This window comes from Saccharospirillum sp. HFRX-2 (assembly GCF_043196805.1).
Taxonomy (GTDB): domain Bacteria; phylum Pseudomonadota; class Gammaproteobacteria; order Pseudomonadales; family Natronospirillaceae; genus Saccharospirillum.
In genome coordinates, this window is record NZ_JBEBMU010000005.1 from 113,855 (window position 1) to 171,166 (window position 57,312).

Here is a 57,312-nt window from a genome sequence, read left to right on the forward strand (position 1 = left end):
ATAAAAATCAATGGCGACCGGCCATGGGATATCCAGATATACAACACCAACTTTTATAAACGCATTCTCCGCGATGGCTCTATTGGCCTGGGAGAATCTTATATGGATGGCTGGTGGGATTGTGCGCAGCTTGATGAAATGTTCGCTCATATATTGGGGGCTTATTTGGATGAGCGTGTTCCTGGGCTGGCCAAACTGAAGTTAGTGTTCAGTGCGGTGGCTTTCAAACTGTTCAATTTCCAGAGTATTAAACGCGCCTTTCATGTTGGTGAGGCTCATTACGATATTGGCAACGACCTCTATCGACGTATGCTTGATCCGCGCATGATCTATAGCTGCGGCTATTGGGCACAGGCCGATAACCTGGCCGATGCTCAGACCCATAAACTCGACCTGATCTGTCGCAAGCTCAAGCTGGAGCCGGGCATGAAATTGCTCGACATCGGTTGTGGTTGGGGTGGTCTGGCTGCTTATGCCGCAGAGAATTACGGCGTAGAAGTCACCGGTGTGACCATTTCCCGCGAACAGCAGAAGTTGGCGTGTGAGAACGTTCAGGGGCTGCCGGTGGAAATCATCCTACAAGACTATCGTATGCTGACTGGGCATTATGATCGCATCGTTTCAGTGGGGATGTTTGAGCACGTGGGTGTTAAAAATTATCGCACCTTCTTTAATAAAGTGACCCAATTGCTGAGCGATAACGGCATCTTTTTGTTGCACACCATCGGCGACGAATACACAACCAAGGCGCCTGAACCCTTTATTCATAAGTACATCTTTCCCAATGGCAAAGTGCCTTCACGTAAAGAAATAACCATCAATAGTGTTGATCTTTTACGTCTGGAAGACTGGCATAATTTCGGGCCTGATTACGATAAAACTTTGATGGCATGGGCAAAAAATATCGATGCGGCCTGGGATGATTTGCCCGAGTACGACGAACGTTTCCGGCGGATGTGGCGATATTATTTGCATGCCTGTGCCGGCTATTTTCGTTCGCGTCAGGGTCAGCTGTGGCAACTGGTATTTACCCAGTTAAACGACTGGAGTGAGTATCGCAGTGTGCGCTAGTTTCTAGTCCTTTCACGCAGACGTTTGTCTACCAGAATGCGAGTGGAAATTTCTTCGATCGATAATTGAGTGGTATCGATAAAGGGAATGCCGAAGCGCTTAAACAACGCTTCGGTCATTCGCACCTCATCTTCGCATTGTCTTAATGAAGCATAGTCACTGTCGGCCTTTCGGCCATGCCGGATTTGATGCAGCCGGCGTGGCGCAATGGTCAATCCATAGAGTTTATCGCGATGGCTTTGCAGCACCGGTGGCAATTTGGGGTGATCAAAGTCATCCATCGTCAGCGGGTAATTAGCCGCATAAACATTGGCCTGTAAGGCCAGGTAAATACTGGTTGGGGTTTTGCCCGACCGTGATACTCCCACCAAGATAATATCGGCCTGATCGTAGTGCTGGGTGCGGCGGCCATCGTCGTTTTCCAGTGCAAACTGCATGGCATCGATACGCCTTTGGTAACGTCCCTGATGTGCCGATACCTGGGGTCGTCCAATGCGAATATTGGCCGGCTGGCCGAGCAGCTTTTCGAGCGGCGACAGAAAGGTAGAGATGACATCCACCACGTGAGCGTCGCTGGCATGGATCACCGCCCGTACTTTGGGATCGATAATGGTTTCCACGATGATCGGTTGCAGGCCACTGTTACGAGCATCGCGGGCGATGCGATCGACCGCATTGCGCGCCTTGGTTTCGGTGTCGATAAAGGACATGACCGTTTCGTTAAATTCCAGTCCGTCGAAATGCGATAACAAACTGTAACCAACGGTCTCGGCGGTAATGCCGGTGCTGTCGGAAATGAAGTAAATAGAACGGGTGGCCATGACAAATCCTTCCATTGACTGACGCAGATCAGACAGTAGCGCTCTTGGTGAGCTATTGTCATCTATAGAAAGTTGCCATCGTTATTCGAATGACGAATGGCGAACATTCAACGAAAAAATGCCTGGATTGATCGGGCTGACCGCTAGAGTAGTGCACTATAAGAACAACACGGCCATCCAGGCGGGAGGGTAAGCAGATGGATTTCGTAATTGATTTCAAACATCTCGGTATTGGTGATGTCGGTCAGGTCGGCGGCAAGAATGCGTCCCTGGGCGAGATGATCAGTAACTTGGCGGACGCTGGTGTTTCCGTACCCGGTGGCTTTGCGACAACGGCCGATGCCTATCGTGAATTTCTGCAATATGAAGGCCTGAAAGAACGCATCGACGCCACTCTGGCAGCGCTGGATGTCGACGACGTTGAAGCCTTGGCGCGCGCCGGCAAGCAGATACGTGCCGAAGTGATGGAAGCGCCGTTTCCGGAAAAACTGGAAGCCGCTGTGCGGGTCGCCTACGCCGAACTGAGCGAGGCCAACCCGGAGATTTCGGTCGCGGTGCGCTCTTCAGCAACTGCCGAAGATTTGCCCGATGCTTCCTTTGCTGGCCAGCAGGAAACCTTTCTCAATATCAGCGGTATTGACTCGGTGTTGCAGGCGATCAAGGAAGTCTTTGCCTCGCTGTTTAACGACCGTGCCATCGCTTACCGCGTGCATAAAGGTTTTGACCACAGTCTGGTCGCGCTCTCCGCCGGGGTGCAGCGCATGGTGCGTTCTGACATCGGTGCTTCGGGTGTGATGTTTACCATCGATACTGAATCCGGTTTCGATCAGGTGGTGTTTATCACCGCAGCCTATGGCTTGGGTGAAACCGTGGTGCAGGGCGCGGTAAACCCGGACGAATTTTATGTCCACAAGCCAGCACTCAAAGCCGGCCACGACGCCATTTTACGGCGCAATTTAGGCTCCAAACTGATCAAGATGATCTACGGCGAAGCCACTGAAACCGGCCGCTCGGTCGAAACCGTCGAGGTGCCGGAAGCAGACCGGCTGCGTTTTGCGATTAGCGACGACGAAGTACAGGAACTGGCGCGCCAGGCGATGACCATTGAGCAGCATTACGGCCGCCCGATGGATATTGAATGGGTGCGCGATGGCAGCGACGGTCAGTTGTATATCGTCCAGGCCCGGCCGGAAACGGTGAAGAGCCAGGGTTCGGCAACGGTGATCGAACGTTATGCGCTGAAGGAGCACGGCAAGGTTCTGATTGAAGGTCGTGCCATTGGTCAGCGCATCGGCAGCGGCCCGGTCAAGGTGATTCACGACCTCGGTGAGATGCACAAAGTGCAGGCGGGCGATGTGCTGGTCACCGATATGACCGACCCGGATTGGGAGCCGATCATGAAACGGGCTTCCGCCATCGTCACCAATCGCGGCGGCCGCACCTGCCACGCGGCGATCATTGCGCGTGAGTTGGGCATACCGGCGGTGGTCGGTTGTGGTGATGCCACCGAGCGCCTGAGCAGCGGCATTGAAGCGACGGTTTCTTGCGCTGAAGGTGATACCGGCCGGGTCTATGCCGGCTTGCTTGACTACAACGTCGACGAGAGTGATTTATCGGCGATGCCGGAATTGCCGTTCAAGGTGATGATGAATGTCGGCAACCCGGATCGTGCTTTCGATTTCCGCTCGCTGCCCAATGCGGGCGTGGGTTTGGCGCGCTTGGAATTCATCATCAATCGGATGATCGGTGTACATCCCAAAGCTTTGCTGAACTACGAAGATGTGCCGGTGGAAGTGCGTGAAAGCATTGATCATCGCATGGCCGGTTATCCCAGCCCGGTGGAATTTTACGTCGAGAAAATCGTCGAAGGCGTGGCGTCGATCGCCGCTGCTTTTTATCCGAAACCGGTGATCGTGCGCTTGTCCGATTTCAAATCGAACGAATATGCGCACCTGGTCGGCGGTTCCTTGTATGAACCGGCGGAAGAAAATCCGATGATCGGTTTCCGTGGCGCCTCGCGCTATGTTGCCGACAGTTTCCGCGATTGTTTTGAGCTGGAATGTCGCGCCATGAAGCGGGTGCGTGAGCAGCTCGGTCTGGATAACGTCCAGTTGATGGTACCCTTTGTGCGCACCGTCGAAGAAGGCCGTCAGGTGGTTGAGTTGCTGGCGCAAAATGGATTGAAGTCGGGCGAGGCCGGCTTGAAAGTCATCATGATGTGCGAGCTGCCGACCAATGCGTTATTGGCCGACGATTACCTGAAATACTTCGATGGCTTTTCCATCGGCTCCAACGATTTAACTCAGTTGACGCTGGGCTTGGATCGCGATTCCGGACTGGTGGCCGGCAGCTTTGACGAGCGCGATGCGGCGGTGAAAAGCTTGATGAGTATGGCGATTCAAGCGTGCCGTAAGCAGGGCAAATACATCGGTATTTGTGGCCAGGGTCCGTCGGATTATCCCGACTTTGCCGAATGGCTGATGAACGAAGGCATCGAATCGGTATCACTGAACCCGGATTCGGTGCTTGATACCTGGCTGTATTTGGCCGAACACGTTAAAAAAGGCTGAAGCTTAAGTCGGCCCAGACCGGTCGATGATCCGAGGCGGTGCGAACCGCCTCGGCCAAGTTGCCCTCGGTGGGCCAAAAGACGCCGGCTTGTTCTAGCCGGAATTCCGTTGAGGGCAATAAGTAATCGGCTCTGAGTCCCCAGTCGGCGGTTTGTCGTCCATTGCCTTTTGGCCAGCGTTGTTGCGCGCCTTCACTCACCGGCTTTGGATCTTGCAGTCGGGCGTGGCTGAGTAATTGTTGGATGGCGCCCAGGCTGTCACCGGCTTCCGGATCGGCGTTCAGGTCGCCGGCAATAACGAAGGCGGTGTTGTCTGCCAGCCCGCCGTTACCACCTTGATCGTCGGTCAGGTTTTTTGAATCAGTCTTCGTATTTAGATACTCCAACCAGAAACGAATTTCATCGTTGTTGCGATAGGCGTTGCGTCGCTCCGGGCCGTCAAAGGCTGGCGGCGTTGGATGGCTGACCAATAGATGGAAAGGCCCGCTCGGCGCTTGAATCACTAAATCCCAATGCGATTTACTCGACAGCCGCAGCACTGCGAGGTCGTCGCTGCTGTAAAAATCCGAGCCGTCAGGCTTTTTGGGCAAGCTGGCACCGGGCAGGTCGCGCCACAAAAAATGCTGAAAGGTTCGGCTGGCAGACAAGTCGATGGGCCAGCGCGACAACACCGCCATGCCGTACTGGCCCGGGAAGGCGCCGAAGCCAAACGGCGTGGTTTTTTGTTGACCGTCTTTAACCAGATCGCGGCCGGAATCGACGCCGGTATTGACCGCTGCAAAGTAGCGATATGGGTAGTCCAGTCCGGCCGGCTGCAGCCAGCGTTCGGTCAGTAAATCGAGGTTGCTTGCATCGCGGTCGCGGTCGATTTCGTTGAGTACCAGCACATCGGCTTGGAGCGCCTGTATGACCTTAATCACCGCGCGCAATTGCGCACTGCCGGCGCCTTTGAGTTCGGTGGTGAGGGCCGTGGCTGAGCTTCGATTCAGCGCAACGTTATAACTTGCGATGCGCAGCCCGTCAGTCATTCAGCAGCCAGCTGGCCAGGTCTTCGATGCGTTGAATATGACGCGTCGGCGGCTCCAGATCGGCTGGCACAGTCGGGGTTAGCCAGGCGGTATCCCAGCCGTAATTGCGCCCACCCTGGATGTCGGTCTCGTAACGATCACCCACCATCAATACCCGGTCGCGTTCTGGTGAACCCATGGCCAGATTCATGGCTTCGAAAATGCGCGGGTCGGGTTTGCCGACGCCGACGTCTTCGGAGACCACCAGTGCACTGATCAAGGGCGCTAAACCAGAATGTTCCAGCCGAGGTCGCTGGACTCGGGTCAGGCCATTGGTGAGTACCGCCAGGCTGGCATGCTCGGCCAGGCGCTGCAGCGTGCTTAAGGTGCCGGCTATTAAGGTGGAACCTTCGGCCAGAAAGTCGAGAAAGCGCTCGGCCCAGGGCTCGGCAGGTTCATCGGCACCGACTTCGTCGAATAATCGTCGGATACGCATCAGCTTGATGGCTTCAGGACGAATGGCGCCGCGTTCCATTTCCTGCCACAGATGGCGGTTGATGCCCGAGTAGAGTTCGCGGTGTTCGGCGGTGTCGGCCAAACCAATGCCGGTAAGCAGGCGACCAATGGCGTGATGTTCAGCCTGGCCGAAGTCGAAGAGGGTGTCGTCGGCGTCGAAGACGATCCAGTCGTAGCGCATCGAGGATCCTGATCGGTAAACAGTTGGCGGTATTAGAGCAAATCAGTGCCGCTGACGACAGCTTGAAAAATTGCAGCGCAAGGCACGGAGTGAGGGCGCTTGCTGGCCGCAATAGTCTGGGTCAAGATCGCTGAACTCAGGAGATAGGATGATGACTGTTAACACTTACTCGCTCGATGACCAACGTTGGACGGCCCTGGTTGAACGCCGTTTCGATAGCCTGGCGCTGTTTTTTTATGCCGTCATCACCACCGGTGTGGTGTGCCGACCGGGCTGCGCCTCGCGTCGGCCACTGCGCGAGAATGTCCGCTTTTTCGATTCGCTGGCCGCCGCCGAAGCCGCCGGTTTTCGGCCCTGCAAGCGCTGCCGGCCGGATGCTAAGACACGCGAACAGCAGCAGCGCCAGGCCTTAGTCGCCATCTGCCGACGACTGGAAAACGAAGATCCAACACCAACCCTGGCCGATCTGGCTGCCGATCTGGAACTGAGCCAATGGCATTTTCAGCGGCTGTTTCGCCGGCTGATGGGCGTAACCCCGCATCAGTACGCCACGGAGTTCCGCGCCGGTCGGCTGAAAAGCGCTTTGAAGACCGCCGCCAGTGTTACCGAAGCCAGCTATGCCGCGGGCTACGGTTCCAGCAGTCGGTTGTTCGAGGCGGCTCGGGCGCGGCTGTCGATGTCACCTTCCGATTACCGTCGTGGTGCGCCGGGGCAGCGATTGCATTATGGGCTGGCGCTTTGTCATCTGGGCTGGGTGGGTGTGGTTGCCAGCGAGCGTGGCATCTGTGGCATCGAGCTGGCCGATGACGCCGACAGTCTGCTTGAGCGTTTGCAGCACACCTTTGCCAAGGCCGAGTTGATTGCAGCCGGTGACGCCTTCGATGAACTGCTGGCGCAGGTGGTGGCCTTTTTAGCGCAGCCGGAATTGGATTTGGACTTGCCGCTGGATATTCAGGGCACGGCCTTTCAGTGCCAGGTCTGGCAGGCGCTGCGCACTGTACCTGCCGGTCAGACCTTGAGTTATGCCGAGTTGGCGGCGCGTTTGGGTCGGCCCGAGGCCAGCCGCGCTGTTGCCGGTGCCTGCGCTGCCAACAAGCTGGCGGTAGCGGTGCCGTGCCATCGAATCACCCGCGCCGATGGATCGATCAGCGGCTATCGCTGGGGTGTGGAGCGCAAACGGAAATTGTTGAATCAGGAAGCCGAGGCTGCTGATCAGGCTTGAACTGGGTGGCGCTGAGCCCGACACTTAAGCTTTTGTTGCGCTTCAAGGAGCCTCGCCATTAAGGCTAGCGATCAACTCGACCTCGGCTTGCGTTGGCTCGATGCCGACCCCGATTTTCAGCCTGGACCAGTCACTGACTGGTCCACTTTTTTGCAGCAGGCGCGGGCATTACCCAGTCAACAGCGGTTATGGCTGGTGCGCTACTGGCCTGTTTTGGCTGCCGTTAATGGTGTGCTGGCGATGATCGGCGTGAATGTCTGGCCCAGCGGCGGCATCCATCTGTTGGGTTTTCTGGCGCTGTTTTGGTTGTTCCCGCTGTTGCTCTGGGTTTGGCAATCCACCGCACTGTTGAGCGCCAATCGAGCGCCCTGGTGGCGGCCTTTGCTGACTCGCCATCAGGACAGAGTGATCGGCTTGTGGTGCGCGCGTCAGTCATTGCTGGCTCAGCTAACCTTTACCCTCGCTGCCTTGGTGACCCTGTGGCTAATGCTACTCAGCCGTGAAGTGGTGTTTTATTGGAGCACCTCTGTTCCGGCAGTCAGTGGCTTTATGGATGAGGGTCTGGCAGTGCTGACGCTGGGTTGGTTGGACGCACCGGACCCACTGCTCATCAGTGCCTCCCAAGCCGGAAGCGTTACTGGCTGGCAACAATCCCTGCTGGATTTTTCTTATTACTGGGCTGCCTGGTTGAGCCAGGTGGTGGCGCTGTGGGTGTTGTTGCCGGTGGTTTTATTATTGCTGGTTTTCCAGCTGCGCCTGAGCACCGCTTTGCGGTACTGGCCGCAACATAATCATCAATTGCGTGCGCGTTTCCAGACGCCACCCGACCAAGCTTTACAATATCAATCACTGGACGCTGCCGATTCGGTGACCACTCCAGAAGTCACTCCGCTGCAAGAACAATTTTCAGTACCAGCCGAAGCTGGTTTTATCTGGCAGTTGGCCGCGAGCTTTCGAGCCGCAGATGGCTGTGTCCGTCTGGGCTCAGCGTCGCAACGTGACGATGTACGCCTGGTTGCAGAGCAAGCAGCTTTGTTATCGGCCTGGTATTGCCCAGCGGGCTTGGTGCCAACCGGGGATCTGGCGGACCTGTTACTGCAACATCGCCAGGCTGGCGGGAGTCCGCGGCTATATTTGCTGGCGCGGCGCGGTGAGTCGCTTGATTCACTGAACCTGGCGCGTAACTGGCGGGCTTTTATGCAGCGCCATCAGTTAACCGATCTGCCGGTGATTCTATGCTGGGCGGGAGCGGATCATGACTGACGCCACAGCACCGCGTTTCGCCGTCGTCGGCCATCCCAACCAGGGTAAGTCCAGTCTGGTATCGACGCTGGTGCAGGACGATCATATTGAGGTGAGTCCAGTCAGTGGCACCACCCTGAGTGCGCATCGCTATCGGTTATTGCTCGGTGATCGGACGCTGTATGAGCTGGTCGATACGCCCGGCTTTCAGCGTGCGCGGCAAATCTTGGATTGGTGCAACGAACGCGCAGCGGATGCGTCCGAACGTCCGGCCTTGCTGGCTGCTTTTGTTGACCAGCATCGGGATGATCCGCGTTTTAGTGATGATTGTGCGTTGCTGGAACCGATCTTAAAGGGCGCCGGTATCGTCTATGTGGTCGATGTCAGCCAGCCGTTCAGTGCGCTCTTTGATGCCGAGCTTCAGTTATTGTCCTGGACTGCCCAGCCACGTTTGGCGTTGCTCAATCCCATTGGCAATGATCGTCATGCCGATCAGTGGCAACGAGCGTTAAGCCAGTATTTTTCTCTGGTGCGTCGCTTTGATCCGATGGTGGCGCCTTTTGATCAGCATCTGGCGTTACTGCGGTCGCTGGCCGAGGTGCATCCACCCTGGCGCGAAGCTCTGCTTCAGGGCGTTGATGCGCTGGCTGAGCAACGCCAACAGCGCCACGATCAGGCGGCCGAGGCTTTGCTATTGTATTTCGAGCGACTGTTTCGGTTGCAATTGCAACTGCCCATGGCCGGGCCTCGCGAGCAGATTCGCGCGGCGGGTCTGGCGCAGTACAACCAGGCTTTGCAGCGGCTGGAGCAGGGACTGCGCCAACGTCTGGCGGACATCTATGGTCATCACGACCTGGACTGGCGCAGTGAATGGCCGGCGCTGGCGCAAGAGGATTTAACCGATGCTCGCGAGTGGCGCGTCTGGGGCTTGTCACGCGCGCGCTTGGCATCGCTCAGTGGCGCTGCCGGTGCTATGTCGGGTTTGGCGGTCGATGCGGCAGTCGGTGGCTCCTCTTTGTTGCTGGGCGCGATCAGTGGCGGTGTTCTGGGTGGACTGGCCGGTGGTTTTGCCGGTCGCGATGGCGTTACTTTCCAGTGGGTTTCTCGTGTTCCGGGTTACGAGCACTGGCAGTTGGGGCCGATTGCTAATCTGGACTTTGCGCTGGCGATGATCGGACGCGCCTTGCGCTGTTGGTATCAACTGCGCCAACGCAATCATGCCCGGCGCGATGCGCTCAGCCTGGCCGAGGCTGACTTTAATACCTGGCTCAGCGGCCTGGAGCGCAAGCAGCAGGTGCAATGGCTGTATTGGGTACGCCGGCTGATGAAGCGGTCGCTCAATGAAGCCGAAGTGGAGCAATTCACGGCGTTGATCTCAACAATAGGGTATCAAATGGATATTCTTTTGAGTGAGAGTTGCGGAAAAAGGAATTAAATATAAATACTCTGCTAGAGTGTATTCGAATGCAGGTTGGAGTCTGAAACGTGACTACCATCGTGATAATCCTGGTCATAGTGGCGTTGGCCCTGCTCTGGTTTCTGGGCCCACGGCCCAAGGTCGTATTGGAGTGGCTGATTGAAGAGCTGCCGATCGAGCTGGATCAACTGCCGGCCTGGTTAAAACGCAGTGAGGCCGCCTTTAATGTTGTTCCAGGTGGCGAAAAGACCATCGACTTTGCCGATCCCGATCATCCGGCACAGACCGAATATGTGGTGCTCTATATTCATGGCTTTTCCGCCACACGTCAGGAGCTGGCGCCGATTCCACAACAGGTGGCACAGTCACTGGGCGCCAATTGCTATGGCGCCCGTTTGAGCGGTCACGGTGTTGGTGGTGATGCCTTGGGCGAGGCCACGGCTGGTGACTGGTTGAAAGATGCGGCTGAAGCCTGGCAGATTGCGTCCCGGTTAGGGCGTAAGGTGATCATTCTCAGTTGTTCGACCGGCGGTACCCTGGCGACCTGGTTGGCGCAACAACCCAGCGCCCAGGACAAACTGGCTGCCCTGGTTCTGGTATCGCCGAATTTTAAGATCCGGCTCTGGGCGGCCACCCTGTTCACCTGGCCCTGGTCGCGTCATTGGTTGCGCTATATCGCTGGCAGCTACCGTGAGACCCAGGCGCCGAGTGAATTTGTTGCCCGCTACTGGACGCTGCGTTATCCAACCAAGGTGCTGCACGAACTGCAGGCACTGGTGCAGGCGATTCAGCGCAGCGATATGCAAAAAGTGACGGCCCCGACGCTGTTTATTTACAGCGATTTCGATCAGGTCGTGGACAGTCGCTATACCGATAAGGTGTATCAGCGCTGGGGCGCCAAGCGTGAGCGCATCAAGGTGGAAGAGCTGGTTGGGCATTCCAATCATGTGATCGCCGGAGATTTGCTGGCACCGGAAAACACCGCTAAAACCCGACAGGAAATTCTGGCGTTTTTAGAGCGCCAGGGCATTCGCGGTTAGGTTTTTCGCAGCCAAAAAAAACGGCCCCAAAGGGCCGTTTTTAATGCGTCAGACCATTAGAATTGCATGCCGACGGTGAAGTAAGGGCTGTTCGGGTGAGCACCGCCTTCCAGGAAAAGGGTGGTGTTGTTGATCAGAATATTCAGACCCACTTCCGCAGCAAGACCGAATTCACCATCATTTTCGAAGCTGATACCTGGACCTAAGCTGCCATACAGACCCAGGCCATACTCGATGTCGATCAATACGCCCATGGACAGGTCGGCACCGACGGCAGGGTTGTCAGAAAAGCCAGCGCCCAATTCCAGTTCACCATAGGTGTTCAGGCCATTGCCAGACAGGGCAGGGATGTTGATCGGGAAACCCATAGCACCGTTGACACCCAGGGCGCCATCGTAACTGGCGACACCCAGTTCGGTACCGCCACCACCAGCCTGGGCTGTGCCGGCCAGTGTGAGGGTTGTCAGTACTGCGGTAAATGCCAGTTTCTTCATGTTGCGACTCCTTAACGATAAGAATCAAGAACGAAGCGACAAGTCTAGACACCTTTACCGACAGGTTGAAGCCCGTAACCGCAGGGATGAGAACAAGTTCCTGATGCTTGCGAGACCTTTACGTCTTGCATAAAATCCCCGGCCTTGATTCAAACCCCTCACTTTGGCTCTGAATTTACGGTTCAGTCCGCTGGAGAATTGTCGATGACCGCACCTATTGTCGTGACGGCGCTTTATCATTTTGTGCGCCTGGACGATCACACCCAATACCGTCAACCCTTGCTGGAGCTGATGGAAGCCCGTGAAATTCGCGGTACCTTGCTGTTGGCCGGAGAAGGCATCAACGGCACCGTCGCTGGTACTGAAACGGCGATCACCGAACTGCTCGACTGGTTAAAGTCGCAGCCGTCTTTTGCCGGGCTCAGCCATAAAGAATCGCGCTGCGCTGAGATGCCTTTCTATCGCACCAAGGTAAAGCTGAAAAAAGAAATCGTCACCATGGGCGTGGAAGGAATCGATCCGCGTCATATTGTCGGCACCTATGTGAAGCCCAAAGACTGGAATGCGTTGATCAGCGATCCAGAGGTGTTACTGATTGATACCCGCAACGATTACGAAGTGGGCATCGGTACTTTTGAAGGCGCTGTTAATCCCAACACTCAGACCTTCCGCGAGTTCCCCGATTACGTTGAGCGTGAGCTGGATCCGAAACGTCACACCAAGGTTGCGATGTTCTGCACCGGCGGTATTCGCTGCGAAAAATCGACCGCTTTTTTGAAGGAAAAAGGTTTCGACGAGGTCTATCACCTCGAAGGTGGCATTCTGAAATATTTGGAAGAAGTGCCCGAAGCTCAGTCGATGTGGCGCGGTGAATGTTTTGTCTTCGATAACAGAGTGACCGTTGGCCATGGTTTGAAACCGGGCAATTACGATCAATGTCACGCCTGCCGCCGACCCATTTCAGCGGCCGATAAAGCCCATGCGCATTTCGAGGCGGGCGTCAGTTGTCCGCATTGTTATGACGAGGTGACCGAGGAACGTCGCCAGCGTTTTATTGAGCGCGAACGTCAGGTGCAGTTGGCGCGTGCCCGGGGTGAACACCATATCGGTGAAGATGCGCGTCGTGATATTGCTCAGCGCAAGGCGGAAAAAGAAGCCGCGCGAATAGCGCAACGCCAGCAGTCTTGAACGCTTAACTGAAAGCTTGGGTGCAAGAAGGCAGCACGCCTTCTTGCACTGTGGATCAAGCGTACCAATTTGCCGGGTCGTCCTGACCGAACTGATAAATGATCATCGAATGATAATTCTCACCCGGACGCAAAACGGCGTTGGGGAAGTGGTCATGGTTGTTGCTGTCTGGCCATTGGCCCGGTTCAAAACAAAAAGCGCCGTGGCGCAGATACCGCTGCTGCGCATTCTTCGGAGTACCGCCGAGAAAATTTCCGCTGTAAAACTGCACGCCCGGCTGGTTGGAAAAACACTTCAACCAGAAGCCGGTGACGTTATTGCGAGCTTCGGCTTGCAGCACGGCTTCATCCAGCGTGGCATCGGCGATGATGAAATTGTGGTCATAGCCGCCGGCACGCAATAAGGATTCGTCTTCGAGCGTTGCCAGTCTGGGGCTCACATCGGTCCAATGACGCAGATCCATGACACTGTTATCGACCGGCAGAATCTGCCCGGTTGGCAGCGCCGTTTCGTCGGCTTCGGTATAGCGATCGGCGTGGATGCGGAATTCGTGGTTTTTCAGTTCGCCGGAAAGATCGCCGCCGAGATTAAAGTAGGCATGGTTGGTCAGGTTCAGCAGCGTTGGCTGATCGGTCTGTGCCTGTAAGTCGATCGATAAGCGGTTGTCCGGCAATAACTGGATGCTTTGCACAATGTCGACGGCACCGGGATAACCGGCATCACCATCGGGCGAGTGCAGCCGTAACACCAGGGTTGGAATGCCGTCTTCCAACGACAGGCGCGAATCCCATAGTCGTTGTCCAAAACCCTGGCTGCCGCCGTGCAGGTGGTGAGGTGCGCCGTTGGTTTCCAGTTGCAGAGCTTTGCCATCGACTTCGGTTTGGCCGTGGCCGATGCGATTGGCAACCCGACCGACAGTGGCACCCAGGCTGGCGCGTTGTTCGAGAAACGCCTCGAGGGTGTCGCAACCGAGTACCAGCTCCGTTCGTTCACCCTGCCAGGGCAGAGAGAAGCCAATCAGCGCCGCGCCGTAGTTGGTGAAACGCGCGTGCGCGCCGGCACCGTTGCGCAGATGGAATTCCAGCACTTCCTGGCCATCGTCCAGTTGGCCCCAAACTTCTTCGGCAATCAGCGTGTTGTCAGACAAGATCGGCTCCTGAGAATGACTGAAGGCGCATTGTGTAAGCTGGCTTTAACCAAGTCCAGCCAGACTAGAAAGCGCCATCGACCGGCTGACAAACATAGGCGACCGGCGCCGGCTTGCGGCCATCGGGATAGCCGCGCTCCACCACCGCCAAGACGGTATCGACCTTGGCGCGCGGTACCACAGCCACCATGCAACCACCAAAGCCACCACCGGTCATGCGTACGCCGCCGACACCTTGCAGTGCCTGGGCGACGGCATCGACCAGTTCATCGATGGCCGGCAAAGTGATTTCAAAGTCGTAACGCATGGAGGCGTGGCTGGCGGCCATCAGTTCACCGATGGCTTGCCAGTCACTGCTTTCCAGTGCGTCGACCATCGACAGAGTGCGCTCATTATCGGTCAGAATATGACGCGCCCGACGAGCGGTAACCGCCGGCAATTCGGCGTGATGGCTGAGCAGATCTTCCGGGCGGGCATCGCGCAGACTGGCCACACCGAGAATATGAGCTGCCTGTTCACACTGCTGGCGACGGCTGTTGTATTCACTGTCGACCAGACCGCGCTGAATGCGCGAATTGATCACCACGATGGCCGCGTCCTCGGGCAGGCGAACCGGGCGGATATCCAGTGAGCGGCAGTCGATTAACGTAGCGTGTCCATCCAGACCACAGGCTGACACCAACTGGTCCATGATGCCGCACTGAATGCCGACGAATTCGTTTTCCGCGCGCTGGCCGAATCGGGCGGCGCCCGGGCCATCGAGCGACTCGCCACTGAAACCGGTTAAGGCGCGGGCGGTCGCCACTTCCAAAGAAGCCGAGGAGCTTAAGCCGGTGCCTTGAGGAATGTTGCCATGTATCAGCAGATCGGCGCCGCTGAGTTGGTAACCAGAACTGAGCATCACCTTGCAGACGCCGCGCAGGTAATTGGACCAGGGCGCTTTGGGATCGTGCTCGATGGGCTCATCCAGACTGAATTGTGACCAGCTTTCACCCTGATCCAGCGCACAGAGGCGAATCATCCGATCCTTGCGCGCACGCCCGGCCAGGCAGGTGTAAAAATCGATCGCCGCCGGCAGCGCGAAGCCATCATTGTAATCGGTGTGTTCGCCGATCAGATTCACCCGACCGGGCGCCAGAAAGCTGGCTTCGGCCGGCACCTGGAACAATCGCTCGAAGGCAGTTCGGGTTTCGATAGCCAAAGGGTTCATGCACTGCGCTCCCGGAAGTGACGGTCGCTGACCGCGCGTAAACGTTCAGCCGCTTGCTCTGGTGTCAGGTCTCGCTGGGCTTCGGCCAGCATTTCATAACCCACCATAAATTTGCGCACCGTGGCGCTGCGCAATAAGGGTGGAAAGAAATGAGCGTGGACTTGCCAGTGATCATGATCTTCGTCATCACAAGGCGCACCGTGCCAGCCCATGGAGTAGGGGAAGCTGGTTTGAAAGAGGTTGTCGTAACGGCTGGTCAGGCGTTTCAGTAAGTCGGCCAGGCTGTCTTTTTCGGCATCGCTCAGTTCATCCAGATGACGGCGATGAGTCAGCGGCAGCACCAGACTTTCGAATGGCCAACTGGCCCAGTAGGGCACGACGGCGATCCAGTGGTCGTTCTGCACCAGGGTTCGGGCGCCGTCTTTGGCTTCACGCAAGGCATAGTCGAGCAGCATGGGTCGTTGATGGTCGTCGCTATAGCTGCGCTGGCATTGATCTTCGCGTGCCGGCAGTGATGGCAAGCTGGAGTTGGCCCAGACCTGACCGTGCGGGTGCGGCTGGGAGCAACCCATCAAGGTGCCTTTGTTTTCGAACAGCTGCACCCAGCGGTAGCGCTGACCCAGATCGGTCAACTGGTCGATCCAGGTATCGACCAGGGCGCGTATGGCCGGCAACGGCAATTCTGGCAAGGTAAGGCTGTGATCCGGGCTGTAACAAATGACTCGGGCGACCCCCGCTTCAGGACGGGCGCGCATTAACGGGTCGTCGGCGTTGCCAGATTCGCTGGGTGATTCAGGCATCAGGGCGCCGAAATCGTTTTCGAAAACGTAGGTATCCTGATAGTGGGGATTGGTTTCTCCACTGATGCGTTCATTGCCTGGGCACAAATAACAGTTCGGCTCGTAGCTCGGCTGGACGGCGTTGTCCGGAACTTCGGTCTGACCCTGCCAAGGGCGCTTGGCACGGTGGGGCGAGACCAGTATCCAGTCATCAGTCAAAGGGTTGTAGCGGCGATGCGGATGATCCTGTGCATCGAACTGTGGCGCCGTCATGAAGGCCTCCGATATTATTTTTGGCTCAGTCTAAGTCATTTGAAAACGTTTTCAAGTGGCTCGGATGCCAGCCGTTGTGTCGCTCTTGGAAAGCGGTCAGACTGTGGCTCGGTTTTATCAACAGAGGACGGCTGTTTGTCGACCATTAAAGACGTTGCCGCTCAGGCTGGAGTCTCGATTTCCACGGTTTCACGGGTCATCAATCACCCCGATTCCGTCGTTCCCGATAAACGCCAGGCGGTGTTGGCTGCCATGCAGGCGCTCGACTATCGACCCAATTCGTTGGCGCGGGCGCTGGTCAGTCAGCGTTCCGATTGCGTCGGGCTGGTGGTCGGTGAAATCGATTCGCCGTTTTTTGCGCAATTAATGGCCGGTGTGCACCGGGTGCTGTTGGACGCGGGCAAACACGTCATCGTGACGGCGGGCTATCACCAGGCCGAACAGGAGCGTGAATCCATCCGGTTTTTGCTCGAACGTCGCTGTGATGCGTTGATTGTTCACGCCAAAGCGCTGCCGGAAGAAGAGTTGGCGACGCTGTTAAAAGGTTCGACGCCGGTGGTGCTGATCAATCATCTGCTGCCCGAATTCGAAGAACGTTGTGTTTATCTGGACAACGAAGAGGGCGCTTATCTGGCGACCCGCCATTTGTTGGCGCGTGGTCATCGACGCATTGGTTACATCGGTTCTAACCGAGGCATCGAAGATGGCGCCGATCGTGAGCGCGGTTACCAGCGGGCTTTGGCTGAATTTGGGCTTGAGGCGAACCGTCGTGATCAGGTTCGGGCCTTTCCCGATGAGGCCGGCGGCCACGATGCGATGGCGGAGGTGCTGAGACGCAGTCCCGATCTGACCGCTGTTTTTGCCTATAACGATGCCATGGCCGGTGGTGCAATCAATATGCTTAAAGACAGTGGCTATGCGGTGCCGGAACAGATTTCGGTGGTCGGCTTCGATGACGTTATTCTGGCTCGCCTGCTGTCGCCGCGTTTGACCACGGTGCGTTATCCGATTGGTGAAATGGGCGCGCTGGCCGCGCGTCTGGTGTTGCATGATCTGGACGAGCGCTTTCCTGCGGTTGAGCAACCGCGTCGTTTTACGCCCCGCCTGATCGAGCGTCATTCGGTGCGTCAGCTCAACCCGGGCTCGGATTAAGCAGGCTTTATTGCTGGAATATCTGTATTTTGCAGAGAAATAATTTGCCTGATCTTGTTTAATCCTGGTTTTTTTTCTGTTTCTTCGGCTTAATACAGAACCCCTTTTTGAAGTGGACTTTCTATACTGAAATGGTTGCCTGAGCCCGGAAGCGGGCCTGGCCAAATCCATTCAACAGGAGAAGGGCTGCGATGAAAGTTGGCGTTCCCAAGGAAATCAAAAACCATGAATACCGCGTGGGGCTGACCCCTTCAGCTGCACGCGAGTTGATCCACCACGGCCATCAGGTTGGCGTTGAAACCGCAGCGGGCAGCGCCATCGGTTTTAGCGACGAGGAATACCAGGCCGCCGGTGTTGAGATTTTGCCCAGCGCCGATGCGGTCTTCGATTGGGCTGAGATGATCGTTAAGGTGAAAGAGCCCCAGGCGATCGAACGCAAGAAACTGAAACCCCACCAGACCCTCTTCACCTATCTGCATCTGGCTCCGGACCCGGAGCAAACCCACGACCTGCTCGAATCCGGTGCGGTCTGCATCGCTTATGAAACCGTCACCGATGCCGCCGGTCGGCTGCCATTGCTGGCGCCAATGTCCGAAGTCGCCGGCCGTATGTCGATTCAGGCGGGCGCTCACTGTCTGGAAAAAGCTCAGGGTGGCCGTGGTTTGTTGCTCGGTGGTGTGCCGGGTGTGGCGCCTGCCAAGGTTGTCGTTATTGGCGGTGGCGTTGTTGGTCAAAATGCCATTGCCATGGCGGTTGGTATGGGCGCTGAAGTGGTGGTGCTGGATAAGAATATCGATGCCTTGCGCGCCCTGGATCGTCAGTATGGCAATCGTCTGTGCACCCTCTATTCTACCCGCGAAGCTTTGGAGCAGCAGGTGCTGGAAGCTGACTTGGTGATCGGCGCTGTATTAATTCCCGGTGCCGCTGCGCCCAAGTTGGTGACTGCCGAGTTGATTAAACGCATGAAGCCGGGTGCGGTGGTGGTCGATGTTGCTATCGATCAGGGCGGTTGTTTTGCAACCTCCAAAGCAACCACGCACGCCGAACCGACTTATGTGGTCGATGAGGTGGTGCATTATTGCGTTGCCAATATGCCTGGCGCGGTCGCCCGGACGTCGACCATGGCGCTGAATAATGCCACCTTGCCGTTTACGCTGGCGCTGGCCAATAAAGGTGCCAAACAAGCCATGATGGATGATGCGCATCTGCTGGCGGGACTGAATGTGTGTCGCGGTAAATTGACTTATAAGAGCGTCGCCGAAGACCTCGGTTTGGAATACCTGAGTGCCGAGGAAGCCTTGCAACTTATCTGAGTTTACTTCGCCTCGGTCTGACCTTAGGCTTGCTGCCTCGATTGAACGGGAGTAGCAGCTGTGATCGGGGTTTTCGACTCAGGTATAGGGGGACTGACGGTATTACGCTGGATTCGCCAGCAATTACCGCAGGCCCCTTTGTTGTATGTCGCCGATCAGCGCTGGTCGCCTTACGGCGCCAAGCCCAGTTGGTTGTTGCAGCAGCGTTGCGATGCCATCGCCGACTGGCTGCTGCGTCAGGGAGCGACCCTCTTGGTGGTGGCGTGCAACACCGCCACGGCGCACTGCATTGAAACATTGCGCAATCGCTTACCGGTGGTGATCGTCGGTGTTGAGCCTGGCATCAAACCCGCAGCGCTGGGCAGCCGCACCGGTACCATCGGTATTCTGGCGACTGAAAACACTCTGGCTTCGACGCGCTATCAGGATCTGGCGGCGCGCTTTAACCCCAATACCCGCATTCTTAATCAGTCTTGTCCGCATCTGGCCGAAGCCATTGAGCGTGGTCCGGATAACCCGGATATCGATCGGTTATTGCACGAATATGTGCCGGGTCTGGTGGAGGCGGGTATCGATCGGCTGGTGCTGGGCTGCACGCATTATCCGCTGGCGCGTGAACGCATTCAGGATTTGATTGGTTCCGGGGTTCGTCTGATTGATACCGGCGAGGCCATCGCCGCTGAAGTCGGCCGGCGTTACCAACCAGCACCGGGACAGGCGCCTCAAACCACCTTGCTGACGACCGGCGATCCGGCCCGACTGAGACAATTGATCAACGCCTACCCCAGCCTAAAAGCGGCCTTTGCTGAAGCCGATTGTCAGCAGGCTCCGGCCGCCTTGCTGGATGGTCCGGTCTGAGCGACGCCTAGCCGAGTTCGGCTTGTTCCAACGCATAGAGGTCGTCTTCGATTCGGGCGTGGTATTCACGCACCAGCGTCGAGGCTTCAGCAATTGCGCGGTTATGAATGGCCGGTGTCAGTTGTTCGATAAAATAGTCGATCACAGACTCGACCTCGAACTGCCCCAGCTCGACGTTCAATTCCTTGTTAAACCACTGTTGGCAATGATGATTGAGGTGTTCGCGTTGCTCTTTGCTGAGCAAGGCTAGCGGGGATTTGGCCATAAAAAGAGGGCTCCGTTGGGATGCTGTCCAGAAGTCACTTTCGGCCCGCCTGTGCTTGTATTGCCGGGGTCGGGCCCAGATGGTGGCAGCATCTATGAAAGGGGATCCTCATGTCCAGCCAACCCACCGTCCCATCCTCACTGCCTTTTGGTTTTCTGGCTCAGCTCTGGCCTTATTTAAGTCGTTATCGTGGCATTTTAATCGGTGCCATTCTGGCACTGGTGCTAACCGCCGGTCTGACCTTATTGATGGGGCAGGGCGTGCGTCTGGTCATCGATCAGGGATTGCTGGCGGCCTCGCTCGATGCGCTGAATAAAACCTTAGGTCTGATGATGGTGCTGGTTGTCGCCATGGCCATCGGTACCTTTACCCGTTTCTATCTGGTGACCTGGCTGGGCGAGAAAGTCTCGGCCGATTTGCGCGCCGATGTCTTTGCTCAGTTGGTGCGTTTGCATCCCAGTTACTTCGAAGAGAATCAAAGCGGCGACATCATGTCGCGGCTGACCACCGATACCACCTTGCTGCAATCCATCATCGGCTCGAGTCTGTCCTTTGCGTTGCGCAATATGCTGACGGTGACCGGCGGTTTGATCATGCTGGTGGTGACCAATCTCAAACTGGCGGCAGTGGTGTTGCTTGGCGTTCCGGCGGTACTGATTCCGGTCATGCTGATGGGTCGGCAATTAAGAGTGCTGAGCCGGCGCAGTCAGGACAGCGTGGCCGATGTGGGCACATACGCGGGCGAAATTATCCGCCAGATTAAAACCGTCCAGAGTTATGGCCGGGAAAATTTTGAACGTCAGGCTTTTCAGGTTGAGGTGGACGAAGCCCTGGCGGTAGCCCGGCAACGCATTCGTCAGCGTTCTTTTTTAATGGCGGTGGTGATTCTGCTCGCCTTCACCGCTATCGCCGCCATGATCTGGGTCGGTGGTTACGATGTGATGACCGGACAGATGAGCGGCGGTGAACTGGCGGCTTTTGTGTTTTATGCCGTTATGGTCGCTTTCGGTGTGGCTGGCGTATCCGAAGTCTATGGCGAAGTGCAACGCGCCGCTGGCGCCACCGAACGCTTGATGGAGTTGCTCGCGGAACCCTCCCTGATTACCAGTCCGGATAAGCCGGTGCTGTCCAATCTCGACCAAGCCGAAGCCATGCGTTTAGAGGACGTCAGTTTTAGCTATCCCAGCCGGCCCGATAAACCCGCCCTGGATCAGCTGTCGCTCAGTGTACGGCGTGGCGAGACCATTGCCTTGGTCGGACCCAGTGGCGCCGGTAAATCCACGCTGTTCGAATTGTTGCTGCGTTTTTACGATCCACAGCAGGGCCGGGTTTTTGTGCAAGGGCAGGATGTGCGCGAGCTGGCGCTGGAAGATTTGCGCGATCAATTTGGCCTGGTGCCACAGCAGCCGGTGTTGTTCAGCCAGGATGTCTGGCACAACATTCGTTACGGTCGTCCTGAGGCCAGCGATGCTGAGGTGATCGCCGCCGCCAAGGCCGCCCATGCCTACGACTTCATCATGGCATTGCCGCAGGGGTTCGACAGTTACCTGGGCGAAAATGGGGTGCGTTTGAGTGGCGGTCAGAAGCAACGTCTGGTGATCGCCCGGGCGATATTGAAAAACCCCGCCATCCTGTTATTGGATGAAGCAACCAGCGCGCTGGACGCCGAAAGTGAATATCAGGTGCGGCAGGCATTGAGTGTCTTGATGCGCGATCGGACCACCGTGATTATCGCTCACCGTTTGGCCACGGTGTTGGAAGCGGATCGCATTCTGGTGCTCGACCAGGGAAAAATTCAGGCCGTCGGTCGTCATTCTGAACTGTTGCAATCCTCGCCCTTGTATCGCCGTTTGGCGGACCTTCAATTCGCTGACGCCCAACTGACCTCGTCCCTTCCCTGAGCCCGTTATGGCCCGGCTCCGTCGTCGTTAACCCCGCATTCCATGTCGCTTGCAGGCAGGAAATGCGGGGGAATCGGGTTGTAAGTACTCTGTCAATGCCGTAGTGTTTAGACCTCGAAATAAAAAGTCATCACTGTCGATGCGGTCGGTTTTTGCTGCGGCAATTGAGCGCATCGCGTGAGACAACGGCGGGTGGATCCCGCCGTATAAAACTCCGTCATGATGATTAGAGTAGGGGACTGTAATGACAGATAACACGGATATGATCCCTCCTGAAGGAGAGGCGAATCCGATCGATACCGATTATCAGGTAGGCCAGGACAATATTAAGATGAATATTGGACCGTTTGGCCTCGACATCCATAACCGGGTGTTCATGATTTCCGGTCTCGTCATCGTAGCTTTTGTGTTCCTGACACTGGCGTTCCAAAGCAGTGTGGGTCCGATGTTTGAGAACCTGCTGTCGTTGTTGTACACCAACTTCGATTGGTTCTTCTTGCTCAGCGGTAACATCTTCGTGCTGGTGTGTGTGCTTCTGGTGTTGTCACCCTTGGGCAAGGTTCGATTAGGTGGCACCGAAGCCAAACCCGACTATTCCTACGCGGGCTGGTTTGCCATGTTGTTTGCCGCCGGTATGGGCATCGGCTTGATGTTCTATGGTGTGTCCGAACCCATGGGCCACTTCCAGGCCGCTTTGGGTGGCACCAGCCTGGGTGACGGCGGCGTTCGTTCTGACTGGGCACCCTTGGGCGCAGCTGCGGGCGACCAACTGGCCGCCGCTGATCTGGGTATGTCTGCCGCCATCTATCACTGGAGTCTGCACCCCTGGGCTATCTACGCCATTTTGGCGCTGGGCCTGGCGTTGTTCTCTTACAACAAGGGTCTGCCGCTGACCGTGCGTTCTATCTTCTACCCGATTCTGGGTGAACGCGTTTGGGGCTGGCCGGGTCATATCATCGACATCCTGGCGGTGTTCTCCACCATCTTTGGTCTGGCGACGTCGCTGGGTCTGGGTTCTGCTCAGGCAGCGGCCGGTTTGAATGCCTTGTTTGGTATTCCACTAGGTGCGACCACTCAGGTTGTGCTGGTGCTGGGCATCACTTCGGTGGCGCTGTTTTCAGTCGTTGCTGGTCTGGAGAAAGGCGTTAAGCGTCTGTCCGAGATCAATATGGGGCTGGCGATTCTGCTGCTGCTGTTTGTGGTTTTGGTCGGCCCGACGCTGGCGATCATTACCGGCTTCTTCGGTGACCTCTTCAACTACGCCAAGAACTTCGGTGGTCTGTCCATGCCGTTCGGGCGTGATGACGCTAACTTCAGCCAGGGCTGGACGTCCTTCTATTGGGCCTGGTGGATTTCCTGGTCACCCTTCGTCGGTATGTTTATCGCGCGTGTTTCGCGTGGCCGTACTGTGCGTGAGTTCATCATCTGCGTCCTGCTGATTCCATCGTTGGTCTGTGCTTTCTGGATGAGCGCTTTTGGTGGTACCGCTATTCACCAGTTCATCAACGATGGCTACACCGCTGTTGCTGATGCCGGTCTGGACCTGCGCTTGTTCGAGATGCTGGCAGCCATGCCGTTGGCTGAGATCACCTCGTTCATTGCCATCGTTCTGGTCATCGTGTTCTTCGTGACCTCATCTGACTCCGGCTCTTTGGTGATCGATACCATTACTGCCGGTGGCAAGATGGAAGCCCCGACTCCGCAGCGCGTGTTCTGGGCGTCGTTTGAAGGTCTGTTGGCGATTGCGCTGATTCTGGGTGGTGGTCTGGCAGCCTTGCAGGCGATGGCCGTATCAACCGGCTTGCCGTTTACGCTGGTGCTGCTGGTTGGCTGCTACACCCTTTATAAGGGATTGGCTTCTGAACCACGTTCTTAAGCGGATAGTCAGTTGATCAGAAAAAGCGAGCCAGTCGGCTCGCTTTTTTTTGGGCTGCTGCCTGAGCTTGCCGGTTGAAAAATGACCAAAAAAGCTTCGTTGTCGAAAGCTTTGGAAAGGCAAGGAAATTGCTAACCTTTCTTGGTCGAACCATTGTTTGGGGCAGGGCTGTAATGCGCCGCATTTTCGCACCGTACTGGGGCGATTGAGTGGTTTTGTGAACCGAAATAAATCAAAAAAACCGTTAAAAATCAGTAACAATCAAGATTTTTAACGCAACACTGGACGCCGTTTCACAAGGCTGTTAATTATAGCTATAAGGTTAATTTACTGGACAGGATCAACCCGTGGAGCCATTCGCAAAGTTCAAGAACGTTCAGAAAAGTTATGACGGTGTTTCGTTGGTCGTGAAGGATTTCAATCTGGATGTTGCTCCAGGCGAATTCGTGACCCTGCTGGGACCTTCCGGTTCTGGTAAAACCACCTGTCTGATGATGATGGCCGGCTTTGAAACACCAACGCATGGTCAGATTCTGCTTAAAAACGAGTCAATCACCCGCCTGCCTCCGCACAAACGCGGCATTGGTATGGTGTTCCAGAACTATGCCCTTTTCCCCCATATGAGTGTCGCTGAGAACCTGGCTTTCCCGTTGGAAGTGCGCGGATTCAGCAAGAGCGAAATCGATAAGAAAGTCGACAAAGCACTGGGCATGGTGCAGTTGCAGGGTTTCGAAGGTCGCCGGCCGGCGCAGTTGTCGGGTGGTCAGCAACAGCGTGTGGCCCTGGCTCGTGCTTTGGTGTTCGAGCCGGAGTTGGTGTTGATGGATGAACCGCTTGGCGCCTTGGATAAAAACCTGCGCGAAGAAATGCAGCTGGAAATTAAGCGCATTCATGAAGAATTAAACGTGGCCATGATTTACGTGACCCACGATCAGGGTGAAGCCCTGACCATGTCGGATCGCATCGCTGTGTTCAATGACGGTGTGGTGCAACAGCTGGCGACGCCGGATGAATTGTACGAGCGCCCGCAAAACGCCTTTGTCGCTTCCTTTGTCGGCGAGAACAACCGCTTTGGTGGTGAGGTGGCGGAGTTGAATGGTGAGCAGTGTCAGGTCCGACTGCCCGATGGCAGTGTGGTGGCCGCGACGCCGGTGGCGATTAAACAGGCGGGTCAGAATTCCACCTTATCGATTCGTCCTGAGCGGGTAGTGATCGATCCGGACAACGGTGCACTGCCCAATATTTTCGATGCCGAGGTGAAAGATGTGATTTATCTCGGTGATCATCTGCGCACGCGGGTGTCGGTTTGCGGTAACGATGAGTTCGTGGTGAAAACGCCGAACTCAGTCAACCAACAATCGCTCAAGCGTGGTCAGAAGATTCGGGTGGGCTGGTCCCATACCGATTGTCGAGCCCTTGATGCGTGATCGAACAGCGCATCCATAATTATAAACAGCATCATGAAACCGGAATTCACCGGTAACTATGCAGGAGACTCAACCATGAAGACGAAGACGGTAATTGTGCCGAAGGCCCTCGCAGGCCTGGCGGTACTGTCCCTGGCCGGTACCTGGGCCCAGGCGGATACACTGAACATCGTATCCTGGGGCGGTGCCTACACAGCCAGCCAACAGCAGGCTTATCATCAACCCTGGATGGATATGACCGGTGACGAGATCGTCAACATCGACCGATCTGCCAACGCTCTGGCCGGTCTGCGCGCTCAGTCTCAGGCCGGTAATGTCACCTGGGACCTGGTCGATATTCTCCCGGCTGACGCCATCATTGCGTGCGATGAAGGTCTGGTTGAACCGATCGATCACGATGCCTTGCTGGCGGCCGCGCCGGACGGCACGCTGCCCAGTGAAGACTTCATCGAAGGTTCACTGACCGAATGCTTTATTCCGCAGATCGTTTATTCCAACGTCATCGGCTACAACACCGAAGCCTTCCCGGCTGACAACCAGCCATTCCTGATGGAAGACGTTTTTAACCTGGAAGACTTCCCGGGTATGCGTGCGCTGCAAAAGGCACCGATCAACAACCTGGAATGGGCATTGATGGCTGACGGCGTGCCGACCGAAGACGTCTATGACGTTCTGGAAACTGAAGAAGGCATCCAGCGCGCTTTCGCCAAACTGGACACCATCAAAGACAGCGTTATCTGGTGGGAAGAAGGTGCTCAGCCGCCGCAGCTGTTGGCTGATGGTGAGGTGGTGTTCGCTTCTGCCTACAACGGCCGCCTGTTTAACGCTGCCGTAAACGAAGGCCAGCCGTTCGAAATTATCTGGGACAAACAGGTATTCGAACTGGACGGTTGGGTTGTGCCGATGGGCAAGCTCGATAAGGTTGAAGATTATCTGGCCTTTGCTACCGACACCCAGCGCCTGGCTGATCAAGCCAAGTACATCTCCTACGGCCCGGCCCGTGCCTCTTCTGCCGCCGAAGTCAGCACTCACGCTGAAACCGGTATCGACATGAAGCCGCATATGCCGACATACGGCCCGAACTTCGCCACTGCCATCCAGAAGAATGATGAGTTCTGGGCGGACTACGGCGACGAACTGAACCAGCGCTTCAACGCCTGGTTGGCTCGATAATAGTTGGCTCGTTAACAGTTAGCCCGCTAAGGGCTGTTGGTCGGAGCTAAATGCTCCGGCCAACCTTTCGACCTTCCCTTCCGTAACAGGACAGTAACGTGACTGAAAACAGCGTGAGCCGAGCTGGAAAAGGCCTGACAACGGCCAATGGTGTACCTCTGAAGATCAGTCTGATGCGGACCAATCGCCGCAATCAGATGCGTGCCTTTTTACTGGTGGCGCCACTGTTGCTTTTCCTGCTGATCGCCTTTGTGATGCCGATCCTGGATATGCTTAAACGCAGTGTCGACAACCCCGAGGTGAATACGCAACTGGTGCGTACCGCCGCCATGCTGGAAGACTGGGATGGTGAATCGGTTCCCGATGAAGCCGTCTTTGAAGCCTTGGTACAAGACCTGATTGAGGGTAGCGAAGCCCGCAATCTTGGGTTGGTTGCCAGCCGATTGAATTATGAAATATCCGGCATGCGCTCGCTGATTATGAAAACGTCGCGTCGTGCTGGCCGTATTGAAAGTGGCCCTTATAAGGCTGCCGTTTTGGATATCGATGAAGATTGGGCCGATATTGATATTTGGCGTCTGATCAAACGCGAATCGGATCCTTATACGTTGTCTTATTATTTGGCAGCGGTGGATATGAAGTTCGACAGTAATGGCGATATTGTCGAGCAACCTGAATATTTGCAGATCTATCAGCAACTTTTTGTACGCACCTTCTGGATGAGTATTGCCATCACCGGTTTGTGTTTGCTGTTGGGCTATCCCATTGCCTTTTTGTTGGCCAACTCTCCGCTGCGTTATTCCAACCTGTTAATGATTTTGGTGTTGTTGCCGTTCTGGACCTCTTTGCTGGTGCGTACCACGACCTGGATTGCCATCCTGCAGCAGCAGGGGATTTTGAACGATATCTTTGTCGGCATGGGTCTGATTGACGACGACAGTCGGTTGTCGATGATCTACAACAAGACCGGCACTCTGATCGCCATGACGCATATTCTGTTGCCCTTTATGATCCTGCCGCTGTATTCGGTGATGAAGACGATACCGCCGTATTACATGCGAGCGGCCCGGTCACTGGGTGCGCAACCATTCCTGGCGTTCCGGCGGGTCTATTTCCCGTTGACGATTCCGGGCATTGGAGCGGGTTCGATTCTGGTGTTTATTCTGGCTATTGGTTATTACATCACGCCGGCGCTGGTCGGTGGTCAGGACGGCATCTTTATTACCAACTTTATTGCCTACCATATGCAGACGTCTTTGAACTGGGGTCTGGCAGCCGCTATTGCTTCCATCCTGTTGTTCGTCGTCATTGCGTTCTATCTGATCTACAACCGCCTGATTGGCGTTGATAACGTGAAGCTGGGGTAAACCGATGGCCGTGCCTTCTTATGCAACCGGCCCGGAACGGGTCTGGTATTACGTCTTCCGGGTGATCTGTGCACTGATCTTTTTGTTTTTGGTCGGTCCTTTGTTGGTCATCATTCCGCTCAGTTTCAATGCTGAGCCTTATTTCACTTTCACTGAAGCCATGCTGACGTTTCAGCCGGATGGTTATTCATTGCGCTGGTATGAGGATTTCTTTACCTCCAGTGCCTGGCTGGGGGCGATTCGAAACTCCATTCTGATCGCCATCGCCTCGACCATTCTGGCGACTGTCTTGGGTACCATAGCGGCCTTGGGGTTATCGAGTCGTTTTATGCCGTTCCGCAACACCATCATGGCGCTGATGATTTCACCCTTAGTAGTGCCGCTGATTATTTCCGGCGCAGCGATGTTCTTTTTCTTCTCGCGCGTCGGTCTGAGCCAGACTTATCTGGGCGTAATACTGGCGCATACTGCTTTGGGTATTCCCTTCGTGGTGATCACGGTGACGGCGACATTGAGCAGTTTTGATCACAGTCTGACCCGTGCTGCAGCGAGCCTGGGCGCCAACCCGACACGCACCTTCTTTAAAGTGATTTTGCCGCTGGTGACCCCCGGTGTGGTATCCGGTGCCTTGTTTGCGTTTATCACGTCTTTCGATGAAGTGGTGGTGGTGTTATTCGTCAGCGGACCGGAGCAGCGCACCATTCCGATTCAGATGTGGTCGGGTATCCGAGAAGAAATCAGTCCCACCATTCTGGCGGTGGCAACCATGATGGTGATGCTGTCGATTTTGTTGCTGACTACGCTGGAATTGTTGCGTCGTCGTTCCGAGCGCTTGCGTGGTTTGTCGCCGGGTTGATTGAGTTGACGGGAGACGCTTAACGGGAGCCGCTAATTAGCGGCGACTGTACTAACTTGCGTCTCCCGTCTCCCGTCTCCCGTCTCCCGTCTCCCGTCCGGGTGGCGACCCTATCGCACCCAAGCGTCTGTTTTTTCTAATCAGTCATTCAGCCGATCGACCATTAAATCCGGCGATAAATCTTCCAGCGCCTGAATCACCGCGTCCATCGATTGGCCCGGTGTCAGGCCCAACTCCAGTTGAGCTCTAAACAAGAGTCCGCCGCTCATCGAGGCCGGTTCAACGTCGGTGGCCAGGTCGATGACATTAACCTGTTCGGCGGCCAGCGCCCGAGTGACTTCGCGCACGATGCCGGGGCGGTCATTACCAATCACTTCGATCCAGTGCGATTCCACCGCTTCGGCATCGCTGTCGCCGACTTCGATCTGCACGTTGAGACCTTCATCGCGCAACGCTTGTAATGCCGTTTGCAGTTCACCGTAGCGTTCCTGTTCCAGGCTGACTCGGATGATGCCGGCAAAGCGACCGGCCATGGTGGCCAGCCGACTTTCTTGCCAGTTGCCGCCATGACTTGCCACCACATCTGCGATGCGTTCGACAATACCGGGCCGGTCGGCGGCCATAATACTCAAAATCAGTTCCATCAGCTTTCATCCTCCTGGTAAGCATCGGGACTTGGGCAGGAACAAAACAAATTGCGATCGCCCCAGACTTCATCAATGCGATTGACCGTTGGCCAGAATTTGGCGTCAGCAACCCAATCCAATGGATAGAACGCCAGGGCACGCGGATAAGGGCGCTGCCAATCTTCCATCAAATCAGCCTGGGTATGTGGTGCGCGTACCAGCGGATTGTTGTCCGCAGGCCATTCGCCGGAGCCAACCCGATTAATTTCATCGCGGATGGCGATCATCGCATCGATAAAACGGTCGAGTTCGGCCAGGTTCTCGCTCTCGGTGGGTTCGACCATAAAGGTGCCGGGCACCGGGAAGCTCATGGTGGGTGCGTGAAAACCATAATCCATCAGTCGCTTGGCGATGTCGGCTTCACTGATGCCGGTTTCGGCTTTTAACGGGCGTAAATCGAGAATGCACTCGTGCGCGACACGGCCCTGGCGACCGCTGTACAAAACGGGGTAGTGCGCTTTCAGGCGTTCGGCTAAGTAGTTGGCATTGAGCAGCGCAACCTGAGTCGACTCACGCAATCCCTGAGCGCCGAGCAGGCGAATGTACATCCAGGAAATCGGCAGGATGGAGGCGCTGCCAAAGGGGGCGGCCGAGACAGCGTGATCCGGTGCTAAGTCCAGTTCGGTAGCCAGAATGTGTCCGGGCAGATAAGGCGTCAGATGCTCTGCAACGCCGATTGGGCCCATGCCGGGGCCGCCGCCGCCATGCGGAATGGCAAAGGTTTTATGCAGGTTCAGGTGCGCAACATCAGCGCCGATGTCGGCCGGTCGGGTGATGCCAACTTGAGCATTGAGATTGGCGCCGTCCATATAGACCTGTCCGCCAGCTGCATGGATTCGCTCGCAGATATCGCGGATACCCTCCTCATAAACACCGTGAGTGGAGGGGTAGGTGATCATCAGGCAGCTTAAACGATCACCGGCGGCGTCGATGCGTGCTTGCAGATCGTCCAGATCGACATTGCCGTCAGCGTCGGTTTTTACCACCACCACTTTCAGACCCATCATCTGCGCCGAGGCTGGATTGGTGCCGTGAGCGGATTGTGGAATCAAACAGATATCGCGTTGTTCATCGCCTTGCGCTTGCTGAAAGCGTCGAATGGCGAGCAGGCCAGCGTATTCGCCTTGAGCTCCGGAATTGGGTTGCATGCTGATGGCGTCAAAACCGGTAATGGCGCGCAGCATGGTTTCCAATTCTTCCAGCAAGGTGCGATAGCCCTTGGTCTGAGGGCGCGGCGCAAAGGGATGAATGCGGCTGAATTCCGGCCAGGAAAGGGGCTGCATTTCGGCACTGGCATTGAGCTTCATGGTGCAGGAACCGAGCGGAATCATGGCGTGCGCCAACGACAGATCACGGTTTTCCAGGCGCTTCAGATAGCGCAGCATGGCCGTTTCACTGTGGTGACTGTTGAACACCGAATGACTCAAATAGCCGCTCTCGCGCTCGAGATTTTCGGGCATAAAGGTGGTGCCCTGGTCGGTGATCTGTTGATCGATTTCTGCGACTGAGAAATCGTGATCGCCCATCAATACATCGAACAGTTCTTCGACATCTTCGCGGCTGGTGCATTCGTTCAGGCTGATGCCCAGCTTGCCATCAGCGTCCTGACGCAGGTTGATCTGCCGCTGGGCGGCACGTTCTAAAATCAGCTCGCGATTGCCTTGAGGGTCGATGGTCAGCGTATCGAAGAAGTGGCTGTTAACCAGATGAATGCCCTTGGCTTCCAGACCTTCGGCAAGAATACCGGTGAGGCGATGAATGCGCTGGGCGATGCGACTCAGGCCGGTCGGGCCGTGGTAGACCGCATAAAAGCCCGCCATATTGGCGAGCAAAACCTGAGCGGTGCAGATGTTGGAGTTGGCTTTCTCGCGGCGGATATGTTGCTCACGCGTTTGCAGCGCCATGCGCAAGGCGGTGCGGCCGCGAGCGTCTTTGGATACGCCGATCAGCCGGCCGGGAATGGAGCGTTTATAGTCTTCGCGGGTGGCAAAGAAGGCGGCATGAGGTCCGCCAAAACCCAACGGTACGCCAAAGCGTTGACTGTTACCGAGCACGATATCGGCGCCCATTTCACCTGGCGGTGTCAGCATCAGCAGCGCCATTAAGTCAGTGGCTACCACCGCCAGCGCATTGCATTGATGCAGTTGTTCGATCACCGGTTGTGGATCGCGTATTTCCCCGTTGGCGCCGGGATATTGCAGCAGGGCGGCGAATACCGGTTGCTCAGCCGCACTTTCCATCGGGCCGGTGACGACCTCGATACCCATATAGCTTGCGCGCGTGCGGATCACATCCAGCGTCTGGGGCAGCACATTCTCATCAACAAAGAAGACGTTGGCTGGATTGTTTTTAACGCAGCGTTTGGCCATCGCCATGGCTTCGGCCGCGGCAGTGGCTTCGTCGAGCAAGGAGGCGTTGGCCAAATCCATGGCGGTGAGGTCGGTAATGGTCTGCTGGAAGTTCAGCAGCGCTTCCAATCGGCCCTGAGCAATTTCCGGTTGGTAGGGTGTGTAAGCGGTGTACCAGCCCGGGTTTTCCAGGACATTGCGTTGAATGACCGCCGGCACCCGGGTGTCGTGATAACCCAGACCGATGTACGACTTAAAGACCTTGTTTTGACGAGCGACGGCTTGCAGATAATCCAGCGCATCGCTTTCGGCCGTGGCCCGCTCGATGCTCAGTTCACCCTCGAGTCGCAGACCGGGTGGCAGGATTTGTTCGGTCAGTTCATCCAGACTGGTGACGTTCAAGCTGGCCAGCATCTGCGCCTGTTCGGTCGGCGTCGGGCCAAGGTGGCGTTGAATGAATTCGTCCTGGGCTTCGAGTTGCTCTAGCGAAAGCGGGTCTGTCATAGGGCGGCACGGTCCATGATTCACAGTGACGGGCCGGCGGCGTGTCCGGCCCACGGCTGGCTGAGGATCAGTCCTCGGCGCACTGATCCTGGTAGGATTCGGCGTCCATCAGATCCTTCAATTCGCCTGCGTCGTTCAATTTCACCTGGAAGAACCAGCCGTCTTCGTAAGGGTCTTCGTTGACCTGCTCGGGCGCTTCTTCAAGGCTTTCGTTAACGGCGACGACAGTGCCGGTGACCGGTGCATACACATCCGAAGCTGCCTTGACGGATTCGACCACTGCCGCCGCTTCGCCAGCGACCACAGCTGTGCCGACTTCCGGCAGTTCAACAAAGACGACATCGCCCAATTGTTGCTGGGCAAAGTCGGAAATGCCGATGGTGACCAGATCGTCGCCCTCATCGCGAACCCATTCGTGGGAGGCGTGGTATTTCAGATCGGCAGGCGTATTGCTCATGCGAAAACCCTTCAGTGAGTCAGTAGTGGAGTCAGTGTTGTGTCGCTGCAGACGACAGACGGCATAAGCCGCCGTAATTGGCGGCTAATCTACCATGATGAGCAGGAGAGCGGCTACTGCACGGAAGGCTTGCCGATGCACTCAGTGGTTCGGTGGCTGACCGGTAGTAGACGGGCGGGTAGGGATGTAGATGCGATCGGCTTTCATAATACGGATCAGCATCAGCGACGACAGCATGGCCGCTTCCCCGGCCAGGCTGCGTAATTGGCCCAGGTTCAGGTCGCTGTTGTTGTCATTGCTAAAGGCATATTCAATCAGCTCGTCTTCGCTGAGAAGGTTTTTGCCCAGGATGATGGCCGCCATTCAGTGACTCTCGTTATCAGGGATACTGCAAACCGTATCGACCGGCCTGCGCTAAGGTTTAGAGCTTCGTTGAGGAAAGTCTGGCGGTCTGTGACCGAGTACCCGAATTATCGCTTGTGTCGGCTTTGCCAGAGTACTTCGGAGCCGCCGTCGGCTCGCGCCAATTGGCGCGAAAATACAAACAACCAGTCCGACAGTCGATTGAGGTAATGCTGCGCCAGCTGGTGCCCCGGTTGCTCGGAACGATTAAAGGCCACTAACGAGCGTTCGGCGCGTCGGCACACGGTTCTGGACAGGTGCGCACGCGCCGCCGCCTCACTGCCGCCGGGCAGGATGAATTCTTTCAGCGGTGGTAAGTCGGCATTGATGCGGTCGATGTCGGCTTCCAGTTCGGCCACCAACACCTCATCCAATAATTCATGGCCAGGCATGGCCAGCTCACCACCCAGATCGAACAGATCATGCTGGATCTGGCTTAACCGGTCTTGGTCGGAATGATCGACCGCTAGCGCCTGCACCAGGAAACCGATTGAGGCATTGAGTTCGTCGATATCGCCAATGGCGGCAATGCGCAGGCTGTCTTTGCCGATGCGTTGTGACAAGCCCAGACCGGTATCGCCGTCATCGCCGGTGCGGGTGTAAATCTTGGACAAGCGGTGTCCCATAACAAAATCCTGTGTCAGTGGGCGGTAGCGTCAACAGTTTCCGGTTCTGGCAGTTGCAAGGGCAGGCGCAACATAAAACGACTGCCCTGACCAGGCTCGGACTCGACACTCATATGACCATAGTGGTGGGCGGTGATAATAAAGAAGCTGACCGATAAGCCCAAGCCGGTGCCGACGCCCACTTCTTTGGTGGTAAAAAACGGCTCGAACAGACGTTTGCGAGTGGCTTCGTTCATGCCCGCTCCGTTGTCGCTGACTTCGATCACGCAGTCGTCACCATCCAGATATTGGTGAATCTGGATGATGCCTTCGTCGATGTCGTTCAGCGTCTCAAAGCGTTCGCGAATCGCCTGAGCGGCGTTCTTCAGCAGGTTGAGCAGCACCTGTTCCAGTTCGGTCATCACGCAGGGCACTTCGGTTTCCGGGGCACGAAAATCCTGGTCCACGAACAGATTGTGATCGGTGTAACCGGCTTTAAGGTTGTAGTCGTTCACCGCAATGTTGATGGCCTGCTCCAGCAATTGGCCAATCGGGTAAGGGTGTAACTGATGACCGCTGGCGCGGCTGAACTGCAGCATGTTGGTGACGATGCGCGATGCCCGCAATCCGGATTCAGTAATATTATTGAGAAAGTGAGGCACATCGCGTGCTTGCAGATAAGCCTGAAAACGCTCCAGATCCAGTTCCAGTTCGGACGCGGTTTCGCGGTTACGTTTCAGGCTGGGGTCGAGCCGGCGCTGAACATTTTGGGCGTTCTGGACAATGGCGCCCAGTGGGTTGTTGATCTCATGCGCCATGCCGGCGGCGAGACCACCAACCGACATCATTTTCTCAGTCTGCACCATCACTTCTTCGAGCCGGAACTGTTCGGTGATGTCATCGAGACGAATCACCGCACCGTGCGCTTCGGTTTGCTGCAACGGATAGATCACCAGATTAAGCCGCACGCGTTGCTCATCGGGCAGCGTCAGCAGCAGGTTATGACGGCTTTGCAGGCTTTGTTCGGACAGCGCCAGCTGCACCAGATCGTGATGTTCACCGAGCAGCGGAAATGCATCCGCCAGTGGCAGGCCCAGAGCCTGATCCGCACGGGTGCCACTGAGTCGACTGGCTTCCTGGTTCCATTGCGTCACCAGCAACTGGGCATCAACGGCGATCAGCGCCGACGGCATGGAGTTGATGATGGCGTTCAGGTAATTCTGAAAGTCGGTCAGTTTGCGTTCGATGCGCTGCCGTACCTGCACTTCAAATTCCAGCTTGTGCATGGCGCGCTGGGCTTCTTCGGTCATGGCTTCGGACTGCTGCAGTGCCTGGGTGGCGCGATCGCGCTCGGCGGTCAGTTCGGTTTCGCGTTTTTCGACGCGATCAAGCATGGCATTGAAGGCATCCACGACGCGGCCGAGCTCGTCGGATTTGTATTTGGGCGCGCGTAGTTTGATGTCGTCGGTGCTGGTGACCTGATTGGAAACGTGCATCAGCACCTTGAGCGGCGCGAGAAAGTAGCGGCGCATGATCAGCAGCAGCACCGCAGCAGAAAGCATGGAAATGGCGGTGATCAACGCGATCACGATGACTGCATCCAGATGCCGGCCGGACACCACCACCACGCCAATGGCGGCACTGCTCGCTGCCGTTGTGCCCAGTAACCAGGCGAGCAAACGACCGAGCAAAGAAAGATTGGAGTGGGCCATGAACGATCCTTTTGGCGGTGATCAGGTCTGCGCCGGTTGCAGGCTGAGTAAGCGCTGGTACCAGTCGTTCAGTCTAGGCGTTTTGAGGCCGGCTTCGTAGCCTTGGCGCACCAGGTAACCATTAATAAAGTCGATTTCGGTGGCGCGGCCGGCGTCGACATCGACACGCATGGATGAATGATTAGCGGAGGTTTGCCGGGCCACGCTCAGCACGCGTTCAACCAGGTCATCGGGCAGTTGTTGTTGACCGGCCATTGCGACGGCGGAGATTTCCGCACACAGCGCTTCGATCTCAGCGCGCCAGGTTGGCGCCAGCAATTCGCCATTGGTCAAACCATGCCAGGCAGTGATGGGATTGATCACTGCGTTGATCGCCAGCTTCATCCACAGCGTCGGCAGCAGATCATCATGCCAGCTGATTGGCATCGGGCCCGCTGGCGTGATCAGGCTTTGTCCTATGCTAAAACTGCGGTCGCTCAGAGACCGGGCAGCGGCCGGGCCGATCAAGGTCTGGCCGCTGCCGCTGCGTTGAACACGTCCATCGCCAAGCGGCCGGGCGCCTTCGGTGGTGGAGCCCCAGAGGACTTGGCCGGGAAGCTGATTTGCCAACCATTGTTGCGCGCCCAGGCCGTTGCAGGTGAGCAGCCAGGTGGCATGAGCAAAGCGCCCCAGCAGTGGAGTTACGGCGTCGCTTACCTGATTGGCTTTGCAGCAGACCAGTACCAGGTCGATGCGCTTGTCGTGGCTATCGTCTGGCCATAATTGCCAGCGCAGTGGGTGCGCATCCGCGCCATCGATTATCGCGCGCGGCAGGGTCAGGGCGGGTCGATGCGGGTAAACCCAGGGCGTCAGGCGTTGCTGCCACTGCCAGCACAGCAAACTGCCGATGGCACCGGGGCCGATGAATAAGGCGTTGATCATGGCGGCATGATAGCGCGGCCCGTCGGTGAATCGCCACGCAGCGAAGCAGGGCAATTGATTTTCCGGGCAATCATTGCCAGTCTCAGCGCTCAATTGTCTGCACCGAACAGGCCCATGGAAGTCGAACAAATCGAAATACGCGAACACCTGCGCCGTTTTGCACCTTTCGACAGTCTGGAAGACGAATGGCTCGACGAAGTGGCTTGTCAGGTGGAGATTGCCTACTTCAAAGCCGGATCCACCATTCTCGAGTTTGGCCAGTCAATCGAAGATCTGCACTACATCCGCAGCGGTGCGGTGGAGGTCTATCGGCGCAATGGCAATTTTTATAATCGCCAGGCCGAAGGTGAAATTTTTGGCCAGTGGGCGTTATTGATGGGGCGGCCGGTGCGCTTTCCGGTCAAGGCAATTGAAGACACCCTGATTTATTACATCAAGGCGGAGTTGTTTCATCGGCTTTGGGAAGCGCAGGAAGTCTTTGCTGACTTTGTCGAAATCGACGATCCGTCGCGCTTGCGTTCGGCGGTCGTGGAGCGCGAACAAAGCAATGAATTAATGACCTCGCGGCTGGATAAATTGCTGTCACGCGAAGCGGTGCGCGCGCCGATCACCGCAACGCTGGCGGAAGCGGCGAAGATCATGACCAACGAAGGTGTGTCCTCCTTGGTCATCGCTTCCGACGACGCTGCTCAGAACACCGTCGGTATTATTACCGATCGTGATTTGCGTACCCGAGCGCTGGCGGAGGGTCTGGGCTATGACACTCCGATCAGCGACATTATGTCGACCGATGTGGTCAGTATTTCCAGCGAAGCCTTTGTGTTCGAAGCCATGCTGCTGATGTTGCGGCACAACATTCACCACCTGCCGGTGCGGCGTCATAACGAAACCATCGGCGTGGTCGGTCTGTCGGACATCATTCGCTACGAATCCCAATCCAGCCTCTATATCGTCAGCCATATTCATCATCGTCAGACGGTGGAAGAGTTGGCGGAACTGGCGCCGGAAGCCCAGTCGGCCTTTGTGCGCATGGTCAATGAAGACGCCAATTCGCACATGATCGGCAGCGCCATGGCCGGTATCGGGCGCAGCTTTACCCGTCGATTGCTGGAGTTGGCCGAAGCCGAGCTGGGACCGCCACCGGTGCCTTATTGTTTTCTGGCGGCCGGTTCGATGGCGCGCGATGAGCAGTTCATCATCACTGATCAGGACAACGCCCTGGTGCTGGATGATCGCTTCGATCCCAAACTGCACGATGAGTATTTCAAATTGCTGGCGACCCGCGTCAGCGATGGCCTGGCTGCCTGCGGTTACACCTATTGCAAAGGCGGCATCATGGCGACCAACCCGCAGTGGCGTCAGCCGTTGTCGGTGTGGAAGCAGTATTTTACCGACTGGATCGACAAACCCGACCCGCGCGCGCTGTTGAACTCGTCGATTTTCTTCGACCTCGATGGTGTCTATGGCGAAACTGCTTTTGCCGAAAGCCTGAAACGTCTGGTCGCCGGCCGTGCCCGACACCGACCACTGTTTCTGGCGGCGCTGGCGCGTAACGCCCTGAACCGAACGCCGCCGCTGGGTTTCTTCCGCACCTTCGTGATGGAAAAAGATGGCGAGCACAACAACTCAATCAATCTGAAACGACGCGGCACCGCGCCACTGTCCGATGTAATACGGGTGCATGCGCTGGCCTGTGGTTCAACCTCGCAAAATTCCTTTAACCGTTTAAAAGACATCGCAGAATCGCGCGTGCTCGGTCATAGCAATGGCAATGACATGCGCGATGCCTTGGAATTTATCGCCGTGGTTCGGGCCCGTCATCAGGCGCTCGATATCGAAGCCGGACGCGAGCCGGATAATAACGTCGAGCCGGAACATTTGACGCAATTTGAACGACGCAATCTCAAAGACGCCTTTGAGGTGATCAGTAATGCGCAGAAGTTTTTGCGCATGCGTTATCAGGTCAACCGGATTAACTGATGTCGCCACCCTTGCCACCACCGGGCCAACAAGTCCCGTCAACCGAACTGCTGGATTGGCAGGCGCGCTTTGCTGACTTGCATCAGACCGCGCGTGATCCGCGTTTGCGTGACTATTATGGCGCCGGCATGGTGAGCCCGCAGACGCCGGTCAGCGAGGTGCCCTTTGTCGCCATGGATTTCGAGACCACCGGTCTGAACCCCCAGCGTCACGCCATCGTCAGCATCGGCATTGTGCCCTTTACCTTGCAACGCATTGCGCTGCCACAGAGCCGGCATTGGCTGGTGCAGCCGCAGCTGCCGTTGTCGCGACAGTCCGTTACCTTTCATCGCATCACCGATTCCGACCTGACCCAGGCGCCGGATGTCAGCGATATCCTCAGTGAGTTGTTGCAGGCCTTGGCCGGGCGCGTCGTGGTGGTGCACCACCGCGCCATTGAACGCGGTTTTCTCGATGCCGCCTTGCGGGTGCGTCTGGGTAAGGGCATCGAATTTCCAGTGGTTGATACCATGGCCATTGAAGCCGACCGGCACCGAACCAGTTCGCTCAGTATTTGGCGTCGCCTGATCGGCCGGCGGCCGGTATCGATTCGTCTGGCGGACAGTCGCGAACGTTATCATCTGCCTTATTACCCGCCGCATCATGCGCTGATGGATGCTCTGGCTTCTGCTGAATTGCTGCAGGCACAAATCGCTCATCGTTACGACCCCGATATGCCCATCGGCCATCTGTGGTTCTGAACTGAAGGCCCAGTGTCTTTCCCTTTGGCCAAGCGGTTAAGGGTGTTTTTACCCGGATTTATGCTCACAACCGCCGATCTCGGTGTCGAATGTAAAATTCCTCTCCTTTCGGGTGTTGAAATGAACAGCCCTGTCCCCATTTACCCGGAGCATTGGCATTCAGGGTCACTCGGTAACGACTGACCTGCCCAACAACAAAACCTCCCAACATGTGATTTTTAGGAGATTGGATCCATGAAAATTCGTCCTTTGCATGATCGCGTAGTGGTACGCCGCAAGGAGCAAGAGGAAAAGACCGCCGGTGGTATCGTGCTGCCGGGTTCTGCTAAGGAAAAGCCGTCTCAGGGTGAAGTCCTGGCTGTCGGTAATGGTCGTATCCTCGACAACGGCGAAGTGAAGCCACTGGATGTGAAGGTTGGCGACACCGTTGTCTTTGGTCAGTACGCAGGTAGCACCGTCAAAATGGACGGTGAAGAGCTGCTGATCATGACCGAAAGCGACATCTTCGGCGTTATCGAATAAGTCCGTTAGTCGTTAAACGAATTGATAGGAAGGTAGATTAAAATGGCTGCAAAAGACGTTAAATTCGGTGATTCCGCCCGCCAGAAAATGCAAAAGGGCGTGAACCTGCTGGCAGATGCCGTCAAGGTAACCTTGGGTCCTAAAGGCCGTAACGTGGTTCTGGACAAGTCCTTCGGTGCGCCGACTGTGACTAAAGACGGTGTTTCCGTTGCCAAAGAAATCGAACTGGAAGACAAGTTCGAAAACATGGGCGCGCAGATGGTTAAGGAAGTTGCTTCCAAGGCCAACGACGAAGCCGGTGACGGTACTACTACCGCAACGGTATTGGCTCAAGCCTTTGTTAACGAAGGTCTGAAGTCGGTTGCTGCGGGCATGAACCCGATGGATCTGAAGCGCGGTATCGACAAAGCCACAGCGGCGGTTGTTGAAGAACTCGCCAAGCTGTCCATTCCTTGCGAAGACTACAAAGCCATCGCTCAGGTCGGCACCCTGTCTGCTAACTCCGACGCCACCATCGGTCAGTTGATTGCCGATGCCATGGAAAAAGTCGGCAAAGAAGGCGTGATCACTGTCGAAGAAGGCAGCGGTTTCAGCGATGAGCTGGAAGTGGTTGAAGGTATGCAGTTTGACCGCGGTTACCTGTCGCCTTACTTCATCACCAACCAGGAAACCATGTCCGCCGAGCTGGACAGCCCGTACATCCTGTTGGTCGACAAGAAGATCTCCAACATTCGTGATCTGATTCCGGTACTGGAATCCGTGTCTAAAGCCGGTCGTCCGTTGATGATCATCGCTGAAGACATCGAAGGCGAAGCGCTGGCGACTCTGGTCGTCAACAACATGCGCGGTACTGTGAAAGTATCTGCTGCCAAAGCACCGGGCTTCGGCGATCGCCGTAAAGCCATGCTGCAAGACCTGGCTATTCTGACTGGCGGTACCGTCATCTCTGAAGAAGTCGGTCTGGACCTGGAAAGCGCCACTCTGGAACACCTGGGTAACGCCAAGAAAGTCACCCTGACCAAAGAAAACACCACTGTGGTCGGCGGTGCTGGTTCCGAAGCTGACATCAAAGCCCGCGTCGAACAGATCCGCGCTGAGATCGAACAGTCTTCTTCCGACTACGACAAAGAAAAACTGCAAGAGCGCGTTGCCAAACTGGCCGGCGGTGTTGCGGTATTGAAAGTCGGTGCGGCGACTGAGTTCGAAATGAAAGAGAAGAAAGCCCGCGTTGACGACGCCCTGCACGCGACTCGTGCGGCGGTCGAAGAAGGCGTGGTTGCCGGCGGTGGTGTGGCTCTGGTTCGTGCCATGGCGGCTATTGGCGACCTTAAAGGCGACAACGAAGAGCAGAACGCTGGTATCGCTCTGGCACTGCGCGCCATGGAAGCTCCGCTGCGTCAGATCGTGTTCAACGCCGGTGGCGAAGCCTCTGTCGTGGTTAACGAAGTCAAGAACGGCAAGGGTAACTTCGGTTACAACGCTGCGACTGGCGAATACGGTGACCTGATGGAACTGGGTATCATCGACCCGGCTAAAGTGACTCGTTCTGCGCTGCAGGCGGCCGCTTCTGTTGCCGGTCTGATGGTGACCACCGAAGCCATGATCACCGACAAGCCTGAAGAAAACGGCGGTGCCGCTGGCGGCGGTATGCCGGATATGGGTGGCATGGGCGGTATGGGCGGCATGATGTAAGTCGCTGCAACGCTCGGGCCATGCCCAACGAAAAACCCCGGTCTTGCCGGGGTTTTTTTTGCGCTAAAGATGACCGCGGCTTCGCTATCGTTTGAATAAGGCGTAAAGCGATTGTTAGCGCCTGAATCCTTCCTATACACTTGTCGACCGACTTTTTGCAGGGAAACAGCATTAGGTTGTTCATGACAATTAATCTGCGCCTGGTGGCGTTTTTTTTCGCGGTTTATCTGTTGGCGTTAGTCGCCATGACACCGCTCAGTTGGTTGCGCCATTTTTTCGATCCTGCATTACAGGCTGCGGGCATCCGTGTGCAGCAACTGGATGGCAGCCTCTGGTCGGGTGAAGCGCGCTTGCAGGGACCTCAAATTCCTCAGTTGCAACTGGCCTGGCAAGCACAGCCGCTTTATTTGCTGACCTTACGCCTGCCCTTCAACTGGCAACTTTCCAATACCGACCTTGATCTGAACGGCGGTCTTACCGTTAAACCGACGGGCGTCAGTCTCGATACTGTGAACGGTTATATCGACGATACTGCCTTTGCGGATATTGCTTCGAGCTACGGCGCTGAGGTGCAGGGACGGCTACGGCTGGATAACGTCAGCCTGTCTGCCAGTTGGAATGCTCAGCCGGGCACTTTGGATGGCCAATTGAGTTGGTCCGGTGGGCCCGTTAGCGTGCCCTTTGGCAGTCGACGCGAAACCTTTGAGGTGCCACAGCTGCAAGGCCAGTTGAACAGTGATGACGAGGGCTGGCAGGCTGTGATTCAGGCCATGGATGAAACGCCTTTGATCGACGCTACCTTAAGTCGTGATGGCCTGGGCAGCCTCAGTGTCAAACGCGCTCTGGCAGAACGGCTGAACCTTGCTATTCCTGCCGGTCGTGAGACTCTGTTTGACATCACTCAGCAGGTTTTGTGATGGATTTGAGACACTTATTAGCACGATTACAGACCGTCGGTTCCAAAGCACAAAAATGGCTGGTGCTGATTCTGGTCGGTGTCTGTGCCGTGCTGGCGGCTCGATTGAGCTGGGTCATTATTGATCGGCCGGCGCCGGTTCCGGTTCCCCGCATTGAGCCGGCTGGCGCTGCAACCCCGGCTCAGGCTTCGGACCTGGAAGCGCTGGGTCGTCAACTGGCAGAGAAACCGCTTTTTGGTCGTTACGTTGCCGAAGAAGAGCAGGTGGCGGTAGCGCCCATCGACGCTCCCGAAACTCAATTACGGCTGGTGCTGCAGGCGGTGGTCGCCCGGGGTGGTGAAGGTCAGGGCTTTGCGGTTATTGCTCAGCGCAATGGCCAGTCTGATGCATTCGGTGTGGGCGATCAGGTATTCGGCCAGGCACAATTGGCCGCGGTTTATGGCGATCGGGTTTTGCTGAACCGCAACGGCAGCATGGAAACGCTGCGCTATGAACGCAGTGACTCCAATACCACCTTGCAACCGCTGGAGCGAGACGATAACAGCGCCTCATCAGCCAGCGTTAGCACCGCTCAGACCAATGGCCAGAGTGTTGCCATTCAGCAGCAGGTCGAGCAGATGGTGAGCTATGTGCGTGAGCGCGCGGCGTCCGATCCTCAGGCTTTACTGAATGAAGTGGGTCTGGAGGCGTCAGACAATGGCTATCGGGTGACGCGTCGCGCCCGCCAGTTACAGATGGCCGGTTTGCGGCCGGGTGATATTGTCACTGCGGTCAATGACAACCCGGTGGGCAATCTGGCGCAGGATCAGGCATTGTTGAACCAGATACTGCAAAGCGGTGGTGAGTTGAAAATAGCCATTCAACGGGGGTCGCGTACCTTCACCATCTATCAATCTATCCCCACTTTCTGATCAGAGTTGGCATGATGACAAAGGGACCTTTCGTTCACCATAGACTGATACGCTGGTTGGCAATCGTACTGTTGCTGGCCGGTTTTGGCCGGCCGCTTTATGCCGAAGAGCCAACTTATCAACTGAATATGCAAGACGCCGATATCCGCGACGTGATCGATATGGTCGCCCGCGTTACCGGTGAAAGTTTTATTGTCGATCCGCGGGTGCGTGGCCAGGTGACGGTCATTTCCGATCAGGAGCTTAGTGCTGACGCCATCTATGAAATCTTTCTGGCGACCATTGAAGTCTATGGCTTTTCCGCCGTTGAAACCGACAACGCCATCAAGATTATCGCTCAGGCCGATGTGAAAGCCTCAGGTTTGCCGGTCGACAGCGACGGCAATATTCAGGGCGAGCGCATCATCACCCGCGTCTTCCCGATTCAAAATACCTCGGCCATGGAACTGGTGCCGATTCTGCGTCCGCTGGTCGCCAGCTATGGTCATCTGGCCGGGGTGAATAGTGCCAATGCGCTGATCATCAGCGACCGGGCAACCAATATTGAACGGGTCGCTGAAATCGTCGAGTTGCTGGACCAGGCTGGCAGTGAAGAAATCGAAGTCGTGGCGCTGCAATACGCCTGGGTGGGTAACATCATCCAATTGCTGGAGCGCATTTCACCGACCCCGGTGACGGCGGGTGATCAGAGCGGTGGGCGCGGTGGCGGTCAGGGTGTGCATCTGGTCGGTGACGAACGCTCCAACCGCATCATCGTGCGTGGTGAAGCCGACGCCCGCGCTCAGATTATCGACCTCATTAAAGAACTGGATATAGAAGCGCCAGAAAATTCCTCTTCCAAGGTGATTTTCCTGAACAATGCCGATGCCGCACGCATGGCCGAACTGCTGACGGGTCTGGCCGGTTCTGTGCAGCAGGAACAGAACCAGGGTGGCCAGGCGCCGCCGTCGAGTCCGATCAGCATCTTGCCGGATGAGCAGTTGAATGCGCTGGTGGTGCGTGCTGAGCCTTCGGTGATGAACGAGATCGAAAGCATCATCCGTCAGTTGGATGTGCGCCGTAAGCAGGTGTTGATCGAAGCGGCCATTGTCGAAGTCAGTGGCGATGTCAGCGATGCTCTGGGTGTGCAGTGGGCGACCAATCCCGATCAGGTGAGCGAAGGCGTGCCCTTCGGCGCTACTAACTTCAACGAAGCCGGAGCACCACTGTCGGATATTGTTGCGGCGGCCGCCACCAATAACGTCAGTGCTCTGCCCAATGGTGCCTTTCTCGGCCTGGTCGATCCGAGTGGCGATAGTCCAAACTTTGGCGCCATCATTCAGGCCATCGAATCGCAATCGAACACCAACGTCCTGTCCACGCCCAGCGTGATGACCTTGGATAACAGCGAAGCCTTTATTACTGTCGGCAGCTCGGTACCGTTCAAGACCGGTGGTAACGGCACTGACGACAATCCCTTTGTGATTGAACGCCAGGATGTCGGCACCACCCTGACGGTGATCCCTCATGTGCAGCAGGACGGCCTGGTGCGTATGGAAGTCGATCAGGTGGTGGAATCTATTTCCGGCAACAACGCCTTCGGTGCGGTCGATATCGTCACCGATAAGCGCCAGGTTCAGACCGAAGTACTGGTCAATAACGGCCGAACCATCGTGCTCGGTGGTTTGATTGATGACACCCTGATCGAACGCGAAAGCCGGGTGCCGATTCTCGGCCGAATCCCGATTCTCGGTGTGCTGTTCCGTTCCACCTCGACCGAACGTCAGAAGACCAACCTCCTGGTGGTGCTGCGTCCGACCATTATCGAGGGCAATGGCGACGCGGTGCGAGACCGCCGTATGAGTGGTATCTGGGATATTCGCATCCAGACCATGGACAACTACGACGACTCTTACCTGCCGCCTAGTGTTGACGACCTGTTTAACGGTCGCCTTGATGGCGGCCGGATTCAGGAGTGATGTGTATTTCTAAGTTTACGAAAAGTGCGGTTTGTCAAAACAAAGACATAAGGAGCGATGTCTTTACAGCGTGATCTGGAATCGTAAGATACGCAGCGTTTTGACTCTCTTGCATTAAGTTGCATTGCTGCCCGAGCCGTTTGGTTCGGGCTTTTTTTTGCGTGAGTGTTACGCCGCCTTCTCAACTCATGCCCGGCCGGGCGTTCGGTAATCAGATATCGCGTCGCTGAAACATCAGTTGACTGATGATCCAGGTGATCAGCACCGTGAGCGCTAGCAGGATCATGCCCTGAGCGGGAGGCAGAGCGTCGTCAATAAGCACAACCCGGTAAGACGACTGGCCGGCAGTAATCGGCCAAAAGCGTTCGAACCAAGCCGGCAGGGCGGGTGCGAGCGCAGGGATGATGAGCGCAATGCCGATCAGCACGGAGAGACTGGTCGTGCTCGAACGCGTCAAAACACCGATCGCCAGGCCGATGAGCGCAAACAACGTCAGGTAAAGGGCGCCGGCAAAGAGCGCCGTCAACACCGGCGGATCGGTCATCTGGGCGGATGGCAGGCCGACACCGGCGAGGGTCAACTGCACGACCCAAAAACTCAATAAGGTGGTTAACAGGGCCGTGATGTACGCGAAGACGGTCACCACCAAGGTCTTGCTGATCAACAGACGAAAACGCGACGGTACCGAGAATACACTGCTGCCGATCATGCCGGTGGCGTATTCCGGCGTGATCGCCAGCGCTCCCAACATACCGATGATCAACTGGGCGAACAGAAACCCCTTCAGGCTTTCTGCGGTCGGGTCCCAGTTGGCCGGTAGCTCGGCAGGCGTCAGTGTCAACATATCCGAGATGCCCAGCAGGCCGAGTAAAGCGCTGGAGACGAGTGTGCACAGGGCCGCGATCCAGGTGCTTTTGACGCTGAGCAACTTTTTCCATTCGAATTTCAGGCTGTTCATGATGAGATGGTCTCGTTTTGGGTGGCGGTTTGGGTCAACCTCAGGAAGACGTCTTCCAGCGATTCACGGATCGCACTCAGCTCTTCCAGAGCAATGCCGTTAGCGGCGGCGGTTTCGCCAATAGTGGTCATATCCGTACCGGTCATTATCAGGCTGGTGTCGTCTTGGATTTGCAGCTCTACGCCGGCCTCTGTAAGGATGTTCAGCAGCTTTTCCCGGTCCCGGGTCCGCACACGAATGGCTTTGCTGGTATGGGTGTCGATAAATTCCTGCAGCGGCGATTCAGCGATTAATTTGCCTTGGGCGATGATCACCACATCGTCAGCGGCCAGCTCCATCTCCGACATCAGATGACTCGAAAACAAAACCGTTCTGCCTTCATCGGCCAGGGTCCGCATCAAGCGCCGCATCCAACGGATACCTTCGGGGTCGAGACCGTTCAATGGCTCGTCGAGCACCACCACCTGAGGATTACCCAGCAAAGCCGTGGCGATACCAAGGCGCTGATTCATACCCAGTGAAAACTCACCGGCGCGTCGATCGGCGTATTGGGCGAGGCCGACAAATTCGAGCATTTCCTCAACCCGTTTTTTGCCGAGACCGGCCGCGTAAGCGAAGCCGAGCAGATGGTCATAGGCGGTACGGGCAGGATGTACCGCTCGCGCATCGAGCAAAGCGCCAATTGTGCTGGCCGGTTGGGGGAGGTCAGACACCGCGATTCCGCCCAGGGTAATATGGCCGCGAGTCGGTCTGGCGAGGCCGAGCAGCATGCGTAGGGTGGTGCTTTTGCCGGCGCCGTTTGGGCCGAGAAAGCCGGTCACCACGCCGCCACGGGCGCTAAAACTGAGGTCATCAACAACATGAGTGTTGCGATAACGCTTGGTCAGCCCTTGGGCTTGAATGCCGGGGGCGAATGAGTTCTCTTCCGATAATCGTTCTGAAATCACGATGAGTTCCTGCTTAGGGTGGGTTGTTCCCAAGCCATTCGGGGCTTGCCGGAGGGTGAGGGAGCCGAGGGATTCAGTTACTGGATATTTAGATGCATTGCTGTATCTTATCGACGAAGCTAACCGAGTCAAGATGCATGATTGCATCTTAAGAGAGATAGTATGAGCGAACGACGTCGCGGCGCGGAATTGGAGCGCGCCATCCTGGATGCCGCCTGGTTGGAATTGGTCGAGCAGGGGTTTAATGGTCTGACGATGGAGCGGGTTGCATTGCGGGCCGGTACCAGTCGCCCGGTGCTGGCGCGGCGCTGGAGCTCCAAGGTGGAACTGTCGGTCGCCGCCATTCGTCAGCAAATGGAGCAGTATCCACTGGCGGTGCCTGACCGAGGTGACCTGCGTACTGAACTGCTTGAGTTTCTCGACCGTGCTTCCAAACGCTCAACGGGTATCGCCATAGCGTTCAGTCTGATCGCCAGCGAATACTTTGCAGAAAGCGCGACCACACCCGACGAGCTCCGTGCCACCTTGACCGAGAAAGAGCCCATTGTGCTGCCGGTCATCTTTGAGCGCGGTATCGAACGAGGGGAAATTGAGCGACGGCGACTGACGCCCGTGGTCGCTTCCTTACCGGGAGACCTGTTTCGGCATTACGTCGTGATGAACTTCGCGGCGCCGTCCGAGGCGTTGCGCCGGGAATGGGTCGACGAGATTTTTCTACCGCTGGTTCGGGTAACGAAAAACTAAAGCGTCACGCCACAACTTGGTTACGATGTTGGACAGCCAAGTTTTCATTCTGGTGGTTGTTCACTGGTTTTCCGCTCTGATAGCAATTAAAGCCCTTCGCGAGTGACGATATCAACGACTCTCAATTTGGCTTTTTCTTTGGCATCTAAGGCGGTGGCATCGGCCATCTGCTGGGCGCGTTCTGGCTCATCGGGGGCTACAAATAAATAGAGCTCACTTAAATTTTGCTGGAAGTTGTTGAAGGCATGCTCGCAGATGCCCTGAGCCATGTCGGCCAGTGAGTTGGGCTCTGCCCTGGTGTCGGCAAGCGTGGATGCGGCCAAATCCATGCAGTCAGCGTAGTCCGAAAAGGCTTGTTGGGTTTGCACTTTAAGTTGTTCGGTTGTTGCTGGTGTATTAGCGGGCAGATCAGTCTGTGCAGCTGCTGTTGTCGGTGGTGTGGATTGGCAACCGGCAAGGATTGTAGTCAGCAAAAAGAGTGAGATTCGGTTCATAGTCAGCGTCCAAAAATGATCGGCCCGAATAGTAATCTGATCCGGTTAATACTCCTATTTCATGTACACATTTTTCTGTTATTCCTGCTATCTAGATCATCTGGTTTGAGTATTCAGCTCAGATAAAACTTCTCAAGCAGCTGCGAAGACTTCTCTTTCATTTTATCTAGGATGTTAGGTTAATTACCGTTAATGCCGGCGACGTTGCGCCGCAAGAAATCTCTGGAAATGGGCGTTAGGTTTATGCAATAGAATCATCTCATTAGGAACGAAACTCTTTTGTGGGGAGAAGTTTAGTAAAAAGGAAGCTCTTTCGAGAAAGAACTGCTGCAAATTACTTCGTCACCCAGATTCCTGGAAACGCCCAGTTGTGAGCTTAGGCAATAAGATACGCTTTAGCAGCGTAATGCCAACGCCTAAGCTGACTACCATAACGCCCACCAAACCCCAGACTCCCGGATATTCATCAAACAACCAGGCGGCCCAGATCAGAGTCACCGCGGGTGTCAGATAGACCAGCGTCGAAGTTCTGGTAACACCTAAACGACGTAAGCTGCTCACAAAAAAGCCATAGCCACCAAAGGTCGACAGCACGATCAGCCAACCGAGCGCAGCCAGGCTGCTGTTATCAAACGGCACCGTGGTGGAACCCGGTTGCGCCGCTATGAGTGCCGCTGCGGTAAACAGCAAGGTGGCGCCAAGCAATTGGACGGTCAGGGTCGGCAGCATGGCCGTGCCAGTCGACCAATGGTGAGCCAGCAAGCTGCCCAGGGTGACGCTGAGCACGGCGAGCAGCGGCAGGCTGTAAGCCCAAAGCGGCGTGCCCGGGTTCAATTGCAACTCACTGGCAACACAAAGCAAAACGCCGATACTGGCGATACCCATGCCCAGCCAGCCTTGTTTCGATAATCGCTCTCCCAGCCAGGGGCCGGCCAGGGCCGCAGCCAGCAAAGGTTGCAGCGCCGCGATAAGCGCCGTCAGGCTGGTGCTGACACCCTGATCAAGCGCCAGAATTACCCCGAGCAGATAACCGCCCACGGTTAAACAACCAATGACCGCCTCTTTTAATAGAGCGGCCAGCTGCGGACGCTGGCTGGACAATAACAACCATCCCAACGCGGCCAGAGCGAACGCAAACAGGAAGCGCCAAGCGAACAATGCCAGCACCGGCACAGGCGACTGAGTGGCGAGTTCGCCACCGATAAAACCAGAACTCCAACAGATGACAAAACCGGCGGCGATCAGCGCGGAAGAAAAGGATAGGGACATGGCGAACCTCTGAGCCGACGAATGAGTGGGCTTGAGGTTGCGCTGAGAAGAGTATTAAATAAATCGAAATATAATGTATCTAGGATTCAATATGTCTGAAGTCTCAACGGCAGCACTGGATCTGGAGTTATTACGCAGCTTTCAGGCCGCCGCCCAGTTGGGTTCCTTGGCCGCAGCGGCAGAACAACGGCACCGAACGCTGGGTGCTATTAGTATGCAGATCAAACGGCTGGAAGCGGTGCTGGACAGCCAGTTGCTGGAGCGCGGACCACGAGGCGTCACCCTGACCGCAACGGGTGAGGCTCTGTTGCATGAAAGCCGCGAACTGCTGCGTCAGCACGACGGCATCCTGGCTCGATTCACCGGCCGTGGTCTGGCCGGCAAAGTGCGCCTGGGGTTACCGGAAGACTATGCCCGAGAACTGCTCAAGGGCGTCATGCCAGAGTTCGTCAGTCGTCACCCAGACGTCTTGCTCGAAGCCGTGACCGCCAACAGCGGAGACCTGGCGCGTCAGATTCAGGCGTCGAAATTGTCGATTGCTGTAGTGTTGGATCGGCCGGTCGCGCTGTCCGGCGGAAAGCCGCTATGGCAAACCAACCCGGTTTGGGTTGGTGCTCGTCACACCCGCTTTGATGACCTGGCCAGTTTGCCCTTGGCCGTACACGACGCCGACTGCCCCTATCGTCAGTTGGCCGTCGAAGCCTTGGAAAAATCCAAACGTCGCTGGCACGCCGTTTTCACCTCCACCAGTATTCATGCAATAGAACAGGCGGTAGAAGCGGGAATGGCAGTGAGTGTGATTGACAGAGAACGGATGACCTCGGCGATGGTTGAATTGGGGCCTGACGATGGATTACCAGCCTTGCCTCGCTGCCAGGCGCGACTGCACTTAGCGCCGCATATAGATGAGCCATCAAGGCCGGCGGTTGAAGCTTTGGCGGCGATGCTGGAGGAGTGGTTGTTGGATCGGGGGCCTTGGCGGTGGTTGTGAAAAAACAGCCTTAGTGGAAAGGCTGGTTGGTTTATCTGTCGGCCTTCGCCGGCTTTAAATGAAAACTTTTATTGAGTGTAGTCGGGTGAATACCCAGCCCAGCTTATTATTTGAACCTTTCGAATTATTGAAATCGCCGGTAATTCACAATCTCTATGACCCTGGCCTTAAAGCCTTCTTGAGTTTCTAAAGCCACTGAATCTGCCAGATCATCAGCTTGCTGATATTCGGATGTCTGAACAGTAGATCGATACAGTTCTTTAATGGTGTCGTGAAATACATTGAAACGTGCTTCGCAATCGGAATGTGCCCTATCTGCAATTACCGAAGCGGCTTCATTGCTGCTCGTCAAAGTGTTGGTTGTCGATTCCAAGCAATCGGCATAAGCCGAAATGGACAGTTTGGTTAGCTTTTCTAATTCAACCGTGGACGTGGGTTTGGGTGGTATGTCTGACACTGTGTTGGTGGCGTTGGATTGGCAGCCTGCGAGCGTGGCTAAAAGGATAAAGCCTAGAAAACGATGCATGAATAAATCCTAAAATTACTATCTGGTTCGTTTGGCAAAGATTGGCAATTAGGGCATTCGTGACGACTGAACGTTGAAACCTTGGCTGCCAGAGAGTTTATGAGAATAGAACCAAGATATCTGGTTATTTTTGGTGTGAAACTGAGCGTGGATTGGTGAGTGCGGGTGGTAGGGCGAGCTCCGTTCGGGATGGGCTTGCGTGCTTTGCACGCAACCTGGCTTTGCCAGGCGCTGACGCGGCCCTGAATGCTTTGCGTTCAGTCGACAAAATTGTCGGGAGCAATTTTGCATGAGCGAAGCGAACCCGAAGGGTGGCTGCCATGGATGGCGGCCATCACCCGGCGGAGGACGCGAACGAAGTCCCCTCGCTTTGCGAGGTTCAATAAAAAACGGGACAGGGAAGAGCGTTACATTGGAATAGGGCCACCCGTTCGGGATGGGCTTGCGTGCTTTGCACGCAACCTGGCTTTGCCAGGCGCTTACGCGGCCCTGAACGCGGAGCGTTCAGTCGAACCCGGCGGCGAACGCGAACGAAGTCCCCTCGCTTTGCGAGGTTGAACAAAAAAGGGGACCCACTAGGGGTCCCCTTTTTTGTTCAATTTGGCGGAGAGTGAGGGATTCGAACCCCCGGTAGGCGCAAACCTACGGCTGATTTCAAGTCAGCTGCATTAAACCGAGCTCTGCCAACTCTCCATAACGCGGCGCAGTTTACCGGACTGACTTTGGGTGTCAACTGGAATCTTGCTAAGCTGCTGAAATTCAACGAGAAAAGTCACTTGGAGGCGGTATGCATTTGTTGGCGGTTTATGTGCCTCAGTCTCATAAAGACGCAGTCATCGAGGCGTTGGCTCGGGCTGGGGCGGGTCGCATTGGGGATTATGAGGCCTGTGCCTGGTCGACCTTGGGGCAGGGCCAGTTTCGGCCTTTGGATGGTGCTCAGCCGCATATCGGTGCGGTTGGGGAGTTGGAGCAGGTGGCGGAATATAAAGTCGAGATGGTCTGTGACGATGAGGTTATTCCCGCTGTGTTGGCGGCGCTTGTGGAGTCGCATCCTTATGAAGAGCCGGCGCATCATTTATTGCCGATTCTGAGTCGGCGTGATTTTAATTTTTGACAGTCGCAGGCTCTGCGTCCGGTAACGGCCTTCCTAAATAACCGTAGATGGCCCGGCGCACTCGGTTGGCGAGGGATGTTCGGTCGGTTTCTCCTAACATGCCAGCGGTGTCGACCATGCCGCGTGTCAGGGCACTTAAATCCTGAGCGGCCAGTTCTGGCTGATCAATTCCAAAACGGGTCAGGGTGGCGGCAACCTGGGTGTTGATGTCGGCTTTGATGGCGGCGGTTTCTTCGCTGATCGGCAGGCTGTTTTCGATGTATTCCAGGGTGCTTGCCAGGCGCGGTCGTTCCAGTTGATGTTGGATGGCGGCGTTAATAAAGCCATCGACCATGTTGGCAAAATCGCCGGTTTCTACTGCCTGGGCGTGTGCGCTGATGGCGTCGCGCAGTTTGGCGCGTTCAATTCGAATCAGTTCGGCGAGCAGGGCTTCTTTGGATGGGAAGTATTGATAGAGGCTGCCGATGCTGACGCCTGCCTTGGCGGCCACCGCGTTGGTGTTAAAAGCGGCCAGGCCGTCACTTTCTAAAATACGAGCAGCGGCTTCGAGGATGACGTCGATGGTCACGGCCGAGCGCGCTTGGCGTGGCTTTTTGCGAGGGTTGATGGCTTTTTTAGGCGGGCTCATGAATGCGAGTACGTAAAGTGAGTAATTGCTCATAACATAGTCTTACTCCCTGAGTGACACAAGAGGCTATGACCATGTCTACCCTGACGACTGCTGAACCGATGTTTACTGTTTTTGTTTTGCTGCGGGCTTTGCCTGCCTGGTTGGGGCTTTCGCGCGAGCAGCGTAACGATATCGCTGAATCGTCACTGAGTACGGCGATTGAAGGCCGGGCGGTGACCTTGCAGCACTTTGATGCTGAAGCGTTTTCCAGTTATTGCTCCGATATTTCGGTGTTTGAAACCCGCAGTTTGCTCGATTTCTATTGCGTGATGGAACGCCTGCGCGACTCGCCGTTATTCAGCGTGCCTTATTTTGAACTGGTGCAGATTCTGCCCGCGCTGCAAGACGGCTTTCGCTATTACGAGCAACTGGCGGGTGGAGCGCTGAGCGTATGAACCTTCAAGGACAAACCGCCTTGGTGACCGGCGGCAGTGCCGGCATTGGGCAAGCGCTGGCGTTGATGCTGGCGGAGCAGGGCGCTGAGGTGATTATTGTTGGCCGGGACGAACAACGCTTACGCGAAACTGCAGCGCAATATCCGCAGCGTATTCACTATCGGGTGGTCGATTTAACACAACCGGAGCAGCAGGATTGGCTAGTGGCCGAAGTTAAACAAGAATGGCCGCAACTCTCTCTGCTGATTAATAACGCCGGTGTGCAGATCAATATGCCACCCATTGGCGTGGATGACGCCGGTTTGCTGGAAGCCATGCGCGCTGAGCAAGGCTTGAATCTGGCGGCGCCGATTACCTTGTGTTTTGGGTTGCTGCCAACGCTCGCGCAACAGCCGGAAGCCAGCATTGTGAATGTCTCTTCCGGTTTGGCGTTAGCGCCTAAGCGCACGGCGCCGGTGTATTGCGCGACGAAAGCGGGCTTGAGTCAGTTCAGTCGGGCATTGCGTTATCGCTGCGAGGACGCTGCGCCGTCGGTGGCGGTAATGGATGTGATGATGGCGCTGGTGGACACCCAGATGACAGCAGGTCGCGGCCGCGGCAAGTTGACGCCGGAGCAAGCAGCGCAGGCCATTATTGATGCGATCGAGCAACGTCAGCCACAGCTTTGGGTGGCCAATACCAAGCTGTTGCGGGTGTTGCTGAGGTGTTGGCCGCCACTGGCGTATAAGTTGTTGCGTAACGGTTGAGCGCTGGCATGAATCGAAAAAAGGGCCGGTCGGCCCTTTTGTTTGTTGTTTCGTACCGATTCACTATGGAAGTTATCGAATTATCTAAGGCAGCCTTCGCCTCTTTTTTCTGGTTAGTCCAGTGCTGATTTGAGTGTTTTAGTGGGCTTTAAAAGTCACACCGGTCATCTGTTCGCTAAGTTGCCACAACCGCTCTGCCTGCTCAGGATCCATCGCCCAGGGTCGGACGCCTAACAGCTCAGTTGAGTCGGCTGCTACGGCCTGAGCAATATTGCAGTTCTCACAGTAGACCCCGCCGAGGCCATTAAGCATCGGGCTGGTTGCACACCACACAGTCGTAGCTGCCCCCTGATCGATGGTTTTTTTGTTGGATTCCGGATCGATGATTGGCTGGCCATCGGCGTCGCGATAACCCGACGCGATGCTGGCCTCAATCGGTATGTCGCGACTGAAACCGGATTCGACAACACCGCCTGGATGCAGTGCAAAGCTGCGTACACCCTGGTCTTTTCCGAGTCGGTCGAGCCAAACCGAAAACAGAGCGTTGGCGGATTTTGACTGGCCGTAGGCAACCATAGCGTCGTAGTCGCGGTGTGCGAAATTCACATCGTCAAAATTCACCGGGGCTGTGGCGTGGCCGCAGGATGAAACGGTGACCACACGCGCCTGGCCGCGTACCAGAGCGGGCCAGAGTTGCACTGTCAATTGGAAGTGGCCGAGGTGATTGGTGGCGAACTGGGCTTCGTAACCACGGGCATCGTGTTGCCGGCTAAGACCAATATAGCCGGCGTTGTTGATCAGCAGATGGATGGTCGGATGTTCCGCCAGCACTTTATTAGCGAAGGTGCGAATCGAGTCCGGGTCGATTAGGTCGAGTGGTTCAATCTGGATGTTTGCTGTGTCTTGCAGTACCTGGCGGGCTTTATCGACGTTACGTGCCGGTACGATCACGGTGGCGCCGGCACTAATCAGCGCTTGGCTGGTTTCAAGTCCAATGCCGGAATAGCCGCCGGTAACGATGGCAACTTTTCCGCTTAAATCGATATCACGGATAACATCGCGTGCGGTGCTTGCCGCGCCGAAGGGTGAAGATAGGGGCTGTTGCAGTGTGTTCATTACGCATCCTCATTACTTGAAGCGGTGATTGGATGCCTAGCTTAGACGCGCATTTCTGGACGTAGAATAATTGATGGTCCGAAATACATACGATAGAGTCCGAAAATGCAGACTGATCCTCTTTCCGACATCCTCGCTGCTTTTGATACCCGCGCTATGGTTTCCGGAGGTATCAATGCCGGTGGTGATTGGGCTATTCGTTTCCCAGCGCCGGGTACTATCAAGTTTGGTGCGGTAGTTCGTGGTCGGTGTCAGCACGAACTGGAAGGCTGTGACGGCTCGGTGGCGCTTACCGGTGGCGACGTCTTTGTCGTCAATGGCCGCTATCCAATCCGCCTCTCCAGTGGGCCTGATGTTGCCTTTGTTGACGCCGTCGAGGCCTATGGTGATGGCAATATTGCAGTGCTCGGTCGGGGCGATGATTTTCAACTGCTCGGTGGACACCTAACACTCGACCCTGTGGGCTTAACCCTTTTGGCTGATGTGTTACCACCGCTGATTCACATTAGCGCCCAATCGCCTCAGGCGGCTGATCTGATCTGGTTACTGGAACGACTGATTGCAGAAATGGCATCGGGGCGTCCTGGGTCTAAGGCGATTTCCCAGCCATTGGCACATCTTCTATTTGTGCATGCCCTGCGCGGTTACATCGAAACCAGCGACGATCTGACGGGTTGGCTGAAAGCTTTAGTCGATCCGCGTATTGCACCAGCCATAAGTCTGATGCATGCCCAGCCAGGTAGAGACTGGCATTTGACGGAACTGGCTGCGGCGGTTGGGATGTCACGCAGTAATTTTGCGGAACGCTTCAGGAATGTGGCAGGAATGACGCCTCTGGCTTACCTGAGATTTTGGCGTATGCGCTTGGCTGAAAATGCCTTACTCGATGGTGCAACGTCTCTGGCGTCATTATCGGCATCGCTTGGGTATGCGTCGGAGAGTTCTTTTAGCACCGCTTTCAAGCAGGTGGTCGGGGTGGCGCCATCGCAATACCGGGTGCAGGCTAAGGCGGCCAGGAAATTAGTCTGACAGCCTTCATCAGCGACAAAAAAAGGGAGGCATCAGCCTCCCTTTTTCAGTTCACGGCAGCTTAGCCATCGATGGCTTTAAAAATGCTGTCGCGGATATCTTCAACGCCGCCGACGCCCGGAATGTAGATATAACTCGGGGCGTTTTCCGGTTCTTTCTCGGCCAGGTCTTTGTAGTAACCCACCAGCGGTTTGGTCTGGGCGTGGTATACCTCCAGACGTTTGGCGACGGTTTCTTCTTGGTCGTCGCTGCGCTGGATCAGCGGTTCACCGGTTTCGTCGTCTTTGCCAGCCACTTTGGGCGGGTTGTTGTCGACGTGGTAAACGCGGCCGGAGGCTTCGTGGACGCGGCGGCCACTGATGCGTTTGATGATTTCGCTGTCGTCGACATCGATGTCCACCACGAAATCAATCTGCACGCCTTCGTTTTTCAACGCTTCGGCTTGCGGAATGGTACGTGGGAAGCCGTCGAACAGGCAGCCATTGGCGCAGTCGGGCTGGGTGATGCGTTCTTTGATCAGCGCGATGATGGTTTCATCGGAGACCAAGCCACCGGAGGCCATGACTTCCTTGACCTTCAGACCCAGCGGGCTGCCCGCTTTAACAGCAGCACGCAGCATGTCGCCCGTGGAAATCTGCGGAATGTCGTACTTCTCGGTAATGTATTGGGCTTGAGTACCCTTACCGGCACCAGGTGCGCCCAGCAGAATAATGCGCATTGACGAAAAGCTCCTCAGTTCTATGAAATTCAAAAACGGTTCAAATGGGGGGCCAGCCGGAACATGTTAAAGGCTCTGGCCTTGGCTAACTTAGTGGGGATTGGCCAGCCTCCTAATGCTGGGCTGGCCCGGAATCTTTGGCGTGCGGGTTACTGTTGTCCTTTTATGCCGCTAGGCCCGGGGCCTATTTTTGCCAGCCCGTAAGATACCTGCCCGTTTGAATAAGCTCAACCCGAATGGGAGCCCAACACTATCCGACTTCCGTCGAATAGGCTCCCTCGGGTGTCGAAAGCGCCGCTTTTAGCCGGTATTGCGCATACCTGCTGAGATGCCCGCCATGGTCACTTTCAACGCTCTTTCCAACTGAGCGTCGAAGTTACCGGCCTTGCGTTCACGCTTGAGCAGCTCGGCTTGCAGGTAGTTGAGCGGGTCGGTATAGGGGTTGCGCACCTGAATCGACTGCGCCAGCAGGGGATCGCTGGCCAGCAGTTCTTTCTGGCGTTTGATGCGATTCATCAGTTCTTCGCTGACGCGCAGGTCGTCACGCAGTTGCTCGCCCAGGCTGTGCAGCTCATCAGGTACCAACTGCTTTTCGTAGTAAGCCGCGATGGAGCGATCGGCCTTGCCCAAGACCATTTCCAGCAGGTCGAGGAAGGCGCTGAAGAAAGGCCAGTGATCGACCATATCCTGCAGCGTATCCGGAGATTGCTCCAGGCCGTATTCCAGTGCCTGGCGTGCGCCCAGCCAGGAAGGCAGGTTCAAACGCACCTGCATCCAGGCGAACACCCAGGGAATGGCGCGCAGACTTTCCACGCCGCCGGTGGCTTTGCGTTTGGCCGGGCGACTGCCCAGCGCCAGCAGGCCGAGTTCCTGTT

Annotated in this window: 53 protein-coding genes and 1 tRNA gene (2 of these 54 only partly in view); 29 read left to right on the top strand and 25 right to left on the bottom strand. The window is 56.1% G+C overall.

Annotated elements, in window-relative coordinates:
• On the top strand, positions 1-1,071 hold the 3' portion of the coding sequence (gene cfa, locus ABMA60_RS12105) for a cyclopropane fatty acyl phospholipid synthase (protein ID WP_392803385.1). It extends 186 nt beyond the left edge of the window; only the last 1,071 of its 1,257 coding nucleotides appear in the window; its start codon lies off the left edge, out of view; its stop codon occupies positions 1,069-1,071.
• Here cfa and ABMA60_RS12110 read toward each other — a convergent pair.
• Positions 1,068-1,892, bottom strand: a complete 825-nt coding sequence (locus ABMA60_RS12110; RefSeq protein WP_392803387.1) for a pyruvate, water dikinase regulatory protein — start codon at positions 1,890-1,892, stop codon at positions 1,068-1,070. The genes cfa and ABMA60_RS12110 overlap by 4 nt on opposite strands.
• 197 nt (positions 1,893-2,089) lie before the next feature.
• Between ABMA60_RS12110 and ppsA the strand changes: the two genes are divergently transcribed.
• Entirely contained in the window at positions 2,090-4,462 is a 2,373-nt protein-coding gene (gene ppsA, locus ABMA60_RS12115; protein WP_392803389.1) for a phosphoenolpyruvate synthase, read from the top strand.
• Here ppsA and ABMA60_RS12120 read toward each other — a convergent pair.
• Together ABMA60_RS12120 and ABMA60_RS12125 are read right to left on the bottom strand one after the other, a co-directional pair.
• Positions 4,449-5,489: an endonuclease/exonuclease/phosphatase family protein gene (locus ABMA60_RS12120; RefSeq protein WP_392803392.1), complete on the bottom strand. Its 1,041-nt coding sequence runs from the start codon at positions 5,487-5,489 to the stop codon at positions 4,449-4,451. The two genes, ppsA and ABMA60_RS12120, sit on opposite strands and share 14 nt — an antisense overlap.
• Entirely contained in the window at positions 5,482-6,165 is a 684-nt protein-coding gene (locus tag ABMA60_RS12125; protein ID WP_392803394.1) for a YjjG family noncanonical pyrimidine nucleotidase, read from the bottom strand. The genes ABMA60_RS12120 and ABMA60_RS12125 overlap by 8 nt, the downstream gene beginning before the upstream one ends.
• Before the next feature lie 148 nt (positions 6,166-6,313).
• On the opposite strand from ABMA60_RS12125, the gene ada reads away from it, so the two are divergent.
• The 4 genes from ada (at position 6,314) to ABMA60_RS12145 (ending at position 11,086) form a co-directional block, all read left to right on the top strand.
• Positions 6,314-7,387 (top strand): bifunctional DNA-binding transcriptional regulator/O6-methylguanine-DNA methyltransferase Ada, encoded by a 1,074-nt coding sequence (gene ada, locus ABMA60_RS12130; RefSeq protein ID WP_392803396.1) that lies wholly within the window; start codon positions 6,314-6,316, stop codon positions 7,385-7,387.
• An 87-nt stretch (positions 7,388-7,474) separates the two neighbouring features.
• Positions 7,475-8,650, top strand: a complete 1,176-nt coding sequence (locus ABMA60_RS12135; protein WP_392803398.1) for a DUF2868 domain-containing protein — start codon at positions 7,475-7,477, stop codon at positions 8,648-8,650.
• Positions 8,643-10,064 carry a GTPase/DUF3482 domain-containing protein gene (locus ABMA60_RS12140; protein WP_392803400.1) on the top strand — a complete coding sequence of 474 codons (1,422 nt, stop codon included), beginning with the start codon at positions 8,643-8,645 and terminating at the stop codon, positions 10,062-10,064. Before ABMA60_RS12135 ends, ABMA60_RS12140 begins: the two co-directional genes overlap by 8 nt.
• Before the next feature lie 50 nt (positions 10,065-10,114).
• Entirely contained in the window at positions 10,115-11,086 is a 972-nt protein-coding gene (locus ABMA60_RS12145) for an alpha/beta hydrolase (protein WP_392803402.1), read from the top strand.
• 56 nt (positions 11,087-11,142) lie between these two features.
• On the opposite strand, the gene ABMA60_RS12150 is transcribed toward ABMA60_RS12145, so the two are convergent.
• Positions 11,143-11,580 (bottom strand): hypothetical protein, encoded by a 438-nt coding sequence (locus ABMA60_RS12150; RefSeq protein ID WP_392803404.1) that lies wholly within the window; start codon positions 11,578-11,580, stop codon positions 11,143-11,145.
• Between the two features lie 204 nt (positions 11,581-11,784).
• On the opposite strand from ABMA60_RS12150, the gene ABMA60_RS12155 reads away from it, so the two are divergent.
• The gene (locus ABMA60_RS12155; RefSeq protein ID WP_392803406.1) at positions 11,785-12,768 is read left to right on the top strand and encodes a rhodanese-related sulfurtransferase; all 984 of its coding nucleotides are present in this window, start codon (positions 11,785-11,787) and stop codon (positions 12,766-12,768) included.
• A gap of 55 nt (positions 12,769-12,823) precedes the next feature.
• Here ABMA60_RS12155 and ABMA60_RS12160 read toward each other — a convergent pair whose 3' ends face one another.
• From ABMA60_RS12160 to ABMA60_RS12170, 3 genes are all read right to left on the bottom strand, one after another.
• Positions 12,824-13,915: an aldose epimerase family protein gene (locus ABMA60_RS12160; protein ID WP_392803408.1), complete on the bottom strand. Its 1,092-nt coding sequence runs from the start codon at positions 13,913-13,915 to the stop codon at positions 12,824-12,826.
• A 64-nt stretch (positions 13,916-13,979) separates the two neighbouring features.
• Positions 13,980-15,125, bottom strand: coding sequence for a galactokinase (gene galK / locus ABMA60_RS12165; protein WP_392803410.1), 1,146 nt, complete (start codon positions 15,123-15,125; stop codon positions 13,980-13,982).
• Positions 15,122-16,177, bottom strand: a complete 1,056-nt coding sequence (locus ABMA60_RS12170) for a UDP-glucose--hexose-1-phosphate uridylyltransferase (RefSeq protein ID WP_392803413.1) — start codon at positions 16,175-16,177, stop codon at positions 15,122-15,124. Before ABMA60_RS12170 ends, galK begins: the two co-directional genes overlap by 4 nt.
• 135 nt (positions 16,178-16,312) lie before the next feature.
• Here ABMA60_RS12170 and ABMA60_RS12175 point away from each other — a divergent pair, with 135 nt between their 5' ends.
• The 3 genes from ABMA60_RS12175 to murI all read left to right on the top strand — a co-directional run bounded on the left by ABMA60_RS12175 (position 16,313) and on the right by murI (position 19,500).
• A complete protein-coding gene (locus ABMA60_RS12175; protein WP_392803415.1) occupies positions 16,313-17,329 on the top strand; it encodes a LacI family DNA-binding transcriptional regulator in 1,017 nt (338 codons plus the stop codon).
• 191 nt (positions 17,330-17,520) lie between these two features.
• Positions 17,521-18,642 (top strand): alanine dehydrogenase, encoded by a 1,122-nt coding sequence (ald, locus tag ABMA60_RS12180; RefSeq protein WP_392803417.1) that lies wholly within the window; start codon positions 17,521-17,523, stop codon positions 18,640-18,642.
• A gap of 60 nt (positions 18,643-18,702) precedes the next feature.
• Positions 18,703-19,500: a glutamate racemase gene (gene murI / locus ABMA60_RS12185; protein ID WP_392803419.1), complete on the top strand. Its 798-nt coding sequence runs from the start codon at positions 18,703-18,705 to the stop codon at positions 19,498-19,500.
• A 7-nt stretch (positions 19,501-19,507) separates the two neighbouring features.
• Here the strand turns inward: murI and ABMA60_RS12190 are convergent, their stop codons facing one another.
• Entirely contained in the window at positions 19,508-19,765 is a 258-nt protein-coding gene (locus ABMA60_RS12190) for a DUF2164 domain-containing protein (protein WP_392803421.1), read from the bottom strand.
• A gap of 110 nt (positions 19,766-19,875) precedes the next feature.
• On the opposite strand from ABMA60_RS12190, the gene ABMA60_RS12195 reads away from it, so the two are divergent.
• The 6 genes from ABMA60_RS12195 to ABMA60_RS12220 all read left to right on the top strand — a co-directional run bounded on the left by ABMA60_RS12195 (position 19,876) and on the right by ABMA60_RS12220 (position 28,365).
• On the top strand, positions 19,876-21,666 hold the full coding sequence (locus ABMA60_RS12195; protein ID WP_392803423.1) for an ABC transporter transmembrane domain-containing protein: 1,791 nt from the start codon (positions 19,876-19,878) through the stop codon (positions 21,664-21,666).
• A gap of 244 nt (positions 21,667-21,910) precedes the next feature.
• Entirely contained in the window at positions 21,911-23,542 is a 1,632-nt protein-coding gene (locus ABMA60_RS12200) for a BCCT family transporter (RefSeq protein ID WP_392803425.1), read from the top strand.
• A 347-nt stretch (positions 23,543-23,889) separates the two neighbouring features.
• Complete coding sequence (locus tag ABMA60_RS12205; protein WP_392803427.1) at positions 23,890-24,969, top strand: ABC transporter ATP-binding protein; 1,080 nt, start codon at positions 23,890-23,892, stop codon at positions 24,967-24,969.
• 75 nt (positions 24,970-25,044) lie between these two features.
• On the top strand, positions 25,045-26,142 hold the full coding sequence (locus ABMA60_RS12210; RefSeq protein WP_392803429.1) for an extracellular solute-binding protein: 1,098 nt from the start codon (positions 25,045-25,047) through the stop codon (positions 26,140-26,142).
• A 113-nt stretch (positions 26,143-26,255) separates the two neighbouring features.
• The gene (locus ABMA60_RS12215; protein ID WP_392803431.1) at positions 26,256-27,509 is read left to right on the top strand and encodes an ABC transporter permease; all 1,254 of its coding nucleotides are present in this window, start codon (positions 26,256-26,258) and stop codon (positions 27,507-27,509) included.
• Positions 27,510-27,513: 4 nt separating this feature from the next.
• Positions 27,514-28,365 carry an ABC transporter permease gene (locus tag ABMA60_RS12220; protein ID WP_392803433.1) on the top strand — a complete coding sequence of 284 codons (852 nt, stop codon included), beginning with the start codon at positions 27,514-27,516 and terminating at the stop codon, positions 28,363-28,365.
• Positions 28,366-28,505: 140 nt separating this feature from the next.
• Here the strand turns inward: ABMA60_RS12220 and ABMA60_RS12225 are convergent, their stop codons facing one another.
• The 7 genes from ABMA60_RS12225 to ABMA60_RS12255 form a co-directional block, all read right to left on the bottom strand.
• On the bottom strand, positions 28,506-29,009 hold the full coding sequence (locus ABMA60_RS12225; protein ID WP_392803435.1) for a glycine cleavage system protein R: 504 nt from the start codon (positions 29,007-29,009) through the stop codon (positions 28,506-28,508).
• The gene (gene gcvP / locus ABMA60_RS12230) at positions 29,009-31,903 is read right to left on the bottom strand and encodes an aminomethyl-transferring glycine dehydrogenase (protein WP_392803437.1); all 2,895 of its coding nucleotides are present in this window, start codon (positions 31,901-31,903) and stop codon (positions 29,009-29,011) included. Before gcvP ends, ABMA60_RS12225 begins: the two co-directional genes overlap by 1 nt.
• 67 nt (positions 31,904-31,970) lie before the next feature.
• On the bottom strand, positions 31,971-32,360 hold the full coding sequence (gene gcvH, locus ABMA60_RS12235) for a glycine cleavage system protein GcvH (RefSeq protein ID WP_392803439.1): 390 nt from the start codon (positions 32,358-32,360) through the stop codon (positions 31,971-31,973).
• 141 nt (positions 32,361-32,501) lie between these two features.
• Positions 32,502-32,723: a hypothetical protein gene (locus tag ABMA60_RS12240; RefSeq protein ID WP_392803441.1), complete on the bottom strand. Its 222-nt coding sequence runs from the start codon at positions 32,721-32,723 to the stop codon at positions 32,502-32,504.
• A 107-nt stretch (positions 32,724-32,830) separates the two neighbouring features.
• Positions 32,831-33,388, bottom strand: a complete 558-nt coding sequence (locus tag ABMA60_RS12245) for a cob(I)yrinic acid a,c-diamide adenosyltransferase (protein ID WP_392803443.1) — start codon at positions 33,386-33,388, stop codon at positions 32,831-32,833.
• Between the two features lie 14 nt (positions 33,389-33,402).
• Positions 33,403-35,079 carry an ATP-binding protein gene (locus tag ABMA60_RS12250; protein WP_392803445.1) on the bottom strand — a complete coding sequence of 559 codons (1,677 nt, stop codon included), beginning with the start codon at positions 35,077-35,079 and terminating at the stop codon, positions 33,403-33,405.
• Between the two features lie 21 nt (positions 35,080-35,100).
• Complete coding sequence (locus tag ABMA60_RS12255; protein WP_392803447.1) at positions 35,101-36,093, bottom strand: ketopantoate reductase family protein; 993 nt, start codon at positions 36,091-36,093, stop codon at positions 35,101-35,103.
• Between the two features lie 21 nt (positions 36,094-36,114).
• On the opposite strand from ABMA60_RS12255, the gene ABMA60_RS12260 reads away from it, so the two are divergent.
• The 7 genes from ABMA60_RS12260 (at position 36,115) to gspD (ending at position 44,720) form a co-directional block, all read left to right on the top strand.
• Entirely contained in the window at positions 36,115-37,980 is a 1,866-nt protein-coding gene (locus tag ABMA60_RS12260; protein ID WP_392803449.1) for a DUF294 nucleotidyltransferase-like domain-containing protein, read from the top strand.
• On the top strand, positions 37,980-38,720 hold the full coding sequence (locus ABMA60_RS12265; RefSeq protein ID WP_392803451.1) for a 3'-5' exonuclease: 741 nt from the start codon (positions 37,980-37,982) through the stop codon (positions 38,718-38,720). Before ABMA60_RS12260 ends, ABMA60_RS12265 begins: the two co-directional genes overlap by 1 nt.
• 234 nt (positions 38,721-38,954) lie before the next feature.
• On the top strand, positions 38,955-39,242 hold the full coding sequence (gene groES, locus ABMA60_RS12270) for a co-chaperone GroES (protein ID WP_392803453.1): 288 nt from the start codon (positions 38,955-38,957) through the stop codon (positions 39,240-39,242).
• Between the two features lie 42 nt (positions 39,243-39,284).
• Entirely contained in the window at positions 39,285-40,934 is a 1,650-nt protein-coding gene (groL, locus tag ABMA60_RS12275; protein WP_392803455.1) for a chaperonin GroEL, read from the top strand.
• A 182-nt stretch (positions 40,935-41,116) separates the two neighbouring features.
• Complete coding sequence (gene gspN, locus ABMA60_RS12280) at positions 41,117-41,851, top strand: type II secretion system protein N (protein ID WP_392803458.1); 735 nt, start codon at positions 41,117-41,119, stop codon at positions 41,849-41,851.
• Positions 41,851-42,762 (top strand): type II secretion system protein N, encoded by a 912-nt coding sequence (locus tag ABMA60_RS12285; protein WP_392803460.1) that lies wholly within the window; start codon positions 41,851-41,853, stop codon positions 42,760-42,762. Before gspN ends, ABMA60_RS12285 begins: the two co-directional genes overlap by 1 nt.
• 56 nt (positions 42,763-42,818) lie before the next feature.
• A complete protein-coding gene (gene gspD / locus ABMA60_RS12290) occupies positions 42,819-44,720 on the top strand; it encodes a type II secretion system secretin GspD (RefSeq protein ID WP_392803462.1) in 1,902 nt (633 codons plus the stop codon).
• A gap of 211 nt (positions 44,721-44,931) precedes the next feature.
• Here gspD and ABMA60_RS12295 read toward each other — a convergent pair whose 3' ends face one another.
• Both ABMA60_RS12295 and ABMA60_RS12300 read right to left on the bottom strand, forming a co-directional pair.
• A complete protein-coding gene (locus ABMA60_RS12295) occupies positions 44,932-45,678 on the bottom strand; it encodes an ABC transporter permease (RefSeq protein ID WP_392803464.1) in 747 nt (248 codons plus the stop codon).
• Positions 45,675-46,625 carry an ABC transporter ATP-binding protein gene (locus ABMA60_RS12300; protein ID WP_392803466.1) on the bottom strand — a complete coding sequence of 317 codons (951 nt, stop codon included), beginning with the start codon at positions 46,623-46,625 and terminating at the stop codon, positions 45,675-45,677. The genes ABMA60_RS12295 and ABMA60_RS12300 overlap by 4 nt, the downstream gene beginning before the upstream one ends.
• Positions 46,626-46,787: 162 nt before the next feature.
• Between ABMA60_RS12300 and ABMA60_RS12305 the strand changes: the two genes are divergently transcribed.
• Entirely contained in the window at positions 46,788-47,369 is a 582-nt protein-coding gene (locus ABMA60_RS12305) for a TetR/AcrR family transcriptional regulator (protein ID WP_392803468.1), read from the top strand.
• Positions 47,370-47,455: 86 nt separating this feature from the next.
• Here the strand turns inward: ABMA60_RS12305 and ABMA60_RS12310 are convergent, their stop codons facing one another.
• Positions 47,456-47,863, bottom strand: a complete 408-nt coding sequence (locus ABMA60_RS12310; RefSeq protein WP_392803470.1) for a hypothetical protein — start codon at positions 47,861-47,863, stop codon at positions 47,456-47,458.
• 342 nt (positions 47,864-48,205) lie between these two features.
• Complete coding sequence (locus ABMA60_RS12315) at positions 48,206-49,132, bottom strand: DMT family transporter (protein WP_392803472.1); 927 nt, start codon at positions 49,130-49,132, stop codon at positions 48,206-48,208.
• Positions 49,133-49,223: 91 nt separating this feature from the next.
• On the opposite strand from ABMA60_RS12315, the gene ABMA60_RS12320 reads away from it, so the two are divergent.
• Positions 49,224-50,123: a LysR family transcriptional regulator gene (locus tag ABMA60_RS12320; RefSeq protein WP_392803474.1), complete on the top strand. Its 900-nt coding sequence runs from the start codon at positions 49,224-49,226 to the stop codon at positions 50,121-50,123.
• A gap of 124 nt (positions 50,124-50,247) precedes the next feature.
• Here the strand turns inward: ABMA60_RS12320 and ABMA60_RS12325 are convergent, their stop codons facing one another.
• Both ABMA60_RS12325 and ABMA60_RS12330 read right to left on the bottom strand, forming a co-directional pair.
• Positions 50,248-50,649 carry a hypothetical protein gene (locus ABMA60_RS12325; RefSeq protein ID WP_392803476.1) on the bottom strand — a complete coding sequence of 134 codons (402 nt, stop codon included), beginning with the start codon at positions 50,647-50,649 and terminating at the stop codon, positions 50,248-50,250.
• A gap of 601 nt (positions 50,650-51,250) precedes the next feature.
• Positions 51,251-51,342: transfer RNA gene (locus tag ABMA60_RS12330), tRNA-Ser, on the bottom strand.
• Between the two features lie 94 nt (positions 51,343-51,436).
• Here ABMA60_RS12330 and ABMA60_RS12335 point away from each other — a divergent pair.
• Positions 51,437-51,763, top strand: coding sequence for a hypothetical protein (locus ABMA60_RS12335; RefSeq protein ID WP_392803478.1), 327 nt, complete (start codon positions 51,437-51,439; stop codon positions 51,761-51,763).
• Here the strand turns inward: ABMA60_RS12335 and ABMA60_RS12340 are convergent.
• A complete protein-coding gene (locus tag ABMA60_RS12340) occupies positions 51,753-52,391 on the bottom strand; it encodes a TetR/AcrR family transcriptional regulator (protein WP_392803480.1) in 639 nt (212 codons plus the stop codon). The genes ABMA60_RS12335 and ABMA60_RS12340 overlap by 11 nt on opposite strands.
• A 74-nt stretch (positions 52,392-52,465) precedes the next feature.
• Between ABMA60_RS12340 and ABMA60_RS12345 the strand changes: the two genes are divergently transcribed.
• Positions 52,466-52,828, top strand: a complete 363-nt coding sequence (locus ABMA60_RS12345) for a darcynin family protein (RefSeq protein ID WP_392803482.1) — start codon at positions 52,466-52,468, stop codon at positions 52,826-52,828.
• A complete protein-coding gene (locus tag ABMA60_RS12350; protein WP_392803484.1) occupies positions 52,825-53,574 on the top strand; it encodes an SDR family oxidoreductase in 750 nt (249 codons plus the stop codon). The genes ABMA60_RS12345 and ABMA60_RS12350 overlap by 4 nt, the downstream gene beginning before the upstream one ends.
• 138 nt (positions 53,575-53,712) lie before the next feature.
• On the opposite strand, the gene ABMA60_RS12355 is transcribed toward ABMA60_RS12350, so the two are convergent.
• On the bottom strand, positions 53,713-54,690 hold the full coding sequence (locus tag ABMA60_RS12355; protein ID WP_392803486.1) for an oxidoreductase: 978 nt from the start codon (positions 54,688-54,690) through the stop codon (positions 53,713-53,715).
• Between the two features lie 105 nt (positions 54,691-54,795).
• On the opposite strand from ABMA60_RS12355, the gene ABMA60_RS12360 reads away from it, so the two are divergent.
• A complete protein-coding gene (locus ABMA60_RS12360) occupies positions 54,796-55,719 on the top strand; it encodes an AraC family transcriptional regulator (protein ID WP_392803488.1) in 924 nt (307 codons plus the stop codon).
• 61 nt (positions 55,720-55,780) lie between these two features.
• Here ABMA60_RS12360 and adk read toward each other — a convergent pair whose 3' ends face one another.
• Together adk and ppc are read right to left on the bottom strand one after the other, a co-directional pair.
• Complete coding sequence (adk, locus tag ABMA60_RS12365) at positions 55,781-56,437, bottom strand: adenylate kinase (RefSeq protein ID WP_392803490.1); 657 nt, start codon at positions 56,435-56,437, stop codon at positions 55,781-55,783.
• Positions 56,438-56,737: 300 nt separating this feature from the next.
• A protein-coding gene (gene ppc, locus ABMA60_RS12370; protein WP_392803492.1) for a phosphoenolpyruvate carboxylase crosses the window boundary here: on the bottom strand, positions 56,738-57,312 show its end. It continues 2,041 nt past the right edge of the window; only the last 575 of its 2,616 coding nucleotides appear in the window; its start codon lies beyond the right edge, outside the window; it ends in the stop codon at positions 56,738-56,740.

Excerpts from the sequence above, each read along its gene's own strand:
- ABMA60_RS12220 (WP_392803433.1), top strand. The coding sequence starts at position 27,514 with ATGGCCGTGCCTTCTTATGCAACCGGCCCGGAACGGGTCTGGTATTAC.
- adk (WP_392803490.1), bottom strand. The coding sequence starts at position 56,437 with ATGCGCATTATTCTGCTGGGCGCACCTGGTGCCGGTAAGGGTACTCAA.
- gcvH (WP_392803439.1), bottom strand. The coding sequence starts at position 32,360 with ATGAGCAATACGCCTGCCGATCTGAAATACCACGCCTCCCACGAATGG.
- ABMA60_RS12325 (WP_392803476.1), bottom strand. The coding sequence starts at position 50,649 with ATGCATCGTTTTCTAGGCTTTATCCTTTTAGCCACGCTCGCAGGCTGC.
- ABMA60_RS12265 (WP_392803451.1), top strand. The coding sequence starts at position 37,980 with ATGTCGCCACCCTTGCCACCACCGGGCCAACAAGTCCCGTCAACCGAA.
- ABMA60_RS12315 (WP_392803472.1), bottom strand. The coding sequence starts at position 49,132 with ATGTCCCTATCCTTTTCTTCCGCGCTGATCGCCGCCGGTTTTGTCATC.
- ABMA60_RS12195 (WP_392803423.1), top strand. The coding sequence starts at position 19,876 with ATGTCCAGCCAACCCACCGTCCCATCCTCACTGCCTTTTGGTTTTCTG.
- ABMA60_RS12150 (WP_392803404.1), bottom strand. The coding sequence starts at position 11,580 with ATGAAGAAACTGGCATTTACCGCAGTACTGACAACCCTCACACTGGCC.
- ABMA60_RS12355 (WP_392803486.1), bottom strand. The coding sequence starts at position 54,690 with ATGAACACACTGCAACAGCCCCTATCTTCACCCTTCGGCGCGGCAAGC.
- groL (WP_392803455.1), top strand. The coding sequence starts at position 39,285 with ATGGCTGCAAAAGACGTTAAATTCGGTGATTCCGCCCGCCAGAAAATG.
- ABMA60_RS12120 (WP_392803392.1), bottom strand. The coding sequence starts at position 5,489 with ATGACTGACGGGCTGCGCATCGCAAGTTATAACGTTGCGCTGAATCGA.
- ABMA60_RS12200 (WP_392803425.1), top strand. The coding sequence starts at position 21,911 with ATGACAGATAACACGGATATGATCCCTCCTGAAGGAGAGGCGAATCCG.
- groES (WP_392803453.1), top strand. The coding sequence starts at position 38,955 with ATGAAAATTCGTCCTTTGCATGATCGCGTAGTGGTACGCCGCAAGGAG.
- ABMA60_RS12285 (WP_392803460.1), top strand. The coding sequence starts at position 41,851 with ATGGATTTGAGACACTTATTAGCACGATTACAGACCGTCGGTTCCAAA.
- ABMA60_RS12225 (WP_392803435.1), bottom strand. The coding sequence starts at position 29,009 with ATGGAACTGATTTTGAGTATTATGGCCGCCGACCGGCCCGGTATTGTC.
- ABMA60_RS12360 (WP_392803488.1), top strand. The coding sequence starts at position 54,796 with ATGCAGACTGATCCTCTTTCCGACATCCTCGCTGCTTTTGATACCCGC.
- ABMA60_RS12305 (WP_392803468.1), top strand. The coding sequence starts at position 46,788 with ATGAGCGAACGACGTCGCGGCGCGGAATTGGAGCGCGCCATCCTGGAT.
- ppsA (WP_392803389.1), top strand. The coding sequence starts at position 2,090 with ATGGATTTCGTAATTGATTTCAAACATCTCGGTATTGGTGATGTCGGT.
- ABMA60_RS12245 (WP_392803443.1), bottom strand. The coding sequence starts at position 33,388 with ATGGGACACCGCTTGTCCAAGATTTACACCCGCACCGGCGATGACGGC.
- ABMA60_RS12210 (WP_392803429.1), top strand. The coding sequence starts at position 25,045 with ATGAAGACGAAGACGGTAATTGTGCCGAAGGCCCTCGCAGGCCTGGCG.
- ABMA60_RS12260 (WP_392803449.1), top strand. The coding sequence starts at position 36,115 with ATGGAAGTCGAACAAATCGAAATACGCGAACACCTGCGCCGTTTTGCA.
- ABMA60_RS12110 (WP_392803387.1), bottom strand. The coding sequence starts at position 1,892 with ATGGCCACCCGTTCTATTTACTTCATTTCCGACAGCACCGGCATTACC.
- ABMA60_RS12350 (WP_392803484.1), top strand. The coding sequence starts at position 52,825 with ATGAACCTTCAAGGACAAACCGCCTTGGTGACCGGCGGCAGTGCCGGC.
- ABMA60_RS12250 (WP_392803445.1), bottom strand. The coding sequence starts at position 35,079 with ATGGCCCACTCCAATCTTTCTTTGCTCGGTCGTTTGCTCGCCTGGTTA.
- ABMA60_RS12335 (WP_392803478.1), top strand. The coding sequence starts at position 51,437 with ATGCATTTGTTGGCGGTTTATGTGCCTCAGTCTCATAAAGACGCAGTC.
- ABMA60_RS12310 (WP_392803470.1), bottom strand. The coding sequence starts at position 47,863 with ATGAACCGAATCTCACTCTTTTTGCTGACTACAATCCTTGCCGGTTGC.
- ABMA60_RS12190 (WP_392803421.1), bottom strand. The coding sequence starts at position 19,765 with ATGGCCAAATCCCCGCTAGCCTTGCTCAGCAAAGAGCAACGCGAACAC.
- ABMA60_RS12295 (WP_392803464.1), bottom strand. The coding sequence starts at position 45,678 with ATGAACAGCCTGAAATTCGAATGGAAAAAGTTGCTCAGCGTCAAAAGC.
- ABMA60_RS12140 (WP_392803400.1), top strand. The coding sequence starts at position 8,643 with ATGACTGACGCCACAGCACCGCGTTTCGCCGTCGTCGGCCATCCCAAC.
- ABMA60_RS12320 (WP_392803474.1), top strand. The coding sequence starts at position 49,224 with ATGTCTGAAGTCTCAACGGCAGCACTGGATCTGGAGTTATTACGCAGC.
- gcvP (WP_392803437.1), bottom strand. The coding sequence starts at position 31,903 with ATGACAGACCCGCTTTCGCTAGAGCAACTCGAAGCCCAGGACGAATTC.
- ABMA60_RS12340 (WP_392803480.1), bottom strand. The coding sequence starts at position 52,391 with ATGAGCCCGCCTAAAAAAGCCATCAACCCTCGCAAAAAGCCACGCCAA.
- ABMA60_RS12125 (WP_392803394.1), bottom strand. The coding sequence starts at position 6,165 with ATGCGCTACGACTGGATCGTCTTCGACGCCGACGACACCCTCTTCGAC.
- ada (WP_392803396.1), top strand. The coding sequence starts at position 6,314 with ATGATGACTGTTAACACTTACTCGCTCGATGACCAACGTTGGACGGCC.
- ald (WP_392803417.1), top strand. The coding sequence starts at position 17,521 with ATGAAAGTTGGCGTTCCCAAGGAAATCAAAAACCATGAATACCGCGTG.
- ABMA60_RS12155 (WP_392803406.1), top strand. The coding sequence starts at position 11,785 with ATGACCGCACCTATTGTCGTGACGGCGCTTTATCATTTTGTGCGCCTG.
- ABMA60_RS12345 (WP_392803482.1), top strand. The coding sequence starts at position 52,466 with ATGTCTACCCTGACGACTGCTGAACCGATGTTTACTGTTTTTGTTTTG.
- ABMA60_RS12240 (WP_392803441.1), bottom strand. The coding sequence starts at position 32,723 with ATGGCGGCCATCATCCTGGGCAAAAACCTTCTCAGCGAAGACGAGCTG.
- ABMA60_RS12170 (WP_392803413.1), bottom strand. The coding sequence starts at position 16,177 with ATGACGGCGCCACAGTTCGATGCACAGGATCATCCGCATCGCCGCTAC.
- galK (WP_392803410.1), bottom strand. The coding sequence starts at position 15,125 with ATGAACCCTTTGGCTATCGAAACCCGAACTGCCTTCGAGCGATTGTTC.
- gspN (WP_392803458.1), top strand. The coding sequence starts at position 41,117 with ATGACAATTAATCTGCGCCTGGTGGCGTTTTTTTTCGCGGTTTATCTG.